This window comes from Magnetospirillum sp. LM-5, from assembly GCF_902729445.1.
Lineage (GTDB): Bacteria > Pseudomonadota > Alphaproteobacteria > Rhodospirillales > Magnetospirillaceae > Magnetospirillum.
Map to the genome: position 1 here is coordinate 1 of NZ_CACVCE010000016.1, position 49,762 is coordinate 49,762.

38 protein-coding genes and 1 pseudogene are annotated in these 49,762 nt (G+C 66.2%); 24 read left to right on the forward strand and 15 right to left on the reverse strand.

Going from position 1 to position 49,762, the window contains the following annotated elements; genetic code table 11:
* From MTBLM5_RS08085 to MTBLM5_RS08095, 3 genes and pseudogenes are all read right to left on the reverse strand, one after another.
* Positions 1-713: pseudogene (locus MTBLM5_RS08085) on the reverse strand (hypothetical protein); the annotation flags it as partial.
* A gap of 153 nt (positions 714-866) precedes the next feature.
* Complete coding sequence (locus MTBLM5_RS08090) at positions 867-2,237, reverse strand: HlyD family type I secretion periplasmic adaptor subunit (RefSeq protein WP_173975448.1); 1,371 nt, start codon at positions 2,235-2,237, stop codon at positions 867-869.
* A complete protein-coding gene (locus MTBLM5_RS08095; RefSeq protein WP_173975450.1) occupies positions 2,234-6,151 on the reverse strand; it encodes a peptidase domain-containing ABC transporter in 3,918 nt (1,305 codons plus the stop codon). Before MTBLM5_RS08095 ends, MTBLM5_RS08090 begins: the two co-directional genes overlap by 4 nt.
* A gap of 319 nt (positions 6,152-6,470) precedes the next feature.
* Here MTBLM5_RS08095 and MTBLM5_RS08100 point away from each other — a divergent pair, with 319 nt between their 5' ends.
* The 9 genes from MTBLM5_RS08100 (at position 6,471) to MTBLM5_RS08140 (ending at position 16,761) form a co-directional block, all read left to right on the forward strand.
* The gene (locus MTBLM5_RS08100; RefSeq protein WP_173975452.1) at positions 6,471-8,582 is read left to right on the forward strand and encodes a hypothetical protein; all 2,112 of its coding nucleotides are present in this window, start codon (positions 6,471-6,473) and stop codon (positions 8,580-8,582) included.
* A gap of 21 nt (positions 8,583-8,603) precedes the next feature.
* Positions 8,604-10,355, forward strand: a complete 1,752-nt coding sequence (locus tag MTBLM5_RS08105; protein ID WP_217424999.1) for a LuxR C-terminal-related transcriptional regulator — start codon at positions 8,604-8,606, stop codon at positions 10,353-10,355.
* 19 nt (positions 10,356-10,374) lie between these two features.
* On the forward strand, positions 10,375-11,847 hold the full coding sequence (locus tag MTBLM5_RS08110; RefSeq protein ID WP_173975457.1) for an efflux transporter outer membrane subunit: 1,473 nt from the start codon (positions 10,375-10,377) through the stop codon (positions 11,845-11,847).
* A complete protein-coding gene (locus MTBLM5_RS08115) occupies positions 11,834-12,196 on the forward strand; it encodes a hypothetical protein (RefSeq protein ID WP_173975459.1) in 363 nt (120 codons plus the stop codon). The genes MTBLM5_RS08110 and MTBLM5_RS08115 overlap by 14 nt, the downstream gene beginning before the upstream one ends.
* Positions 12,197-12,207: 11 nt before the next feature.
* Positions 12,208-13,050, forward strand: a complete 843-nt coding sequence (locus MTBLM5_RS08120; protein ID WP_173975461.1) for a hypothetical protein — start codon at positions 12,208-12,210, stop codon at positions 13,048-13,050.
* A gap of 20 nt (positions 13,051-13,070) precedes the next feature.
* Positions 13,071-13,790, forward strand: a complete 720-nt coding sequence (locus MTBLM5_RS08125) for a hypothetical protein (RefSeq protein WP_173975463.1) — start codon at positions 13,071-13,073, stop codon at positions 13,788-13,790.
* A gap of 134 nt (positions 13,791-13,924) precedes the next feature.
* On the forward strand, positions 13,925-15,280 hold the full coding sequence (locus tag MTBLM5_RS08130; RefSeq protein WP_173975465.1) for a PP2C family protein-serine/threonine phosphatase: 1,356 nt from the start codon (positions 13,925-13,927) through the stop codon (positions 15,278-15,280).
* Positions 15,281-15,319: 39 nt separating this feature from the next.
* On the forward strand, positions 15,320-16,003 hold the full coding sequence (locus tag MTBLM5_RS08135) for an STAS domain-containing protein (protein ID WP_173975467.1): 684 nt from the start codon (positions 15,320-15,322) through the stop codon (positions 16,001-16,003).
* A gap of 11 nt (positions 16,004-16,014) precedes the next feature.
* Complete coding sequence (locus MTBLM5_RS08140; protein WP_173975469.1) at positions 16,015-16,761, forward strand: ATP-binding protein; 747 nt, start codon at positions 16,015-16,017, stop codon at positions 16,759-16,761.
* Here MTBLM5_RS08140 and MTBLM5_RS08145 read toward each other — a convergent pair.
* Positions 16,748-17,521, reverse strand: coding sequence for an ABC transporter substrate-binding protein (locus MTBLM5_RS08145; RefSeq protein WP_173975471.1), 774 nt, complete (start codon positions 17,519-17,521; stop codon positions 16,748-16,750). The genes MTBLM5_RS08140 and MTBLM5_RS08145 overlap by 14 nt on opposite strands.
* A gap of 144 nt (positions 17,522-17,665) precedes the next feature.
* Between MTBLM5_RS08145 and MTBLM5_RS08150 the strand changes: the two genes are divergently transcribed.
* From MTBLM5_RS08150 to MTBLM5_RS08180, 7 genes are all read left to right on the forward strand, one after another.
* Positions 17,666-19,732: a PAS domain S-box protein gene (locus MTBLM5_RS08150; protein ID WP_173975473.1), complete on the forward strand. Its 2,067-nt coding sequence runs from the start codon at positions 17,666-17,668 to the stop codon at positions 19,730-19,732.
* Complete coding sequence (locus MTBLM5_RS08155; protein ID WP_173975475.1) at positions 19,729-20,184, forward strand: response regulator; 456 nt, start codon at positions 19,729-19,731, stop codon at positions 20,182-20,184. The genes MTBLM5_RS08150 and MTBLM5_RS08155 overlap by 4 nt, the downstream gene beginning before the upstream one ends.
* Positions 20,185-20,294: 110 nt before the next feature.
* Positions 20,295-21,428 carry an FIST signal transduction protein gene (locus MTBLM5_RS08160; RefSeq protein ID WP_173975477.1) on the forward strand — a complete coding sequence of 378 codons (1,134 nt, stop codon included), beginning with the start codon at positions 20,295-20,297 and terminating at the stop codon, positions 21,426-21,428.
* Position 21,429: 1 nt separating this feature from the next.
* Complete coding sequence (locus tag MTBLM5_RS08165) at positions 21,430-24,615, forward strand: PAS domain-containing protein (protein ID WP_173975479.1); 3,186 nt, start codon at positions 21,430-21,432, stop codon at positions 24,613-24,615.
* Positions 24,612-25,664 carry an HD domain-containing phosphohydrolase gene (locus MTBLM5_RS08170; RefSeq protein WP_371814004.1) on the forward strand — a complete coding sequence of 351 codons (1,053 nt, stop codon included), beginning with the start codon at positions 24,612-24,614 and terminating at the stop codon, positions 25,662-25,664. Before MTBLM5_RS08165 ends, MTBLM5_RS08170 begins: the two co-directional genes overlap by 4 nt.
* 93 nt (positions 25,665-25,757) lie before the next feature.
* The gene (locus MTBLM5_RS08175; RefSeq protein ID WP_173975481.1) at positions 25,758-26,213 is read left to right on the forward strand and encodes a (2Fe-2S)-binding protein; all 456 of its coding nucleotides are present in this window, start codon (positions 25,758-25,760) and stop codon (positions 26,211-26,213) included.
* Positions 26,214-26,216: 3 nt separating this feature from the next.
* Positions 26,217-28,370, forward strand: coding sequence for a xanthine dehydrogenase family protein molybdopterin-binding subunit (locus tag MTBLM5_RS08180; protein WP_173975483.1), 2,154 nt, complete (start codon positions 26,217-26,219; stop codon positions 28,368-28,370).
* Here MTBLM5_RS08180 and glmS read toward each other — a convergent pair whose 3' ends face one another.
* Complete coding sequence (glmS, locus tag MTBLM5_RS08185) at positions 28,371-30,194, reverse strand: glutamine--fructose-6-phosphate transaminase (isomerizing) (protein ID WP_173975485.1); 1,824 nt, start codon at positions 30,192-30,194, stop codon at positions 28,371-28,373.
* Positions 30,195-30,205: 11 nt separating this feature from the next.
* On the reverse strand, positions 30,206-31,552 hold the full coding sequence (gene glmU, locus MTBLM5_RS08190; protein WP_173975487.1) for a bifunctional UDP-N-acetylglucosamine diphosphorylase/glucosamine-1-phosphate N-acetyltransferase GlmU: 1,347 nt from the start codon (positions 31,550-31,552) through the stop codon (positions 30,206-30,208).
* Positions 31,553-31,637: 85 nt separating this feature from the next.
* On the opposite strand from glmU, the gene gph reads away from it, so the two are divergent.
* On the forward strand, positions 31,638-32,306 hold the full coding sequence (gene gph, locus MTBLM5_RS08195; RefSeq protein ID WP_173975488.1) for a phosphoglycolate phosphatase: 669 nt from the start codon (positions 31,638-31,640) through the stop codon (positions 32,304-32,306).
* On the opposite strand, the gene MTBLM5_RS08200 is transcribed toward gph, so the two are convergent.
* Genes MTBLM5_RS08200 through MTBLM5_RS08210 form a run of 3 tightly spaced genes read right to left on the reverse strand, consistent with a single transcriptional unit; the run spans position 32,300 to position 34,321 of the window.
* Complete coding sequence (locus MTBLM5_RS08200; RefSeq protein ID WP_173975490.1) at positions 32,300-33,082, reverse strand: iron chelate uptake ABC transporter family permease subunit; 783 nt, start codon at positions 33,080-33,082, stop codon at positions 32,300-32,302. The genes gph and MTBLM5_RS08200 overlap by 7 nt on opposite strands.
* Positions 33,075-33,839: a zinc ABC transporter ATP-binding protein ZnuC gene (gene znuC / locus MTBLM5_RS08205; protein ID WP_173975492.1), complete on the reverse strand. Its 765-nt coding sequence runs from the start codon at positions 33,837-33,839 to the stop codon at positions 33,075-33,077. Before znuC ends, MTBLM5_RS08200 begins: the two co-directional genes overlap by 8 nt.
* Positions 33,836-34,321, reverse strand: a complete 486-nt coding sequence (locus MTBLM5_RS08210) for a Fur family transcriptional regulator (protein ID WP_371814005.1) — start codon at positions 34,319-34,321, stop codon at positions 33,836-33,838. The genes znuC and MTBLM5_RS08210 overlap by 4 nt, the downstream gene beginning before the upstream one ends.
* A gap of 56 nt (positions 34,322-34,377) precedes the next feature.
* Between MTBLM5_RS08210 and MTBLM5_RS08215 the strand changes: the two genes are divergently transcribed.
* The 6 genes from MTBLM5_RS08215 to aat all read left to right on the forward strand — a co-directional run bounded on the left by MTBLM5_RS08215 (position 34,378) and on the right by aat (position 41,018).
* Positions 34,378-35,283 (forward strand): zinc ABC transporter substrate-binding protein, encoded by a 906-nt coding sequence (locus tag MTBLM5_RS08215; RefSeq protein WP_173975496.1) that lies wholly within the window; start codon positions 34,378-34,380, stop codon positions 35,281-35,283.
* 42 nt (positions 35,284-35,325) lie between these two features.
* Positions 35,326-35,718 carry a phosphoribosyl-AMP cyclohydrolase gene (gene hisI, locus MTBLM5_RS08220; RefSeq protein WP_173975498.1) on the forward strand — a complete coding sequence of 131 codons (393 nt, stop codon included), beginning with the start codon at positions 35,326-35,328 and terminating at the stop codon, positions 35,716-35,718.
* Positions 35,715-36,749, forward strand: a complete 1,035-nt coding sequence (locus MTBLM5_RS08225; protein WP_173975501.1) for a GTP-binding protein — start codon at positions 35,715-35,717, stop codon at positions 36,747-36,749. Before hisI ends, MTBLM5_RS08225 begins: the two co-directional genes overlap by 4 nt.
* Positions 36,750-36,754: 5 nt before the next feature.
* Entirely contained in the window at positions 36,755-38,128 is a 1,374-nt protein-coding gene (locus tag MTBLM5_RS08230; protein WP_173975503.1) for an FAD-binding oxidoreductase, read from the forward strand.
* Between the two features lie 179 nt (positions 38,129-38,307).
* A complete protein-coding gene (locus MTBLM5_RS08235) occupies positions 38,308-40,380 on the forward strand; it encodes a methyl-accepting chemotaxis protein (RefSeq protein WP_254430960.1) in 2,073 nt (690 codons plus the stop codon).
* Positions 40,377-41,018: a leucyl/phenylalanyl-tRNA--protein transferase gene (gene aat, locus MTBLM5_RS08240; RefSeq protein WP_173975506.1), complete on the forward strand. Its 642-nt coding sequence runs from the start codon at positions 40,377-40,379 to the stop codon at positions 41,016-41,018. Before MTBLM5_RS08235 ends, aat begins: the two co-directional genes overlap by 4 nt.
* Here aat and MTBLM5_RS08245 read toward each other — a convergent pair.
* Genes MTBLM5_RS08245 through MTBLM5_RS08265 form a run of 5 tightly spaced genes read right to left on the reverse strand, consistent with a single transcriptional unit; the run spans position 41,008 to position 43,373 of the window.
* Entirely contained in the window at positions 41,008-41,598 is a 591-nt protein-coding gene (locus MTBLM5_RS08245) for a GDSL-type esterase/lipase family protein (protein WP_173975509.1), read from the reverse strand. The genes aat and MTBLM5_RS08245 overlap by 11 nt on opposite strands.
* 6 nt (positions 41,599-41,604) lie before the next feature.
* On the reverse strand, positions 41,605-41,991 hold the full coding sequence (locus tag MTBLM5_RS08250) for a DUF2155 domain-containing protein (RefSeq protein WP_082910987.1): 387 nt from the start codon (positions 41,989-41,991) through the stop codon (positions 41,605-41,607).
* Entirely contained in the window at positions 41,988-42,482 is a 495-nt protein-coding gene (gene mlaD / locus MTBLM5_RS08255) for an outer membrane lipid asymmetry maintenance protein MlaD (RefSeq protein ID WP_173975511.1), read from the reverse strand. The genes MTBLM5_RS08250 and mlaD overlap by 4 nt, the downstream gene beginning before the upstream one ends.
* Positions 42,483-42,500: 18 nt before the next feature.
* Entirely contained in the window at positions 42,501-43,001 is a 501-nt protein-coding gene (locus MTBLM5_RS08260) for an MlaD family protein (RefSeq protein ID WP_173975513.1), read from the reverse strand.
* A gap of 21 nt (positions 43,002-43,022) precedes the next feature.
* Positions 43,023-43,373, reverse strand: coding sequence for an NADH:ubiquinone oxidoreductase subunit NDUFA12 (locus MTBLM5_RS08265; protein WP_068502683.1), 351 nt, complete (start codon positions 43,371-43,373; stop codon positions 43,023-43,025).
* A 364-nt stretch (positions 43,374-43,737) separates the two neighbouring features.
* On the opposite strand from MTBLM5_RS08265, the gene MTBLM5_RS08270 reads away from it, so the two are divergent.
* On the forward strand, positions 43,738-47,403 hold the full coding sequence (locus MTBLM5_RS08270; RefSeq protein ID WP_173975515.1) for a vitamin B12-dependent ribonucleotide reductase: 3,666 nt from the start codon (positions 43,738-43,740) through the stop codon (positions 47,401-47,403).
* A 152-nt stretch (positions 47,404-47,555) separates the two neighbouring features.
* On the opposite strand, the gene MTBLM5_RS08275 is transcribed toward MTBLM5_RS08270, so the two are convergent.
* Positions 47,556-49,457, reverse strand: coding sequence for a cache domain-containing protein (locus MTBLM5_RS08275; protein WP_173975517.1), 1,902 nt, complete (start codon positions 49,455-49,457; stop codon positions 47,556-47,558).
* Positions 49,458-49,762 lie beyond the last annotated feature (305 nt).

The window sequence follows — 49,762 nt, forward strand, 5'->3', positions numbered from 1 at the left end:
GTCACGGTCTCGGTGGTGGTCACCGGCTGCGTCGTCGTCACCGTCTCGGTGGTGGTCACCGGCTGGGTCGTCGTCACGTTCTCGGTGGTGGTCACCGGCTCGGTCGTCGTCACGTTCTCGGTGGTGGTCACCGGCTCGGTCGTCGTCACGGCCTGGGTGGTGGTCACCGGTGCTTCAGTGGTCGGCGGCGTGGTCGCCTGCGGCGGGGCAACGGTCGGAGCCGGCTGGGTCGGAGCCGGCTGGTCGTCGCGATCCTCGGCCGCCGGTTCCGGCGTCGGGGTCACTTCGGGGAAGCGGTCTTCGGGGGTCGGGCCGGGCTCGGGCTGGTTCGGCAAATTGGCGCCGAACTGGGCCGGGGGAATGTCTGTCGGGGGAACCGGCTGCTGCTGTCCGTCGGAACCAACTTCGATCGGGTCAATGGGGGCGCGGGCGCCGAACGGATCGATCCCGAATTGGGCGCCACGGCCCAGCAAGGCCTCGCCGCCGCCATCGGCCAGCGCGGCGATTTCATTTTCGCGGAATCCGCTTTGCACGTTGGCCAGGTCGGAATTGTCGCCCACCGATTGCTCGGCGTCGCGATGTTCGACCGCACGCTCCTCGCCCTCGGGCAGACTGTCCCGCAGCGCGGTCAAATCATCGAGGATCTGGGTATCCAGCTTCTGTTCGTTGCTGAGTGATCCGGTTTCGGGAGCGTCTTTGTTTTCGTCGGCCATGGTGGTACCCCTAGGGACAGCATTCCACCATCCATCCTAAACCCCCGGGCGGAAAGAACAACGCGGCCAGGGGTTACAACGAAAACCGGGCGATCGAGGCATTTAACGCCCCCATCGCCCGGGTAAATTCGACTTGCGCACAAGCCGCTATCGTCACCGTTCGTGGAACGAACTCTTCAGCGACACGAAGACCGGCTTGAACAGATACTGGATCAGGACTTTCTCGCCGGTGACGATGTCGGCATCCACCGACATGCCCGGCAGCACCATGTTCTGGTTCTCGGCCGGCCCCATATAGGGCCGGGCGATCTGGACGATGCCGCGGTAGAACGGCTTCTTGTCGTTTTCTTCCATCAATGTGGTCGGCGACACCTTGATCAGGGTGCCGGGCAGCGTGCCGTAGCGATTGTAATCGTAGGACGACACCTTGACCTTGACCGGCTGGCCGATGGCGACATGGCCGATATCGGCGGTGGAAATCTTGACCTCGGCTTCCAACACTGCGTTCGACGGCACGATGCGGGCCAAGGTGCCGCCGGCGGCCAGCACCTCGCCGATGGTGTGGACCCGCAAATCCTGCACCTGGCCGGCGACGGGCGCCTTGATCTCCAGGCGGGTGACGCGGTCTTGCAGCTTGGTCAGGGCGTTCTTGACCTGCTCGGCCTCGTTGGTCACCGAGCCCAGTTCGGAAAGCGCGTCCTGTTCCTGGGTGGCGCCCTGGCTGGCCCGGCGGCGTTCGACCTCGGACAGCGCGTCGGTGGCGACCTTGATCTGCTCGGCGATGCGGGTGACTTCGCCCTCGGCGGCGACCTTGGCGCGCGCGGTTTCCAGATAGGTCTGACGCGACACCACGCCGCTTTGCGCCGCTTCCTGGCGGATCACCGTCTGGTCGGTGGTCAGGCGCAATTGCTGCTGGGCGATGGACAGCGCGTCGCGCAATTGCTTGACCTCTCGGCGCTTCTGGTCGATCTGGCTGTCGATGACGTCGATGGCGCTTTTGCGGGCCATCAACTGGCCTTCGTACAGGCGCTGCTGGTCGGCGGCCAAATCGGCATAATCGGGGGTGACCTTGGCGAAGTCGGGCTTGCGCCGCTCGGTCACCGCCTTCAGGCGTTCGGCCCTGAGCAGCAATCCGTAATAGCGCGCCAACATCTGCTGGTGTTCGGAACTGGCGTCGGCGGCTTCCATGCGCACCAGCACCTGCCCTTCCTCGACCTTCTGGCCATCGACAACTAGAATATCGGCGACCACGCCGCCTTCCAGGTGCTGCACCACCTTGATCTGCCCGGTGGGGATCACCTGGCCGGGCGCCGCCGAGATCTCGTCGATACGCACGATCGAGGCCCACACGATGAACAGCACCAGCAAGGCGGCGGCGGTGATCAGGCCGCTGCGGACGAAGGATGGCAGGCTGGCTTCCTCGAACAGGATCGGCTCGGACAGCAACTTGCGCTGACGGCCTCCCCGGGCGATCACCAACTGGGTGCCGGGCGCCGAGGCCGCGGCGGAATTGGATTCGCTCATCGCAGGTTCCCCATGATCACGTTCTTCAGTTGCTCGAAGGTGCCGACCTCGCGGACATAGCCGTCTTCCATATAGACCACCGCGTCGGCGGCGCGCAGATGGCTGGGCCGATGGCTGACGATGATGATGGTCGAGGTCTTGCGCAATTGCTCGATCGCCGCCAGGAAGATCTGATCGCCTTCGTAATCCAGGCCGTTGCCGGGCTCGTCGAACAAGATCAGCGGCGCCGGCTTCAGATAGGCGCGGGCCAGGGACAGGCGCTGGCGGAAGCCGTTGGGCAATTGCTCGCCCTGGCCGTCCGAGATGCGGGTGTTGAAGCCTTCCTTCATGGCCATGATGTCGTCATAGACGCCGGCCAACTGGGCGGCCCAGCGCAATTCGTCCTCGTTGGCGATCGGATGGCTGAGCCGCAGGTTCTGGGCGATGGTGCCGAAGAACAGATCGCAACGCTGCGGCGCATAGGACACCAGCGAGCGCAGGTCCTGCGGGTCCAGCTGGCGGATATCGACATTGTCCAGCCGCACGCTGCCGGCTTGAGGGACGTACAAGCCGGTGATCAGCTTCAAAAGGGTCGACTTGCCGGCGCCGTTGGGGCCGGCGATGGCCACCACCCGCTTGGGGTCGATCTTCAACGACACGCCCAACAGCGCCGGGTCGGCATCGTTGGAATAGCGGAAGGACACACGGGCGAACTGCAGTTCACCCTGGAAATTGCGGGTGGCGTTGCGCGGCAGCGCCACATCGTGCTCGGTCTTCAGGCGCATCAGCCCGTCGATCTGCTTGATGGACGCGACCGCCCGATAAAGGGTGGTGATGGACAAAAAGCCGGTCTGCAGCGGAGAGATCAGCCGCCACAGGATCATCATCGCCGCCACCACCGCGCCGGTGCTGCTGGAGCCGTCGAAGACCCGGGCCACCACCGTCACCAGGGCGGCCAGGCCGGTCAATTGTCCGATGGCCTGCGACAACACCGCCAGGTTCGACGTGACGTGCTGCGATTCCAGCTCGGCGGCGACGAACTTGCCCGACAGCAGCCGGTAGCGGTCGAACCAGCGCGATTCGGCGCCGGCCTGACGGATGGCGCGCATCTTCGACAGGGCATCGGCCAGGAATTCCTGGCGGTTGGTGCCGTGCTTCGAGGCATTTGTGGTCTGCGCCACCATCTTGGGCTGGGTGACCACACCCAGCAGGGTGAAGGCCAGCACCGAGATCAGCAGCACCACCAGCAGGGACGGCTCGATCGCGCCCAGCACCACCACGAACACCAAGGCGGCGGGAATCTCGTAGAACACCAGGGCGATGGCGCCCAGGAACAGCTCGCGTAAGGATTCGAAATCCTTCAGGCGCGACAGTTGGCTGCCCACCGTCACCTGCTCGGTGGCCCAGGCCGGCAGCGCCAGGATGCGGCGAAAGATCGCCGAGCCGATCAGGAACTCGCCCCTGGCCCCGATATAGGAAATCACCCGGGCGCGCAGATGACGCACCAGCCAGTCAATGGCCAAGGCGCCGACCAGGCCCAGGAACAGGAACGGAATCAGCCCCACATCGCCGCTGGGGATGATGCGGTTGAACACCGCCATGACGAACAAAGGCGGCACCAGCACCAGAAGGTTGATGCCGATGGTCAGAACCAGCGACAGCCATACCAGCGAACGGAAACGGCCGAACACCCGCTTCATCCAGCTGCCGGCCTCGGCCTCCTCGACGGCGTCGTCGGCCTCGCGGAAGACGTGGATCTGGCCGGAAACCGCCGAAGCCGGCACATGCTGGGTGGTCAGCGTGCGGCCGTCGAAGCAGAAGAATCCCTGCCCCTCGTCATAGCGGACCAGCACCAGGGCGTCGCCGTCATCGGGCACGAACAGGCACGGCAGGATGCGCGGATCGACGCCGTTCAGCTTGAGATCGATGGTGTGGCAATTGAAGCGCAGGTTGGCCATCACCCGGCGGAAGCCGGCAATGTCCAGCGAGCGGGCGAAATGGGGCAGCGCCTCGGCCAACTGCCGGGCCGAGCCGCGCCAATCCATGGCCTTCAACAAGGTCGGCAGGCACAGGGTCAAGTCGGACAATTCGGGGAAACGCTCGAGCACCGTCGCGGTCATGCGTTCGTCCGGCAACGGTCGCGCGACCGGCACCAGCTCGGCCTTGGCGCCCGACGGCGCGACCGGCTTGGCCTGAGGTGGAGGCGCGGCCTTGATGGCCGGGGCGTCGGCGGTGACGGTCTCGACCTTGGCGGACTCGACCTTGGCGGGCTGGGCCGCGGCCGGCTGGGCCGGAGCCGGCAAGGCCGCGGCCGGGGCTTCGCCCTCCAGGGTGATCTTGCCATCGATCAGGTTGAACACCCGGTCGGCCAGCTTGACCAGCGACGGCCTGGGGGTCACCAGGATCATGGTCTTGTGGCCCTTCAGGCTGACCAGACATTCGCGCAGCAGCTCGTCACCGGCGGAATCGATGGCAATGTTGGCCTCGTCGAACAAGATCACCGCCGGGTCGTGCACCAGGGCGCGGGCGATGGCGATACGCTGTTTGATCCCGGCCGGCATCGATTCCGAGGCCGAATTGCCGACCGGGGTGTCGTATCCCAACCGCATGCCCGACACCACCCGGTCCAATCCCAGCATCGCCGCCACTTCATAGGCGCGCTCGACCAGGGCCGGGTTGAACATGGTCAGATTCTCGAGGATGGTGCCATCGACCAGCACGCCCTGTTGCGGCAGATAGCCGATGCGCTGCGACACGCTGGACGGCGAGAACTGCGCCAGATCGAACCCATCAACCGAGATCGTTCCTTCGCTCGGCAACAACTGACCGGCCATCAAGCCCAGCAGGGTCGACTTGCCGCTGCCGTTATCACCGACGATGGCGACGCATTCGCCGGCCTTGATGTGCATCGACACGCCCGACAGAACCGATTTGGGCATGCCGGGATAGGTCAGGGCGACATTGTCGAGGCGAACCTCGCCTTCGACCTTGGGCAGGATCGGCTGGGCCTGCTCGCGGGCGCCCAGGTCGAACAGCTTCTCGATCTGCTGGCGGGCGACGGCGAAGCCCTGGAAACGGATCCAGGTCCCCAACACGCCCTGCAACGGCTGCAAGCTGCGCCCGGCCAGCATGATACAGGCGGCCAGCGCACCGGGGGTCATCGAGCCCGCCACCACCAGGCCGGCGCCCACGCCGACCACGGCGATGGTGGCCAATTGCGCGAACAACTGGCCGATATTCAGCGCGACCACCGAATGCTTGGCGCTGTCGTGACTGTGTTCGACATTCACGTCCTGCAGCAGCTCGTAGCGGCGCTGCATCATCTCTTCCATCGCCATGCTCTTGACCGAATGGATGCCGGTCAGGGCCTCGGCCAGAAAGCTGAAGCGGCGCTCGTCGAATTCGGCGCGGCGGCGGATGTCGTCCCTGACCTTGCGGCCGTTGCGGATGGCGACCAGGGTGAAGCCGCAGACCAAAGCCACCGGCACCATCGCCAGCCAGCCGCCCAGCAGCGCGATCAGGGCGATATAGACCACCACGAATGGAACGTCGAACAGCGACAACAGGGCCTGGCCGGAATAGAACTCGCGCACCTTGGCGCTGGCACGCAGGCGTTCCATCAGCACCGTCGGGCCGTGCGCCTCGAAATCGGGCAAGGGCGCGCGCAGCAAGCGCTTGAATGCCTCGCACGACAGCCGGTGCTCGAAGGCGGCGCCCAGCCAGCCGGTGACGTAATTGCGCCCCATGCGCACCGCCGATTCCAACACCATGGCCACCACCACGCCGACGGTCAGCATCCCCAGGGTCGACATCGACTGGTGCGGAATGATGCGGTCATAGATCTGCAGCAGCATGATCGGCAGGGCGAGCGCCAGGATATTGATGACGGTCGAAGCCAGCCCAAGCTCGGGCAGCAGCTTGCCGATATCCGACAAGCGAAAGAAATCAGTATGAGATTGCTCGGACGTTGTTTCTCGCGTTACTTGTGCCATCGACCACTACCTGCTGGCGACACCTGTTGTCTTCACCTGACCAAGCGCCGCAATCGAACACTTCCGACGCTTGGAGGGTGGTGGATTCCTTGCGCCATTTCAAGCCCGGAACCTTCAATCGACACTTTTCGTTTCAACGCATTACCCGGGAACACTTGTAACACCGCATGAAGCGTATCATAGTAATTCGGGGTAAATTCAGCGGGCGAATTCGACAATGACCTTCCGTGTCGTCGGTACTGGCGCAGAACAGGGAACAGCCGTGGACGAAAAGACCAAGGATGTCGGCCTGCGCCCGCCACACTCGGCGGGCGCGGTGGCGTTGACGGGCAAGGGTGGCGCGATCGAGGCCGGCTCGATGGACCAGTTGCTGGACCGCCTCGAGGCGCTGTCCTTCACCTTCGAGGCGTTGAACGCCAGCAGCCGCACCTATGCGGCCGAGGCGGTGCTGGAAACCCTGGCCCGGATGGAACGGCGCGACCTGCAGTCGCTGGCCGCCATCGAGACGTTCGCCAGCGCCTTGAAGACGGTCAGCCAGCATCTGGCCGGCCTGCGCAACGCGGTGCAGAACGCCGCCCACGACACTGCCGCCGGGTTCGAACATATCAGCCAGCGGCTGGACCGCCTGGAAATGAAGTCGGGCAGCGCCGGCCCGGTCGTCAGCAGTGACCCCGGTGTGCTCACCACCATCGCCGAGCGGCTGAACCATATCGAGCAATTGATCGAAGACGAGTCCGAGACGGCGCTGACCCAGGTCGATCTGTCGCCGATCGGGCAACAATTGGAAACCATCGCCCGGCGGGTCTCGCGGGTCGAGGGCAAGGTCGATACCCTGCCGTCGGCGGTCGGCAAGAGCCAGCAGCCCGACCTGGGCCCGGTCACCGCCCAGTTGGAAACCATCGCCCGGCGCATGTCGCGGGTCGAAGGCAAGGTCGACAAGCTTCCGGTCTCGCTGGTGGTCCCCGACACCGCGCCGGACCTGTCGCCGATCACCGCCCACCTGGACGCCCTGGCCCGCCATATGTCGCGGGTCGAAGGCCATGTGGTGGCGATCCCCGACGCGATCTCGGGCTCGATTCCCAACATGACCCCGGTGGCCGAACTGCTGCGCAACGTGGTCGATCAGATCGCCACCGTCGATCACCGGGTCGCCGCCGTCGACAACCGGGTCGCGGGGGTCGATACCAAGGTCTCGGCCATCCCCGCGGCCATCGTCGGGGCCAAGCCGGACCTCAAGCCGGTCAATTCCCAACTGGAAACCATCGCCCGGCGGATGTCGCGGGTCGAGGGCAAGGTCGAGGCGATCCCGGCGGCCATCACCATTCCCGCCGTCGATCTGGCTCCGCTCAACGAGATGCTGCAGACCATCGCCCGGCGGGTGTCGCGCATCGAGCGCCGCATCGACGAGACCCCGGCGGTCGAGCCGGTCAATCTGACGCCGCTGCACGATTTGCTGCAGCTGATTTCGCAGCGGATCGCCACGGTCGAAGGCCGCACCGATCTGAAGAAGGACCTGGCGGCGCTGAAGCCGTTCCTGGGAGCGATCGAACAGCGCCTGGGCAACATGGAAGCGGGCCTGGGCCTGGCCATGGATTTGGACCCGTCGATGATGGACGCCCCGCCGGTCGCCCCCGTCGCACCCGTCGCCCCGGCCAAGCCGGCCGCAATCGTTTCGCCGGCACCGGTCGCCCCGGTGGTCGCCCCGGTGGCCGCGCCAGCTCCTGCCCCGGCTCCGGCTCCGGTCCAGAAGGCACGGCCGCAGACGCCACCCCAGCCGCCAGCTCCGGTTCAGGCTCAGGCGCCCAATCCGGCACCCAAGTCGGCCAAGAATGCGCAGGCCGCTCCGGCGCCTGCTCCTGCCCCGGCTCCCGCCGCCGTCGCGGCCCCGGCTCCGGCTCCGGCGCCGGTTCCCGTCCCGCCTCCGGTCGAAGCCACCGCCGAGACGCAGGCCGAACCCGTCGCAACCGCAGCTGCGGCTCCCATCGCCGAAGAAAGCGTCAAGATTTCGGAACAACCGGCGACGGCTCCGGACTCCTCGGACAAGCTTGATCACGCACCGACGCAAGCAACCGATTCCGAGGTCAAGATCGCCGTCGCGACGGCCCCCGAGCCCGGCCCGGCGACCATGCCCGAACCCGCAGCAGAAGCGCCCGCCGAGGTCGCTATCGCGACGGCGCCGGAACCGGAACCGGAACCGGAACCGGCGCCGGTGGCCGAAGCCGCCGTCGAGACCGCCGTCGAGACCACCGTCGAGACCAGTGCCGAACCGACCGCACCCGCCGCCGACAGCTCGGCGCAACCTGCCCCGGCAGCGGTGACGCGCCAGCGCGTCGATCAGTTGCTGGAACAGGTCTTCCGCGTCCTGTCTCGCTGAGCGCGGGGCGCGGTCATGCGCATGAGCGCGCGCCCCCCCACCCCAAGCCCGGCAGATCAGGCCGACCAAGGCGACCTGACCTTGCGTCAGCAGGAAATCCTGGCGCTGGTCCGCGCCGGCAAGGGGAACAAGGATATCGCCAACGAACTGGGCATCGGCCTGGGCACCGTCAAGCAGCACGTCGTCGCCTTGTTCCGCAAGCTCAATGTCGCCTCGCGCGCCGAGGCGATCAGCCGATCCACGGGCCTCGATTGGCAGGCCCACCGCGGCAGCGCGGCGATCTTGTCGATGCCGGCCGACGACAGCCTGATCGAATTGCGCCCGACCTGCATCTTAAGCGTCGGGGCCACCGCCGCCGATGGCGGCCCGGCCGGCGACCAGGCCTGGCGGGCGCTGAACCGCACCTTGTCGGCGCTTGCCGCCGAGCACGATTGCACCGTGGTCGCCCTGCCCGGCATCGGCATCGACGTGCTGTTCGGCCTGCATCGGGTCGGCGAACACGATGTCCGCACCGCGCTGGCCATGGCCCAGGCGGTCGCCCTCCAGACCGATCCGGGATTCGGCTGCGTGCGGGCCGGGCTGGCCTCGGGCTTCCTGGTGGCCAGCATGCACCGCCATGGCGGCTGGACCGGGGAAAGCGTCGCCGGCCACGCCATCGCCCGCGCCCGCGACCTGCGCGATGGCGCCGCGCCCGGCACCTTGCGCACCGACACCGCGGCGCGGCGGCTGCTCGCGTTCACCGGGATGGACGTCAACAGCCTGGCGTGGCTGACCGACGATTCCTTGGGCTTGACCCGGCGGCCGTTCAAGATGCCGCCACCGCCTCGCCCGGCCCGTCCCCTGGTCAACCGGATCGACGAATTGCTGGCGCTCCGCGACGCCTATGATGCGGCCAAGGCCGCCGGCACCGGGATGACCGCCCTGGTCGAGGGCGAGGCCGGCATGGGCAAATCCGCCCTGTGCGAGGCCTTCGTCGCCGCCATTTCCGCCGACATGGGGACCCGCCTGACCTGTCGGGCCGGCACCGAGAACGACAGCCTGCTGGAAGGCCTGGTGGCGCTGGGCCGGCGCAAGGGAAGGCCGCCGTCCAATCCCGGCCTCGACGACGCCCGGCAGGGCCTGGAGCGGGCCTTGGCCGCCGGGCCGGTGCTGGTGTTCATCGACGATTCCCAACGCGCCACCGCCTTGGAAGCCGAGCTGATCGCCCTGTTGGCCGAGACCGCCACGCGCGCGCCGCTGGTGGTGCTGATCGCCGCCCGCCGGCTGCGCCTTGAAGGCGTGAATTGGTCGGCGCGCCTGCGCATGACCCGGCTGGCCCATGACGAGATCGCCGCCATCGTCGCCGCCGAGACCGCCGACCGCCTGAGCCCCGCCACCCGCCAACAGATCGCCGACCTGGCTGAAGGGGTGCCTTTGTTCGCCGTCGAACTGGCCCGCTCGGAGCTGATGTCGTCCGGTCTGCATGACGGCGCCCCGACCCCGCCGATGAGCCTGGTGACCCTGGTCCTGTCACGCATCGATTCCCTTGGCCTGCATCGTGGCCTGCTGCGGCTGGTGTCGCGCGCCGAGGATGTGACGGTGGAACGGCTGAAAAGCCTGTGGCCGGCCGAGTATGGCGATTGCGACCATGAGGTGAAGCGCGCCGTCGAGGGCGGCGTCTTGAAGGTCGAGGCCGGCCGGGTGGCGATACGCCATCCGCTGGTTCGCGAAGTGTTGAAGGCCGTTCTGCTGGCCGGGCGCGGCGCGCCTTGGGCCGAGAACGGCGAGAGTTAGCAAGGGGAATTTCCTGCCGATGAATCGCCTGACATGGAAAACGGGAACGGCCTTGGCCGCGTTGCTGGTGGCATCGTGCACCGTCGGCCCGGACTATGTTCACCCCGAAACCCCGGTGCCGGAATCGTTTCGGACCTCGGGGGACCAGCCAAGCCTGCCGCCGCCGCCGACCCGCTGGTGGACCGAGTTCCAATCACCCGAACTCAACAGCCTGGTCGACGAAGCGCTGGCCAACAATCACGACCTGCGCGCCGCCGTCCAGCGCATCGCCCAGGCCGAGGCCAAGGCCGGGGTCGAGGCCGGTGCCCTGCTGCCAGACCTGAAACTGTCCGGCTCGGGCACCGCCCGCGCCCCCAAGGGCGGCGTCGGCTCGGTGCAGACCTCGACCACCGAGACCGAACGGTCGGACCGCACCTATCAGGTCGGGTTGAAATCCAGCTACGAGTTGGATTTCTGGGGCAAGAACCGCAAGGCGATGGAGGCCGCCCTGGCCACCGCCCAGGCCAGCGTATTCGACCGCGAGACGGTGGCGATGACCCTGGTGTCGGATGTCGCCACCGCCTATTTCCAATATCTGCAAGGCTGCGACCGCGTCCTGGTCGCCGAGGCCAATGTCGACAACATGAAGCGGGTGCTGGAGAAGGTGAAGCGCCGCCGCGCCGTCGGCGAAGGCAGCGACCTCGAGGTCGCCTCGCAAAGCGCCATGCTGTCCCAGGCCGAAGCCACGCTTCCCATTCTCAACCTGGCCCGCGATCAGCAGTTCCATCGCTTGGCCCTGTTGCTGGGGCGCGCCCCCAACGACCTGAAGCTGGGCTGCCGGCCGCTGGCCAGCGTCGCCATCCCCACCGTCCGCCCCGGCCTGCCGTCGGAATTGCTGCTGCGCCGCCCCGACATCCGCAAGGCGGAATCCGACATGGTCGCCGCCAACGCCAATATCGGCATGGCGCGCGCCAAGCTTTACCCCAGCATCTCGCTGACCGGCGAACGCGGCTACGGCAGCAAGGAGCTCATCAACGTGATGAGCCCGATCAGCATGTTCTGGACCGTCACCGCCTCGCTGGCCCAGACCTTGTTCGACAACGGCAAGACCCAGTCGGAAATCGCCTATTACGAGGCCCGCTGGGGCGAACTGGTCGAGACCTATCGCAAGAGCATCTTCTCGTCGTTGCGCGACGTCGAGGACGCGCTGTCCTCGGTACGCCACTATGCCGACCGCGACGAGGCCAGCACCGCGCGGCTGCGCCACGCCCGCGAGGCCAAGCGCTTGAGCGAGCGCTCGTTCGGGATCGGCATCATCGATTACCTGACCGTTCTGGAAACCGAGCGCACCCAGTACAATGCCGAGGACGAGCTGGTGCAGGCCCGTTTCGCCCGCCTGACCGCCGCCGTCAACCTGTACAAGGCGTTGGGGGGCGGGCTGGAAGAGCCGCCGCCGCCCACCGAGACCCCCGCCGCCGAAGGCCCGAAGGAGACCACCGATGCCAACGGCTAAGCCGATCCGCCTGGCCGTCCTGGCCGCGACCATCATCGGGCTGGGGGCGTGCAGCGAGACCACCTTCCGTCGCAGCACCCTGCACCATGTCCAACTGGACGGGCGCGAGATTTCGGTGTCGTGGATCCGCATGCAACCGGAAGAGGTCGAAGTGGTGGCGTGGGAGGCCAAGACCTTCGAGTGGGTGCAGTCGCCGGCGACCCAGCGCCTGGACCGGGTGACCGCCGCCCGCGCCGCCGAGACCGTGGTCGACCAGTTGTGCTGGCACGGCTTTACCGTCGCGCCGACGCCGGGCACCTATGCCGAGGGCCACCACGCCTTCCGCTATCGCTGCCTGCCGGCCCAATAGGATCGCGGCCGATGCTGGGGGCCCTTCGTCATCTTGTGTTTGTCGCCCTGGCGGCCTTGCTGGTCGCGGCCGGGCCGGCCGGCGCCCAGGAATGGAAGCGGCTGCCCTGGCATCTGGTCGATTATTTCTATCGCATGCCCGACATCGCCGACTTCCGCACCTTGTCGATGGAGGTCGAAATCCAGGGCCGGGTCGAGCCCGGCCAGTACGTCTATGTCGCGCCGCTCAACGGCAAGATCGGCGGCAACATGTTCTATTTCGGCCTGCAGACCGACCTTTATAACGGCAACACCCGCAAGATGATGGGCAAGGGCTTCATCTTCTCGCGCTGGGGCGCGGCCGAGGCCGGCGACGGCAAGCCCGGACCGGGCGGCTGGGCCGAGGCGATGACCCACACCCAATCGGGCGAGGGCGACTTCGCCAGCGTCAGGCTGCCTTATGCCTGGCAGCCCGGGCGCTACACCTTCCGCATGGAAGCGCGCGCCGCCGCGCCCTTGCCCGGCCAATGGGTCGATCTGTCGGTCACCGACCATGGGCGCGCCCGCCGGGTCGAGATCGGCTCGCTGCGCTTTTCCACCAATGCACCGGCCCGCTTCGACCCCATGCCCGCCAGCTTCGTCGAAATCTATGGCAAGCTGCCCAAGGACCCCACCCGCCCCGGCCTGCTGGTGGCGCCCGATTTCACCGTCCGTTTCGCGCCACCCCTGGTCAATGGCGGCCTGTCCCCGCTGGGCGGCGACGTTCACCAAAGCAGCCGCGTCCCCCCCTTCGCCCGACTGACCCGGGCCGCCGACCACGGCGCCATGGTGGTGGTGGGCGGCACCGTTGCCGCACCGCCCGAGCGCGCCCCCTGATTGCCAAGAAAGAGCCGCCGATGACGAAGCCTTGCCCCCTTGCCCGCCCCTCCCTGGCCGCCCTGCTGGTGGCCGTCATGCTGTCGGGCTGCGGCTGGAACACCCGTCAGCCGCCGACCACCAGCCTGGACCAAGCCAATCCCCGCCCGCCGCAGACCGACGTGCTGGTCCGAGACGACCTGACCAATGGCAAGCTGGTGTTCTACGGGCCGCCGATCCTGGCCCCGCAAGGTCCCGACATCGGCCGCGACGGTCACCGCCTGCGCAGCGAGGTCGACAAGCAAACCGGCGCCGTCACCCACTGGATCGACCTTCGCGTCCATTGGGTCGGCTCGGGCATCGATTACTGGGTCGCCGCCGAGGCCCGCCGCAGCGGCCGCGACGAACGCGCCGACAGCAGCTGGGTCGAGCATGACCGTTCCAACGCCTCGTTCGAGAAGCCCCGAACGCACGACAGCAAATCCACGCTGACCGAGGCCGATAAGAGTCCGGTGCCCTTGAAGCTGGGGGTGCCGCATCTGGCGGTCGGTACCTGCGCCCGCGTCCTGTGGATCGGCTGCGACCACGACGAGGAAATCACCGCCATCCTGCCCGAGGATTTGCTGACCAGGGCCGGCGATACCGACCTTCGGGTCCGCTTTCGCATGAATCACGGCCGCACCTATGTCGGTGTGGTGACCGCCGAGCAAATCAACGCCCAATTGGCCCGCATCGAGCGGTGGCGGCGGGTCGGCGGTTGACAGCCGAACGGTTTGGCGCGACCCTATACGAACGTATCGAATATTCGGAATGGGTCGGGCAAACCACCTTCCGCGCCATCTTTCGCGTGGCGAATGTGCGCAACTTCCCGTAGTTTCGCCATTCGGATTGGTTGGTGACCGGTGCCGTCGGACTGTTCGGGTCAGGTCACCAGGGCGAGGCAGGAATGGGTGGTTCCGACACTTTGAAAACCGGTTTGTTGGTGATCGAGCAAGGGCCGCACGCGACGATCCTTCGCCCCCAGACGGCCGATATTCCCCGCCTTTCGGTCAACGCCTTCTCGGTCGACCGCCCGGTTCGTGTGCTGCTGGTCGAAGACGATCCCGGTGACGCCCGCCTGGTATGGGAAGCCCTGCAATCGTCGGACGAGGCCCGCTTCAAGGTCACCCATGTCCGCTCGATCGCCGACGCCAAGACCCAACTGGAAACTCCGGGTTGGGATGCGGTCCTGCTGGACCTGACCCTGCCCGATTCCGCCGGCATCGGCACATTGGGCAAGATCCAGGCGGTGGCCCGTTCGCTGCCGATCGTGGTGATGACCGGCCTGTCGGACCCCAAGCTGGCCAATTACGCCCTGGAGGTCGGCGCCCAGGATTTCCTGGTCAAGGGCGACGTGTCGTCGGGGATGGTCGCCCGGGCGATCCGTTACGCCATCGCCCGCATGAAGACCCAGCAGGCCTTCCAGTCGCTGGTGACCATGCTGGAAGCCGAACGCAGCCGCATGCAGCAGGAAATCGACGCGGCGCGCTCGATGCAGTTCGCCCTGTTGCCCCGGCCGGATCGCCTGCGCCCCCGGCTGGACCATCTGGGCCTGATGGTCGAGACCTATTTCGAACCGTCTTCCGGCATCGGCGGCGATCTGTGGAGCAGCCTGGATTGCGGCGACAACGCCATCGGCTTCCTGGCCTTCGACTTTTCCGGCCATGGCGTCCAGGCGGCGCTGAACGCCTTTCGCCTGCATGCGCTGATCCACGACCATTCCCACCTGGCGTCGGACCCGGCCGAATTGCTGACCGCACTGAACGTCGCCATGAAGCCGCTTCTGCCGACCGGCCAGTATGCGACGGTGTTTTACGGCATCATCGATTGCGCCGCCAACGAACTGCGCTGGGCGGCCGGCGGCTGGCCGCCGCCGTTGCACTTCTCGGGCGACGCCCCGCCGGTCGCGTTGGACACGCGTGGCCTGCCGCTGGGCATCTCGACCAAGGCCTTTTACGAAACCTCGACGATCCCGTTCGGCCTGAACGACCAGTTGGTGCTCTACAGCGACGCCCTGCCCGAGACCTGCGATTCCGAAGGCACCATGCTGGACCAGACCGGCACCGTCGAACTGGCCGACCGTTGCCGCGGCGCCGCCATCGGCAGCCGGCTGCAGGCCCTGCTGGATGGTTTTTTTGCCCGCAACACGGTTGGCGTCGATGACGACCTCACCATCTTGTGGATCAGTCGCTCGCGCCCGCCCGGGCAGTAATCGCGATTCCCGCCCCCTTAGTCTTGTCCGAGTACGTTGATGGATATCGCCGAAACCTCCCAAGAGCCGCAGATCTGCTCGTTAAGCGGACGCTTCACCTTCAAGGACAACGACGCGTTCTTGCAGGCCATCCGCGATTTCGTCGCACGGCCGGCGAACCATCTGGTGCTGGATCTGAGCCAGCTGGAATTCATCGATTCCTTCGCCCTGGGCCTGTTCCTGGTGGCCACCGAAATGGCCGAGGCGGCAGACAAGGTGGTGACGGTGCGCAACCCGCAAGGACCGGTGCGGCGGCTGTTCAGGCTGTCGCGGCTGGAACAAGTGCTGCACGTCGAGGACACCATCGAATCCGCCCCCGTGCCGACCGCCGTTCCGGTCCAAAACCTGCGCCAGGATTTACGGATTTCCGGCCTGATCGAGCTGGAGCCGGGCGTGATGTCGGTCGAACTGAGCGGGCGATTCACCTTCGCCGATCATGGGGCCTTCCAACAGCTGATGGATTGCGTGAAGCCCGAGGCCATCCACGATCTTCATGTCGGACTTTCCGGCCTTGATTTCATGGATTCGGCCGGTTTGTCGATGCTGCTGGTCATCCGCGACGAGTTGGAGGCGCGCAACGGCAAGTTGGTGCTGGTGTCGCCGCGCGGCAAGGTGATGCAATTGTTGCGTCTGTCCTCGGTCGATACCGTCGTATCGATCATCGACGCTCCCAAAACCGCCTAGGGACAGCGCCGATGACCGGGTTGATCGCCTTCTACGACGACATGGTTCCCCCCACCCGTCTGGTTGCCCAGATGGACGAATTGGGCGTGCGCGTCGAACCGGTGATCGAATGCCTGCCGACCGTCGGCGTGCCCTGCGTCGTGGTCGGCCGCGCCAGCCCGGCCAAGGTCCGCCAAGGGCTGACGGTGCCGTCGCACGGCTTCGTCGAATGGAATCCGGGCGACCGCCAACCGGTCCCGCAGGCCTGCCTGGACTGCGCCGGCCGGGGCGGCCTGGCCCTGGCCCTCAACACCCGCATCGCCTATCAGACCGACATCGCCCAGCAATTCACCGAGGCCCTGCTTGTGCGCTTTCCGAAGCTGGCGGCGATCCTGGGCGACATCGAGCTGTCGCTGGCCGAAGCCGTCGCCAACGCGATCATCCATGGCAATCTGGGCATCGGCAGCAAGATGCGGAGCGATTTCGCCGGCTTCGCCCTGTTCCAGGCGACCTTGATGGAACGCCTGGAAGACCCGGACCGCGCCGGCCGCCGCGTCGAGATCACCGCCTTGCCGGTGGGCGACCATGGCCTGAAATTGTCGGTGACCGACCAGGGCGACGGCTATGACATCGAAGCCGAGATGCGGAAGTCACCCAGGGCCGAGGCCAAGAGCGGACGCGGGCTGGGCCTGATCCGCCAATTGGCCTCGGATATTCAGGTGGCCGCCGGCGGGCGCACCCTGACCATGGATTTCAACCAGCCGATCACCGCGCGATGATCGGCAGCAGGCCGTGGCGCTGGGCGGATTCGCGCAGACGCCCGTCGGCCTTGACGGCGGCGACGAACGTATCGACCGCCTTCAGCCAGGCATCGTCGCCCTTCGGCACCGCATAGGCGTAAGGCGTGGGGGCCAACGGCTGTTCGGGCTCGACCAGGCGGGCCCAGTCGGTCAGGCTGACCATGCGCCGGCCATAGGGGAAGTCGGTCATGAAGATGTCGGCGCGACCGCTCAAGACTTCCTGCTCGCGCGCCTTGAAATCATCGACCACGGTCAATTGCGCCGCCTTCAAGGTCTCGCGCATCACCGGCTCCATCACCGTGCCCTTCATCACCACCACCACCACGCCCTTGACGTCGATGTCGGCCCACGAGCGGATCGCCTTGTTGTCCTTGGTGGTCACACCGATGGTGCCGCTGACCAGATGCGGCTGGGCGAAATTCATATGCTGGGCGCGGTCGGGGCGAATGCCGACGGCATGCATGGCCACGTCGCAGGAATCGTTGGTCATGTTCTCGATCAGCTTGGCGAACGAGCTGTCGATGAAGACCGGCGCCACCCCCAGCGATCGAGCGAATTCGCGGGCCATGTCGATGTCGATGCCTTCCAGCTCGCCGGTCCGGGGATTACGGTAGCTGATGGCGAAGTAATCGGGCCAGATGCACACGCGGATCTCGCCGCGACTGCGGATCGCCGACAGCCGGTCTGCCGCCTGGGCCTGGTCGAAAACACCAGCGACGACAGCACAGATAAGCGCCATCGCTAAAATGATTTTGCGTGAAGTGTGCATAGCCGCCACTTTTTTGTTTAACCACCCCAGACAATAGGCATAATCCAACATTTAGCGGTTTCTTGCATCCGTTTTTTCGGCCTGTCCGCCCTCTGACGAGCTTCGCCCCACCCCATGTCGCATTCGCCCCTGAGCCAGACCGTCGAAACGCCGCCCTTGTTGCGGTGGGGACCGGTGGCGATTGCGGTGGGGGTGACGGTGGTGTTGTTCCTGACCGTCTCGACCGGCTATTTCCAGGCGATTGCCGATCGCGAGGAACGGGCCGTCGCCTCGGCCAGGACCATCGAACAAGGCGTGACCAGAACCCTGGAATCGGTCGAGACCACGCTTTCGGTGATCGCCGAGGAAGCGCGCACGGGCCTGGCCGGCGACGACCGCAACCTGGCTGCCGCGCGCCGGCGCATGGCCGATTCCCTGCGCCTGGCCCCGCATATCCGCCAGTTGACCATCCTGCGCGGCGCCACGGTGTTGGCCGACACCAATGGCCCCGACGGCACCAAGGTCGATCTGGCCATGTTGGGGCTGGACAAGAACCAGGCAGCCCCCACCGGCCAAGGATTGCGGATCGGCACCTTGCAAAGAAGCCGCTTCCTGCCGCACCAGGGCGAATTGCCCGACCAGCACAGCCTTCGTTCGCTGATTCCTGTCGCGCTGGTGGCGGCCGATTCCTCCTCGACGGCGCCTTTGATGATCGTCGCCGCGCTGAACACCGCCTATCTGGAAGACATCTTCACCAGCGGCGCCTTCCGCCGGGACAGCCATCACGGCCTGGTTCGCCAGGACGGCCAGCCGCTGATCGCCACCGACAGCCTGGTCGAGTGGAATGCTCCGCTGGCGGCGATGCTGTCATCGGGAGCGGACCAGCATTTCGTCTCGGTTCAATCCCTGGCCGTACCGCTGGGCGCCACCGCCTTGCGGCTGTCGGCACGCTATCCGATCGCGGTGGTGATCGGAGTCCGCCATGCCGAGACCCTGCGCGACTGGGCCGGACGCAACCGCTCCATCCTGGCGGTGTTGGCGGTGGTCAGCCTTGGCGCCGCCGCCGTGCTGTTCGTGGTCCTGCGCCAGGCCTTGGTTCGCCGCACCTTGCAGGCGCAGGTCCGCGTGCTGGTCAAGGCCATCGAGCAATCGCCCGTGGTGGTGGTGGTCACCGATGCCGACGGCGTGATCGACTATGTCAACCCGGCCTTCACCCGCCTGTTCGGCTATACCGCCGAGCAAGCGGTCGGGCGCAACCCGCGCCTGTTGAACAGCGGACAAAATCCGTCCGAGAATTATCGTGCCCTGTGGGACAGCCTGACCCGCGGCCAATCCTGGAGCGGGGAATTCATCAACCGCGCCAATGACGGGTCGCTGGTGCATGTGTCTTCGACCATTTCGGCGGTTCGCGACAGCCACGACCGCACCACCCATTTCATCGGGGTGATGGCCGACATCACCGAGGCCAAGCGCGCCGAGCGCGAACGCGAATCGCTGATCTTGCGCCTGGGCCGCGCCAACGAGGGCCTGCAACGCTTCGCCGAGATTTCCGCCCATCACCTGCAAGAGCCGGCGCGCCGCCTGGTCAGCTTCGCCCAGCGGCTCAAGACCCGCCTGACCGGCCGGTTCGAGGACGAGGACGCCCAGGTGTCGCTGGCCTTCATCGAGCAGCAGGCCGGGCGCCTGCGCGATCTGCTGCGCGACGTGCAACTGTACCTGGCGGCCGACGTCCCGCTGGGGGCGCAATCGGAAATCGACACCGCCCGCGTCGCCCGCGACGTCGTCTTGCGCTTCGGCCCCAGGATCGATGCGGCCCACGCCCGCGTCCTGGTCACCGACCTGCCGCACCTGACCATCGACGCCCCGCGGCTGGCCGATCTTTTCGCCATCCTGCTGGAAAACGCCATCAGTTATCGCCGCCCCGACGTGCCGCCGGAAATCATCATCAGCGGCGAGACCACCGCCGATCGGGTTCGCCTGACCGTGGCCGACAACGGCACCGGGATCGCCCCGGAATTCCGCGAACGGGTGTTCAGGGTGTTCGAGCGCCTGCCGCGGACCGGCGACATGCAGGGCACGGGGATCGGACTGGCCATCGCCCGACGAATAGTCGAAAGTAATAGCGGCCAGATCTGGATCGAGGAAACCCCCGGCGGTGGCGTCACCGTCGTCGTCGAATTCGAGGTTGCAGAAAAACCATGACCTTTCCGAACGGCACACCCAGGCGCCATATCCTTTTGGTCGAAGACGATCTTGCCGACGCCCATCTGGTCCGGCTGGCAATCGGCGAGGAAGGGGGCAAGGTCGCCGTCCACCATGTGCTGGACGGCCTGGAAGCGTTCGAGTTCCTGAAGCGGTCGGAACCGCGCTTCGCCACCGCCCCCCGGCCCGACCTGATCTTGCTGGATCTCAACATGCCGCGCATGGACGGCCGCGAGTTCCTGGCCGAAGTGCGTCATTCGCCCGATCTGATGGACATCCCGGTGGTGGTGCTGACCACCTCGGATGTCGAACGCGACGTCTTGGCGTCGTACCAGCTGGGCGCCGCCGGATACGTGGTCAAGCCGGTCGATCTCGACGAATTCACCCAGGCGATGCGCCGGCTCCAGGATTACTGGTTCGCCTTGACCCGGCTGCCGCCCTCGCGCACATGATCGAAGGACAATCGTCACTGGTTCACCATCCATTCTTAATTCACGATTATTCTATTTATAATGCGAAGGTATAGTTCACCCAGTTTTCAGTCAGGGAGGGCGTTGTCGTCATGGAAATCCGTCAAACGGTGGTCACCGGTGGCGAGCCTTTGGCCGCCTTAAGCGAAATTTCCCCCAATCTGGTCCTGGTGTTCGGGTCGGTCGCCGCCATGCGCGTGCCCGAGTTCCATGCGCAATTGCGCGCGGCCTTCCCGGCGGCGGAACTGATCGGCTGTTCGACCGCCGGTGAAATCGCCGGCCAACGGGTCCGCGACGGCAGCGTCGTGCTGACCGCCATCCGCTGGGACAAGACCCGTCAGCGCGTCGCCAAGGCCCGCGTGACCGACATGGCCCATTCCGACGATGCCGGCCGCGACATCGGCCGGGTGTTGAAGGGCGACGGACTGCGCGCCGTGCTGGTGTTCGGCAAGGGCCTGGGCATCAACGGCAGCGCCTTGATCGAAGGCATCATCGCCGAGGTCGGCGGCGAGGTACCGATTTCCGGTGGACTGGCCGGCGATGGCGGCGCCTTCACCGAAACCCTGACCCTGTCCACCGATGGAATCGATTGCGACGGCGTGGTCGCGGTCGGCCTTTATGGCGACGCCGTCGAGATCGGCCATGGCAGCTATGGCGGTTGGCAGCCGTTCGGGCCGGTGCGCAAGGTCACCCGCTCGGAAGGCAACGTCTTGTTCGAACTGGACGGCCAGTCGGCCTTGGCCCTCTACAAGGAATATCTGGGCGAATACGCCAAGGACCTGCCGGCATCCGGCCTGTTGTTCCCGTTCGAGATGCTGCGCGAGGACCACAGCACGGTCGGCCTGATCCGCACCATTCTGGGCGTCGACGAGGCCTCGGGCTCGCTGGTCCTGGCCGGCGACATCGATGCCAACGGCTATCTGCGCCTGATGCACGCCAACAATGACGGCCTGGTCGACGGCGCCGAGACCGCCGCCAAGCGGGCCGGGGCCGGCCCCGGCGCCATCCCCGGTCAAACCCTGGGCATCCTGGTCAGCTGCGTCGGCCGCAAACTGGTGATGGGCGACGCCGTCGAGGACGAGGTCGAAGCGGTGGCCACCGTGCTGGGCAAGAGCGCCACCATTGCCGGCTTCTACTCGTATGGCGAGATCGCGCCCTTCTCGTCGAACATCGACTGCAAGCTGCACAACCAGACGATGACCGTGACGTTCATTGCCGAGCGGTGACATGAACCGAATTCTATTACGTCAGTTGCGCCGAGCCTTCGGAGTCGATGGCGAAACCGAAGTCCAGGCGCTGTTGATGGAATTGTTCACCCTGCCCGCCGACAGCCTGCCGCCGTCGGCGGCACGGCTGATCGCCGGGCTGGCCGAATTGCTGCGCCGGGTCGAGGACACCTACGAGCAGAACGAGCGCGACCTGTCGCTCCGGAACCGCAGTCTGGTTCTCAGTTCCGACGAACTGAACCGGGTCAACGAGCGCCTGCGCGACGAGGCCCACGCCCAGGCCCAGGCCATCGAGACCCTGCGCGGCACCGTCAACGAGCTGCTGGCCGCCTCGGACATGCCGATCATCGACGAGGGTGCGGCCGGGCTGGACAAGCTGTCGGCGCTGATTTCCAATCTGGTCCACGAGCGCAGCGACATCCAGCTGGAACTGGAACAGCAGAAGTTCGCCCTGGACCAGCATGCCATCGTCAGCATCACCGACCGTGCCGGCACCATTCTTTACGCCAACGACAAGTTCCTGGCGGTCAGCGGCTATTCGCGCGAGCAGTTGCTGGGGCAGAACCATCGCATCGTCAAGTCCGGCGCCCACCCGCCCGAATTCTTCCGCGAGATGTGGCGAACCATCGCCAGCGGTGAAGTGTGGCACGGCGAAGTGTGCAATCGCCGCCGCGACGGCCAGATCTACTGGGTCGACGCCACCATCGTCCCCATCCTCGACGAGCGCGGCAAGCCGCGCCAATATATCGGCATCCGCACCGACATCACCGAACGCAAGCAGATGGAAGCGGCGCTGCGCGAAAGCGAACAGCGTCTGCAGATCGCCCTGGATGCCGGCTCGATCGGCCTGTGGACCTGGAACCTGCAAACCGATCAGGCGACGTTCAGCAGCCAGTGGATGGGGATGCTGGGCTATCCGCCCGACGCCTTCCCCCATACCGGCCAGTCCTGGGCCAACCTTTTGTGCCCCGACGACCGCGAGTCCGTCCAGGCGGCGCTGAACTCCCATCTGGAAGGCCGCACGCCCACCTACGAGGTCGAGTTCCGCCTGCTGCACCGCGACGGGACGTGGCGGTGGATCATGGCCTCGGGCCGTTTGATCGAACGCGACGGCGACGGCAAGCCCTTGCGCATGGCCGGCACCCACAAGGACATCACCGACCGCAAGAGCGTCGAGGCGCAATTGCGCATCGCGCTGGACAACGCCGAGGCGGCCAACCGGGCCAAGTCGGACTTCCTGGCCACCATGAGCCACGAAATCCGCACCCCGATGAACGGCATCATCGGCATGACCGGCCTGTTGATGGACACCCATCTGACCAAGGAACAGCGCCATTTCGCCGACACCGTGCGGATGTCGGCCGAATCGCTTCTGGGCATCATCAACGACATCCTGGATTTTTCGAAGATGGAGGCCGGCCGCCTGGAATTCGAGGACGGCCCCTTCGAGATCACCCCGCTGATCGAGGGCGTGGTCGATATTCTGGGTCCTCGCACCAAGGGCAAGGACATCGATTTCAGCTATTTCATCCCCACCGAGGCGCACGGCGTGTTCTCGGGCGATGCCGGCCGCCTGCGCCAGGTGCTGATGAACCTGGCCGGCAATGCCGTCAAGTTCACCGAAAAGGGCGCGGTCACCATCACCGTCGGCGCGCGCCACGTCTCGGACGACACCACCTGGCTGGACGTGTCGGTATCCGACAGCGGCGTCGGCATCCCAGAGGCGGCGCAAGGCAAGCTGTTCGCAAAGTTCACCCAGGCCGATTCCTCGACGGCGCGCAAGTTCGGCGGCTCGGGGCTGGGACTGGCCATCTCGAAGACCATCGTCGACATGATGGGCGGCGAGATCGGTTTCACCAGCAAGGTCGGGCACGGATCGACCTTCTGGTTCAAGGTGCCGCTGCGCTGCATCAGTCGGGTCCAGCCGGCCCAGGCCCCCGACAACCCGCTGGCCGGGCTGCATGTGCTGGTGGTCGACGACAACGAGACCAACCGCGAGATCTTCTTCCGCCAATTGCATTCCTGGGGTGCCATCGCCGCCATGGCCGACAGCGCCACCAGCGGCCTGATGGCGATCCGCTCGGCGTCGCTGTCGGGAAGCCCCTTCCATGTCGCCCTGATCGACCATCACATGCCGGGCATGAGCGGACTGGACCTGGCCGCCGTGCTGCGCACCGACCCGGCCCTGGCGGAATTGCGCCTGATCCTGGCCTCGTCGGGCAATCCGGGCGAGTTCGCCGAGGCCGGCAAGCGGCTGGGCCTGTCGGCGGTCTATTCCAAGCCGCTCAGGCAAAGCGCCCTGCTGGATTGCCTGATGGAGATCACCGGCAAGCGGCCCGACCAGCCGGTTCCGGTTCATTCCAGCCCGGCCACCGAGATCACCACCACCACGGCGCTGCGCATCCTGGTGGCCGAGGACAATTCGGTCAACCAGCAGGTCGCGGTGGGCTTGCTGGCCAAGCTGGGCCACCGCGCCGATGTCGCCGACGACGGCCGCGAGGCGCTGAACCTGGTTCAGACCTGCGATTACGACCTGGTCTTGATGGACATGCAGATGCCCAACATGGACGGGCTGGCCGCCACCGCCGCGATCCGGGCGCTGCCCGGCGACAAGAGCGCCATTCCGATCATCGCCATGACCGCCAACGCCATGCAGGGCGACCGCGAGATCTGCATCAATGGCGGCATGAACGATTATGTCAGCAAACCGATCGACCGCCGCCGGCTGTCCGAGGTGCTGGATCGCTGGACCGAGCGCGTGCTGGGCCGGCGCAAGAATTCCTGCCAGCCCGACTCCGTCGCTTCGCCCGAGCCGCAGGACACGGCCACCGAACCGGCCGCCGAGCCGGACATCATCGACAAGGACGCGCAAGAGGGCCTGATCGACGCCCTGGACCGCGACGTCTTCATCGGCCTCTTGACCTCGTTCACCCGGTCGATGCCGACCAGGCTGCGCGAGATGGAATCGGCGCTGTCCGATGCCGACATGGACCAGTTGAAGCGCACCGCCCACTCGCTGAAGGGGGCGGCGGCGAATTTGGGACTGCCGCGCCTGGCAGACTGCTTCTCGCATATCGAACAGGCCGGGATATCCGGCGACCATGCCGCCGGAGACCGCTGGTTCGAGAAGGCGCTGGGCGTCGCCGAGACCACACTGGCGGCCCTGTCTTCGGAGTTCGGGACATGACCATGCGCATCATGATCGTCGATGACAACGACACCAACTTGACGTTGTTCGAACAGATCGCCAAGCGGGTGGCCGACGACGTCACCGTGACCTGCCACCCCGACCCGATCGAGGCGCTGCAGAACGCCACCGCCTCGCTGCCCGATCTGGTGGTGGTCGATTTCATGATGCCGGGCCTGGACGGCCATCAATTGCTGGAAGCGATCCGCCTGCTGCCGGGCGGCCGCGACGTTCCCATCGTCATGATCACCGCCGCCGGCGAGCGTCAGGTCCGTCACCGCGCCCTGGAACTGGGCGCCACCGACTTCCTGACCAAGCCGGTCGATGCCACCGAGATGCGGGTGCGCCTGACCAACCTTCTGGCCCTTCGCCGCAGCCACCTGGCCCAGAAGAACCGCAACAAATGGCTGGCCGAAGAGGTGCGCAAGGCGACCAGCGCCATCACAGCCCGCGAGCACGAACTGATCGTCCGCCTGTCGCGCGCGGCCGAGTTCCGCGACCCGGAAACCGGCGGCCACATTCAGCGCATGGCCCATTTCTCGCGCATGATCGCCGCCGGCCTGGGCCTGCCCGACGACCAGTGCGACCTGATCTTGAAGGCGGCGCCGATGCACGATGTCGGCAAGCTGGGAATACCCGACGCCATCTTGCTGAAGCCGGGCCGGCTGACCGACGAGGAATTTTCGGTGATGAAGCGCCATCCGTCCATCGGCCACGCCATCCTGGACGGATCGGAATCCGACCTGATCCGTCTGGGCGCCGAGATCGCCTATTATCACCACGAAAAGTACGACGGCAGCGGCTATCCGTTCGGCCTGAAGGGCAAGGACATTCCGCTGACCGGCCGCATCGTGGCGGTCGCCGACGTGTTCGACGCCCTGACCAGCACCCGGCCCTACAAGACCGGCTGGACGGTCGAAGACGCGGCCAAGTTCCTGGAAACCGGGCGCGGCACCCATTTCGACCCGTCCTGCGTCGATGCCTTCCTGGCCGCCTGGCCCGACATCCTGGCGACCAGGGCCCGCTTCGCCGACGATGGCGGCCATTGACCTTAGGACCGTAAAGCGGGCCGTCATGGCTTGTCGCGGCAACCGCACGCCCCTACATTGACAGGGTTCCAGCACGGCAACCGGGGGCAAGCGATGCGTCTGACCGTCAACGGCGTCACCCATCAGGTCGAGGCCGCCGCCGACACCCCGCTTTTGTGGGTGCTGCGCGACCATCTGGGCCTGACCGGCACCAAATACGGCTGCGGCGCCGCCCAGTGCGGCGCCTGCCTGGTCCAGCTTGACGGCAAGCCGGCCATGGCCTGCGCCACCCCGGTCAGTGCCGCCGAGGGCCGCGCCATCACCACCATCGAAGGCATTTCCGGCCGGGTCGCCCAGGCGGTCACCGCCGCCTGGACCGAGCTGGACGTGCCGCAATGCGGCTATTGCCAAAGCGGCCAGGTGATGGCGGCGATGACGCTGCTGACCGACAATCCCAAGCCGACCGACGCCCAGATCGACGATGCTTTGTCGGGCCATCTGTGCCGCTGCGCCACCTATCAGCGCATCCGCGCCGGCATCCATGCCGCCGCCCGCAAGCTGGGAGCCTGAGCCATGGACCGCCAGCTGCCCCTCTCGCGCCGTTCGTTCCTGCTGACGGTGGGCGCCGCAGGCGCCGGCCTGACGCTGGGCTTCAAGGCCCAGGCCGCCGACCCGGCCCAGCCCCCCTCGTCGCCGTTCCAGGCCTATCTGCGCATCAGCCCCGACAGCACGGTCACCATCTTGTCGGCCCACATGGATATGGGCCAGGGCATCTATTCCGGTATCGCGCTCTTGGTGGCCGAAGAGTTGGATCTGGACCCCGCCGCCATCGCCGTCGAGGGCGCCTGGGGCAATCCCAAGCTGTACGGCAACTTGGCCTGGGGCGGCGTGGCGCAAGGTACCGGCGGCTCGACGGCGATGAAATCGTCGTTCCAACGCTATCGGATGGCCGGTGCCGCGGCGCGCGCCATGCTGGTCGAGGCGGCCTCGCAAGCCTGGCGGGTGTCGCCCCATCTGGTCCGGGTGGAACACGGCATGGTCATCGGCCCCAAGGGCCGCAAGGCGTCGATCGGCGCCTTCGCCGAGGCGGCCGCCGCCCAGCCGGTCCCGGCCGAGCCGCACCTGAAATCCCCGACCGAATGGCGCCTGATCGGCAAGGAAGGTTTCCGCCGGCTCGATTCGGCGGCCAAATCCACCGGCCGCCAGACCTATACCGCCGATCTGCGCCTGCCCGGCATGTTGACCGCCGTGCTGGCCCGGCCGCCGCTGTTCGGGGCGACGGTGAAATCCTTCGACGCCACCGCCGCCAAGGCGATCCCCGGCGTGGTCGAGGTGGCGGCCACCTCGCGCGGCGTGGCGGTGATCGCCACCGATACCTGGACCGCCATCAAGGGCCGCCAGGCGCTGACCGTCGAATGGGACCAGACCCACGCCGAAACCCGTGGATCGGCCCAATTGTGGGCCGAATACCGCCGCCTGGCCGGCGAAAGCACGCCAGCGCCCATCGCCGCCAGCCGCGGCAATCCCGACCAGGCCCTGAAACGGGCGGTGGCCCGCATCGACGCCACCTATGAATTCCCCTACCTGGCCCATGCGGCGATGGAGCCGTTGAACGCGGTGGCCGCCCGCACCGGCGACATGATCGAGGTGTGGGGCGGCCATCAGATGCCCGACCTTTACCGCGCCCTGGCGGCCAAGGCGGCGGGGGTCGCCCCGGAATCGGTGCGCCTGCACGTGATGATGACCGGCGGCGGCTTCGGCCGGCGCGCGGTGGCCGACGGCGACGTGGTGGTCGAAGCGGTGGAATGCGCCAAGGCCATCGGCTGGCGTGCTCCGGTCAAGGTCCAGTGGACCCGCGAAGACGACATGACCGGCGGCCGCTATCGCCCGATGATGCTGCACAAGGTGGCGGCCGGTATCGGGTTGGACGGCCAGCCGCTGGGCTGGCGCCACCGCATCGTCGGCCAATCGATCGGCGCCGGCACGCCGTTCGAGAAGATGCTGGTCCATGACGGCGTCGATCACACCTCGGTCGAGGGGGTTTCGGATTCTCCCTATGCACCGGCCGATTTCCATTGCGACCTGATCTCGCCCAAGGTCGGCGTGCCGGTCTTGTGGTGGCGCTCGGTCGGCCTCACCCACACCGCCTTCGTCACCGAGACCCTGATCGACGAGATGGCCGTCCTGGCCGGCAAGGACCCGCTGGCCTATCGCCGCGCCCTGTTGGCGGACCATCCGCGCCATCTGGCGGTGCTTGACCTGGTGGCCGCCAAGGCTGGCTGGGGCGACAAGCTTCCGCCCGGCCGTTTCCGCGGCCTGGCGGTGCACCAATCCTTCGGCTCGGTGGTGGCCCAAGTCGCCGAGATCGCCCTTGATGGCAAGGGCGGCTTCAAGGTAATCCGCGTCGTCTGCGCCGTCGATTGCGGCCTGGCAGTCCAGCCCGACCAGATTCGCGCCCAGATGGAAGGCGGCATCGGCTTCGGGCTGGGCGCCGCCCTGTATGGCCGCATCACCCTGACCGACGGCCGGGTCGACCAGACCAGTTTCAACGGCTACGAAGTGCTGCGGCTCGACGAGATGCCCGTCATCGAGGTGCATATCGTGCCATCGGCGGCACCGCCGACCGGCGTCGGCGAACCGGGCGTGCCGCCGATCGCCCCGGCCATCGCCAACGCCCTGGCGGCGGCGACCGGCAAGCGCACGCGGACATTGCCGTTCAAGGATTGATTACTCGACCGTCACGCTTTTGGCCAGGTTGCGCGGCTGATCGACGTCGGTGCCCTTGGCGACGGCGACGTGGTAGGCCAGCAATTGCACCGGCACGGCGTACAAGATCGGGGCGACGAACGGATCGACGCTGGGCAAGGTGAAGGCGGCCAGCGGCTTGTTGACCAGACGGGCCTGGCCTTCCTTGTCCGACAGGAACACCACCCGGGCGCCGCGCGCGATCACTTCCTGAACGTTCGACGCCGTCTTGTCGTAAAGCTCGTCGGTCGGGCACACCACGATCACCGGCACATGGTCGTCGATCAGGGCGATCGGGCCGTGCTTCAACTCGCCCGAGGCATAGCCCTCGGCATGGATATAGCTGATTTCCTTCAGCTTCAACGCCCCTTCCAGGGCGATGGGATAGCCGGTGCCGCGCCCCAGATACAAAACATCGCGGGCCTGGGCGATATCCTCGGCGACGCGGCGGATGCCGTCGTCGGCCCGCAAGATCTCGGAAATGCAGGCCGGCACCTCGGCCAGGGCCTGCGATAGGCGGGCTTCCTCGGTGGCCGGCAATTGGCCGTTGGCGCGCCCCAGCGCGATGGCGACACAGGCCAGCACCGTCAACTGGCAGGTGAAGGCCTTGGTCGAGGCGACGCCGATTTCCGGCCCGGCCTGGGTCAGCAGCGCCGCATGGGCGGTGCGCGCGATGGTACTTTCGGCGACGTTGACCAGGGCGATGGTGTTCATGCCCCGATCCAGACACCAGCGCAGCGCCGCCAAGGTGTCGGCGGTCTCGCCCGATTGCGAGATGAAGATGGCCAGGTCGCCCTTGGCCACCACCGGCTGGCGATAGCGGAATTCCGAGGCGATATCGACCTCGACCGCCACCTTGGCCAGGCGCTCGATCCAGTATTTGGCGACCAGCCCGGCATAATAGGACGTGCCGCAGGCGACGATGGTGACGCGGTTGACCGAACCCAGATCGAACGGCAGATCCATCAAGGTGATGGTCCGCGACGCCGGGTTCAGCATGGTGTTCAGGGTATCGCCCACCACCTGCGGCTGCTCGAAGATTTCCTTCAGCATGAAGTGGCGATGCTCGCCCTTGCCGATCATCGCGCCCGAGAACTGGGTCAGCCGGACCTGGCGCTCGACCGGATTGCCGGCGCGGTCGCGCACCTGGACGCCGTCGGCGGTCAGCACCGCCCAGTCGCCGTCCTCGAGATAGGAAATCTTCTGGGTCAGGGGCGCCAGGGCCAGCGCGTCCGAGCCCAGGAACATCTCGCCGGCGCCATAGCCGATGGCCAGCGGGCTGCCTTCGCGGGCGCAGATCAACAGATCGTCGCGGCCGGCGAACAAAATCCCCAGGGCAAAGGCCCCGTGCAGGCGCTTCAAGGCGGCGGCGACCGCGTCCTCGGGGGCCAGGCCGGCGGCCAGGTGGAAGTCGATCAATTGGGCCACGACCTCGGTGTCGGTGTCGCTTTCGAACACCTGGCCGGCCGTGGTCAGTTCAGCCTTCAGTTCGGCATAATTCTCGATGATGCCGTTATGGACCACGGCAACGCGCGAGGTGGCGTGCGGGTGGGCGTTCTTCTCATTGGGCACGCCGTGGGTGGCCCAGCGGGTGTGGCCGATGCCGATGGTGCCGGCCAGCGGCTGGCTGTCCAGCAGGCGCTCCAGATTGACCAGCTTGCCCTCGGCGCGGCGGCGGCGGATGTCGCCATCGACCAGGGTGGCGATCCCGGCCGAATCATAGCCGCGATATTCCAGACGCCGCAAACCCTCGACCAGAAGAGGCGCAACGGCGCCCTTGCCGATCATGCCGACGATGCCGCACATGGTGCTACCCCTTACGACTTGGCCTTCTCGGCCTTCTTGCGTTCACGGAAACGGTCGGCCCAGCCGGCCAGCTCCATCTGGTTGCCGCGCGCCACCGCCAGCGCGCCCGGCGTGACGTCGCGGGTCACCACCGAGCCGGCCCCGACGATGGCGCCGTCGCCGACGGTGATCGGCGCCACCAACGACGAGTTCGAGCCGATGAAGGAGCCCGCGCCGATGTCGGTGAAGCTTTTGTCGAAGCCGTCGTAATTGCAGGTGATGGTGCCCGCGCCGACATTGGCGCCGGCGCCGACCCGGGCGTCGCCGATATAGGCCAGGTGGTTGACCTTGGCGCCCTTCTCGACCTTGGCCTTCTTGACCTCGACGAAATTGCCGATATGGGCGTCGTCCTCGATCTCGGCGCCGGGGCGCAGGCGGGCGAACGGGCCGATCTCGACGCCGTCGCCGATGGTGCAGCCCTCGAAATGGCAGAAGCCCTTGATGGTGACGCCGTCGCCGACGCTGACCTTCTTGCCGAACACCACATTGGGCCACACCACGACGTCGCGGCCCAGTTTGGTGTCCCACGAGAACCACACGGTCTCGGGCTCGATCAGGGTGGCGCCGTTATCCATGGCGGCCAGGCGCAGGCGGCGCTGGACGATGGCCTCGGCCCCGGCCAGCTCGACGCGCGAATTGACGCCCAGCAATTCCTCGGGCTCGCCCAGCACGAACGCGCACGATGCGCCGTCGCCGCGCGCCAAGGCGACCACGTCGGTCAGATAGTACTCGCCCTTGGCATTGTCGTTGGACAGCCGTTCGACCAGGCGCCACAGGCGCTTGCCATCGACGGCCATGACGCCGGAATTGCACAGCGGGATGGCCCGCTGTTCCTCGTTGCCGTCCTTCCACTCGACGATGGCCTTCAAGCCCTCGGCACCAACCACCAGGCGGCCGTAATGGCCGGGATCGGCCGGCTTGAAGCCCAGCACCACCACCGCCGGCTGCTTCGGCCCGCGCCGTTCGGCCAGCATGCGCTTCAATGTGTCGCGGGTGATCAACGGGGTGTCGCCGAACACCACCAGCACGTCGCCGTCGAACTCGCCCAAGGCGGCCTTGGCCTGCGCCACGGCGTGGCCGGTGCCCAGACGGTCGGTCTGCACCGCCGTCGTCAGCGGCGCCACTTCCTCGGCGACGCAATCCATGCCGGGGCCGACCACCACCACCACCTTCTCAGGCGACAGGCCCTGCACCGTTTCGATCAGGTGTCGGATCATCGGACGCCCGGCCAAGGGATGCATGACCTTGGGCAGGTCGGACTTCATGCGGGTGCCCTGCCCTGCGGCGAGCACAATGACGGCGAGACGATGGCTGGACATACAGACTCTACCTGTTGCGGGTCAGGGCGGAAGGTGCCACAAAGGACCGTTGGGAGCCAGTCAATCTTTATTGCGGAAGGTTTCAATGAATCGGGCGAAGCGGGCAGTTATCTTCGATCTTGACGGCACCTTGATCCATTCCCTTCCGGATTTGACCATCGCGGTCAACAAGACCCTGGCCATGGCCGGGCGGGCGCCCTTGACCGACGCCGATGTCGGGCCGATGGTCGGCGACGGCGCCTCGACCCTGGTGACCCGCGCCTTCGACGCCCGGGGCGGCCTGCCCGACGGCAATATCGATCTGTGGCTGGAACGCTTCCTGGCCCATTACGAGCCCCATGCCGCCGACCTGACCAAGCCGTGGGACGGTGTGGTCGAGACGTTGGAGAAACTGAAGGCCAAGGGGATCGCGCTGGCGGTATGCACCAACAAGCCGACCAAGGCCACCCACGACATCCTGAGCGTGCTGGGCATCGACCACTTCTTCGCCGTGGTGGTCGGCGGCGACGACGCCCCGGCCCTGAAGCCCAACCCGGCCCATGTCGAGGCGGTGCTGACCCGCCTGCGGGTCGGCGCCGACGAAGCGGTGATGGTCGGCGATTCGGTCAACGACGTGCTGGCCGCCAAGGGCGCCGGCCTGCCGGTGGTGGTGGTCAGCTTCGGCTATTCGAAAAACCCGGTGGCGGAACTGGGCGCCAGCTACGTGATCGACGATTTCCGCGACCTTTACGAAGCCGTCGTCGGCCGTCAGTAGCGCCGGACCAGCCGTGCCGCCAGGAACACGATAACCGCCGCCACCACTACCGACGGGCCGGCTGGGCTGTCGAAATGCCAGCTGGCCGCCAGACCCGAGCCGACCGCCACCATGCCGACAAGTGCTGCGAAGGCAGCCATCTGCTCGGGCGTGCGCGACAGGCCGCGCGCGGTGGCGGCCGGGATCACCAGAAGTGCTGTGACCAGCAGCACGCCGACCACCTTCATCGCCACCGCCACCACCAGCGCCACCAGCACCATCAGAATCATTCGGGCGCGCTCGACCGCATGGCCCTCGATCGTCGCCAGGTCGGGATCGATGGTGGCGGCCAGCAGCGGCCGCCACACCAGGGCCAACGCGGTCAGCATCAGCGCGCCGCCGCCCCAGATCAGGCCGACATCGCCCCAGGTGACCGCCAGGATGTCGCCCAACAGCCAGCCCATCAGATCGACCCGCACGGTTTCGACCTGCGACAACGCCACCAGCCCCGCGGCCAGCGACCCATGCGAGACGATGCCCAAGATGGTGTCCGAGCCCAGCTTGTCCTGGCGTTGGGCCTGGGCCAGCAAGATGGCCGCGGCGACGGCGACGAAGGCGATGCCGAACAGGGGCAAGGTCCCCAGCAGCAGGCTGGCGACCACACCCAGCAGCGCCGCATGGGCCAAGGTGTCGCCGAAATAGGCCATGCGCCGCCATACCACGAAGCAGCCGAATGGCGCTGCCACCAGGGCCAGACCGATGCCGGCGGCCAGGGCCTTGATCAGGAACTCATCCATGGTGGCAGTCCGGGCCATGCTGATGGCCGACCGAGCCGTCGGGCAGATGCTGGTGATCGTGGACATGGGTATAGACCGCCAGGCTGGCGGCGACGCCCGGCCCGAACAGGGCCAGATATTCGGGGTGGCGGCTGACCGTCTCGGGGTGGCCGGCGCAGCAGACATGGCGGTTCAGGCACACCACCTCGTCGGTGGCGGCCATCACCACATGCAGATCGTGGCTGACCATCAGCACGGCGCAGGCGCCGGTCCGGGCCAAGGCGGCGATCAGGTCGTAAAGCTCGGCCTGGCCGGCCATGTCGACACCGGCGACCGGCTCGTCCAGCACCAGAAGATTGGGCCGGCGCAACAGGGCACGGGCCAGCAGGACCCGCTGCAGTTCGCCGCCCGACAGGTCGCGCACCTGGCGGCCCAGGACATGGCCGGCCGACACCTGTTCCAGCGCCCGGTCCCATTGGGAAGCGTCGGAATCGGGCGCCGCCATGGCCAGGAAGCGGCGCACCGACAGCGGCAAGGCCGGATCGATGCTCAGACGCTGCGGCACATAGCCGACGATGGCGCCGGCCCGACGGCTGACCGTGCCGGAATCGGGCTTGACCAGCCCCAGGGCGACCCGCACCAGCGTCGATTTGCCGGCGCCGTTGGGGCCGACGATGGTGACGATGCGGCCGGGCTCGACCGCCAGCGACACCCCCGACAGCACCGGATGGCCGGCCAGCGCCAGCGACACCTTGTCCAGGCGGACCAGGGCGCTCATGGGCTGGCCCCGGCCCGGCAGCCCGGGCACAAGCCCTGCGCCTCGACCGTCAGACTGTCGATCTGAAAACCCAGGGCGGCGGCTTCTTGTTCGATGGCGCGGGTGGTGGCGGCCTCGGCCAGCTCGGCGACGGCACCGCACTGGCGGCACAGCAGGAACAGCCCGGCATGGGGCTGGCCGGGATGGGAACAGCCGACATAGGCGTTCTGGGTCTCGATGCGGTGGATCAGCCCGTGCGCCAGCAGGAAATCCAGCGCGCGATAGACGGTCGGCGGCGCGGCGCCGCGCCCCAATTGCTCCAACAGCGCATAGGCCCCGACCGGGGCGTGGCTGGTCCAGATCAATTCCAGCACCCGGCGGCGGATGTCGGTCAGGCGGGCGCCACGACGGCGGCACTCGGCCTCGGCGGCACCAAGCGCACTCGCCACGCAAGAGCGGTGGTCGTGGTCGTGGGAGGGAAAGGACATCGGGCTTGCCGTCACCAAATGTTATATTATAACGTTACGTCCATCGCCCATCCTCGCACGAAAGCCCACCCATGTCCAAGCACGCCATCGCCGCCTTGCTGTTGTGCCTTGGCACCCAGGTCCACGCCGCCGAATTGAAGGTGGCGGCCTCGATCCAGCCGCTGCATTCGCTGGCGGCGGCGGTGATGGCCGGCGCCGGCCAGCCGGCGCAGGTGGTCAACGGCCTGGCCAGCGAGCACGCCTATGCCCTGAAGCCGTCGGACGCCCGTCTGGTCCAGGCGGCCGACCTGGTGGTGCTGGTTTCGCCTGCCTACGAGACCTTCCTGGCCAGGCCGCTGGCGGCGGCCAGGTCGGACATCCTGGCTTTGGCCCAATTGCCCGGCATCACCCGGCTGGACCAGCGCGAAGGCGGCGCCTGGGAAGCCCACGACCACCACCACCACCATTCCGACCGGGACGAAGCCGACTTCCACCTGTGGCTGGACCCGGCCAACGCCAAGCTTCTGGTGGCCGCTCTGGCCGACAAGCTGGCGGCCAAGGACCCGGGCCGCGCCGCCCTTTACCGGGCCAACGCCCAGGCCACCTTGGCCCGGCTCGACGCGCTGGATTCCGAGCTGGCGGCCAGGCTGGCCCCGGTCAAGACCCGCCCCTATGTGGTGTTCCACGACGCCTATCATTATTTCGAGGCGCGCTATGGCCTGAACCCGGTCGGGGCCGTCACCATCGACCCCGACCGGCCGCCCTCGGCCAAGCGCATGGCGGCCTTGCGCGACCGCATGAAGAGTGCCGGCGCGGCTTGCGTGTTCCGCGAGCCGCAATTCCCCTCGCCGCTGGCCGCCAGCCTGGCCCAGGCGGCCGGCGCCCGCCTGGGCGTGCTGGACCCGCAAGGGGCCGACCTGCCCCCCGGCCCCGACCTTTATTTCACCATGATGCGGCGTTTGGCCGATTCCTTGACCTCGTGTCTTTCGGGCGGCTGAGGGATCATCTATAGGAATAAGCGTCCCCAACCGGAGCCCGCCATGACCGATGCCGCCGCCGCCCTTGCCGCCATCACCTTCAACGCCGACGGGCTGGTCCCGGCCATCGCCCAGCAATTCGACACCGGCGAGGTGCTGATGATGGCGTGGATGAACCGGGACGCGGTGGCCGAGACCCTGGCCACCGGCCGGGTCTGCTATTGGTCGCGCTCGCGCAAGGGTCTGTGGCGCAAGGGCGAGACCTCGGGCCAGCAGCAGCGCCTGAAGGAATTTTTGATTGATTGCGACGGCGACACCATCTTGGTGAAAGTGGACCAGGACGGCGTCGCCTGCCATACCGGCCGGCGCACCTGCTTCTACACCGCCGCCCGCCCGGAAGGCCTGACCGAGGTGGCCCCGGTCCTGGTCTCGCCAGAGGAGCTTTACAAGAAATGACCACCCTTCCGGTGACCGTGCTGACCGGCTTTCTGGGCAGCGGCAAGACCACGCTTTTGAACCATCTGCTGGGCCAGCCCGGCCTGGCCGACACTGCCGTCCTGGTCAACGAATTCGGCGAGATCGGCATCGATCATCTGCTGGTCCGCCATGTCGCGGAAGATATCGTGCTGCTCAATTCCGGCTGCCTGTGCTGCACGGTGCGGGGCGACATGGTCAATGCCTTGCGCGAACTGTTCCTGAAGCGGGTCAAGGGCGAGATCCCCGAATTCGCCCGCGTCATCATCGAGACCACCGGCCTGGCCGACCCCGCCCCCATCATCCACACCCTGATGACCGATCCCTTGCTGTCGAGCCGCTATCGGCTGGACGGCATCGTCTCGACCGTCGATGCCGTCAACGGTTCGGCGACGCTGGACAACCACCCGGAAGCGGTCAAGCAGGCGGCGGTGGCCGACCGCATCGTCATCACCAAGACCGACATCGCCAAGCCCGAACAAACCGCCCGCCTGCGCGAGCGTCTGGCCCGGCTGAACCCGGCGGCCATCACCATCGACGCCATCGACGGCAAGCTGGACCCGGCGGCCATCCTGGATGCCGGCCTGTTCAACGATCGCGACAAGATTCCCGACGTGCGGCGCTGGATGAACGAGGAATCGTTCCGTGCCCACCACGACCACCATCATCACCACCACGACGTCAACCGCCACGACGACCGGGTCCAGGCCTTCGTGTTCACCCGCCAGGCGCCGGTCAGCTGGCCCGGCCTGGCCTTCGCCCTCGAACTGTTGATCGCCAATCGCGGCGAGAACCTGCTGCGCATCAAGGGCGTGGTCAACGTGCTGGGTTCCGACAAGCCGATGGCCATCCATGGCGTGCAGCACGTGTTCCACCCGCCGGCCGCCCTGCCCGGCTGGCCCGACGACGACCACCGCACCCGCATCGTCTTCATCACCCGCGACCTCGACCGCAAGGTGATCGACGACATGCTGGCCGGCGTGCTGGGCCTGGCCGACGAAAAGGGGATTTGACCCGAATGGAGCTGCCCGCCGAATTGCTGCGCACCCTGTCGGCCCATTTCGGCGAGCGCTTGTCGCAGGCGGCCTCGGTGCGCCAGCAGCACGGCAAGGATGAATCGCACTTTTCCGCCTTCCCGCCCGACGCTGTGCTGTTCGCGCAATCGACCAATGACGTCGCCTTCGCCGTCAAGGAATGCGCGCGGTTCCGGGTGCCGGTGATCGCGTTCGGCACCGGCACCTCGCTGGAAGGCCATATCGCGGCGATCAAGGGCGGCGTGACCATCGACCTCGCGGGGATGAAGGCCATCCTGGCCGTTCGCCCCGAGGATCTGGACGTCACCGTCCAGCCCGGCGTCACCCGCAAGCAACTGAACGAGCATCTTCGCGACCAGGGCCTGTTCTTCCCCATCGATCCCGGCGCCGATGCCAGCCTGGGCGGCATGGCGGCGACCCGGGCGTCGGGCACCAACGCGGTGCGCTACGGCACCATGAAGGACAATGTGCTGGGCCTGGAAGTGGTGCTGGCCGACGGCCGCATCATCCGCACCGGCGGGCGCGCCCGCAAATCCTCGGCCGGCTATGATCTGACCCGGCTGATGGTCGGCTCGGAAGGCACGCTGGGCATCATCACCGAACTGACGCTAAAGCTGCACGGCGTGCCCGAGGCCATCTCGGCCGCCACCTGTCCCTTCCCGTCGGTCGAGGCCGCCATCGACACGGTGATCCTGACCATCCAGTCGGGCATCCCCGTCGCCCGCGTCGAGTTCCTGGACCAGACCATGATCGCGGCGGTCAACCGATATTCCAGGACCGACCACCAGGAAGCCCCCACCTTGTTCTTCGAGTTCCACGGCAGCCCGGCCAGCGTCGCCGAACAGGCCGAGCGCGTCGCGTCCATCGCCGCCGATTTCGGGGCCAGCGGATTCACCTGGGCCACCACCACCGAAGAGCGCACCCGCCTGTGGGCGGCCCGCCATACCGCCTATTGGGCGGCGTTGGCGCTGCGGCCAGGCGCCAAGGCCTGGACCACCGACGCCTGCGTGCCGATCTCGGCCCTGGCCCGCTGCCTGTTGGAAACCAAGGCCGACCTGGACCGGTCGGGCCTGATCTCGGCCCTGGTCGGCCATGTCGGCGACGGCAATTTCCACGCCCTGGTGCTGGTCGATCCCGACAACCCGGCCGAGGTCGCCTTGGCCGAACGGCTGAACCAAGGCATCGTCGCCCGCGCCCTGGCCCTGGGCGGCACCTGCACCGGCGAACACGGAATCGGCATGGGGAAGAAGGATTTCCTGGCGGCCGAGGCCGGCGGCGCCCTGTCGGTGATGCGGGCCATCAAGCAGGCGCTGGACCCCGACGGCATCCTGAATCCCGGGAAGATTATCAAGGACTAACACTTTCCTGAGCGCCTTCATCAGACTACACTTCTTTCTGTGCGGAATTGAGACCGCCACGGGACGACCGCGCTGCAATGCAAAAAGAACAGCCGGCGGGATGGGAGACAGAGCAAATGATGGGACTGTTGAAGCGCGGTGGTATTACCTCAAGACTGTGGCTATTGGTCGCGGCACCGTTGGCCGGTCTGGCCGCGGTCTTCATCTACGACGCCGTTCAATTGAAAAGTGAATTGTTCGCCGCCCGCGAGATCAAATTGCGCCATGTGGTCGAGGCCAGCATGGGGGTCCTGCAGCGCTTCGCCCAAGAGGCCAAGGAAGGCCGGATGAGCGAGGACGAGGCCAAGGCCCAGGCCATCGCCACCATCCGCGCCATGCGTTATGAAACGGTCGAGTATCTGTGGATCAACGACCTGGAACAGCCGGTCCCGCGCATGGTCATGCACCCGACCGTGCCGGCCTTGAACGGCAAGCCTTTGACGGATTCCCGCTTCGACAAGGCCACCAGCCGCCGGGCCGGTACCGACGGCCCGACCCTGCCGCTTTCCAAAGCCAACCTGTTCGTCGCCTTCAACGACGTGGTGCGCGAGGCCGGGCACGGCTTCGTCACCTATGACTGGCCCAAGCCCAAGCAGGGCGGCGGCGTCACCGAGGAACTGTTTCCCAAGCTGTCCTATATCAAGCATTTCGAGCCGTGGGCGTGGGTGCTGGGCTCGGGCATCTATGTCGATGACGTCGATTCCATCTATCGGGCCGAGCTGCGCAGCCGGGCGATGCTGTTCCTGTTGATCCTGCTGGCGGTGGGCGGCTTCGGCTACACGCTGTCGCGGGCGATCGGCAAGGGCTTTCGCGACCTGGCCCACGACATGGACGTCATCGACGGCACCGGCGAAGTCGATTCATTGCGCCTGAAGCCCGACCGCGCCGACGAATTCGGCCACGCCGCCAAGATGATGCAGACCATGGCGGAAAATCGCCGCCAGATGCAAGCCATGAGCGCCGAGCGCCAGCGCATGCGCGAGCAGGCCGAGCAGGAACGCATCAACATGCAGCACGAGGTGCTGCGCTCGCTGGTCCAGTCGGCGATGCTGGGCAACGAGGCGATGATCAGCCTGGCCCGCATGAAGCGCGAGATCGACCTGTCGGCCACCCAGATCGACGGCATGGCCGGTTCGGTCGAACAGATGCGCGAGGCGATCACGGCGATTTCCTCGGAAAGCTCGGTGGCGGCCTCGGACGCCGACGGCGCCGGCGATGCGGCCAATTCCGGCCTGGGCGCATCCGGCGAGGCGCTTTCGGCCTTCCAGAAGATCGTCGAATCGGTCGACCAGGCCGGCACCAAGGTCAAGGGCCTGGCCGAGGCGTCGCTGGAAATCGGCAAGATCGTCACCGACATCGAGGCGGTGGCCGGCCAGACCAACCTGCTGGCCTTGAACGCCACGATTGAAGCCGCCCGCGCCGGAGAAGCCGGCAAAGGCTTCGCGGTGGTGGCCGGCGAGGTCAAGGGCCTGGCCAACCAGACCAGCCGCGCCACCGAGGATATCCGTCGCCGCATCGAAGGATTGCAGGGCGAGATCCAGTCGATCGTCGGCGCCATGTCGGCCAGCGTCGCCGTGGTCGATGCCGGCCAGGCGATGGTCGCCGACCTGGGCGGCAAGCTGCAGGAAATCGCCGGCCAGGTCGGTTCGGTGCGCACCCACATGAACGACATCGCCGACGTGCTGGAACGTCAAAGCGGCGTCGCCGGGGAACTGGCCCACGGCACCAACCATGTCGCCACCCTGTCGCGCTCCAACAACGACCAGCTCGAGGGCGTGCTGCAGTCGATGAGCGCGATGATCGAGCAGTTGAACGCCCAGGTCGGCACCTATGCCGGATTGGGATCGGCCAAGCTGCTGGTCGAGGTGGCCAAGAACGACCACATCACCTTCAAGCGCCGCATCCTGGACGGCATCGTCGGCCGCATCCGGCTTACCGCCGACGAAGTGCCCGACCATCATAATTGCCGCCTGGGCAAGTGGTACGACGCCCTGTCCGACCAGGCGCTCAGGGCCGACCCGGCCTATCAGGCCATCGTCAACCCGCACCAGGCGGTGCACCAGCACGCCAAGCAGGCCCTGATCCATGCCGCGGCCGGCGACATCGAGGCGGCGTTCGCCAGCCTGGAAGACATGAACCAGGCCTCGAAATCGATCATCGCCATGCTCGACGCGCTGGGCGCTCGTCTGCTGGAGATGGAAAAGACCGGATGAGTCGCGGCCTGACGCCGGAATTGCTGCTGAGGGCCTATGCCATGGGGGTGTTCCCCATGGCCAAGGCCCGCGAGGACCGGCGGGTGTACTGGGTCGATCCCGACGAACGCGGCATCCTGCCGCTGCCCGACTTCCACGTGCCGCGCTCGTTGAAGAAGGTCCTGCGCAAGGCGCCGTTCGAGATCAAGGTCGATACCGCCTTCCAGGCGGTGATGGAAGGCTGCGCGGAATCCAAGCCCGGGCGCGACAAGACCTGGATCAACGATGAAATCCTGGCGCAGTTCTGCCTGCTGCATCATCTGGGCCTGGCCCATTCGGTGGAATGCTGGCGGGGCGGTGAACTGGTCGGAGGCCTATACGGCCTGGCGCTGGGCGCCGCCTTCTTCGGCGAAAGCATGTTCAGTCGGACCACCGACGCCTCGAAGGTGGCGCTGGTCGATCTGGTGGCGCGGCTGAAGCAGGGCGGCTACGTGCTGCTGGATACCCAGTTCATCACCGACCATCTGGTCCGCTTCGGCGCCGTCGAAATCCCGCGTGAGGATTACCTGGCGATGCTGGCCGCCGCCATGTCGATGCCGGCGCAATTTTCCCGTGAACCGGTCGATTGGCGCCTGGCGGCGGATTCGCTCACCGACTGAGCCAGGCCGCGAACGGTTCCCAGCCGCGCACCAGATCGGCCAGGACCGCATAGCCGCCGGCGCGGGGATGGGCGCCGTCATCGGCCGCCACCTCGGCCATCCATTCCGGCGATGCGGCCAGATCGTCGAACACCGCCAGATAGGGCACGCCGATCCCACCGCACAGATCGGCCAGCGCCGCCGACAGAAGGGCGATGCGGGAATTGGTGTCGGCACAGGCGATCGGCGGCGGCCCGACCATCAGGGTCGGCCATTGCGCCCGGCATTCCACCAAGATGGCCTGCGCGTTGGCCATCGCCTGGTCGGGCGCCACACGGGGGCCAACATCGCCCCAGCTGCAATCATTGACCCCGAACGAAAAGACCACCCGGCCGTCGATTCCCGCCGGCAGGCGCGGGCCGCATTCGCCCCGCCAGCGGGCGCGGATATCGGCGCTGGTGTCGCGGCGGATGCCCAGATTGTAAAGGGTGAAATCATTGACCTCGGCGCGCAGGTCCCGGCAGGCCCGGCCGACCCAGCCCAGGCCGTCGGGATCGTTGGTTCCGTTGACGAAGCTGTCGCCTACGAAACACAACCGCATCACACCCTACCGCGCCTTGCGGCAGTCAAGGACCCAGACGTCGTAGACGGCGTGCTCCATCGCCGACAGCGCCGGGCTGGAGGCGAACATCCAGCCGCGAAACAGGCTTTGCGCCGGCAGGCCGGGCTTCAGTTCCCAGATATCCAGGAACGCAGCACTTTCGGGGTTTTCCTCGGGCCGGCGCTTGCGGCAGGCATGGGCGATGATTTCCAGCCCGCCGACACGGACGGGCTGACCCACCGGCGCTTCGATGGTGACGACGCGGGCGGTGATCTTGTCCAGGCCGCCCAGGATGGCGACGTCCAGCTTCAGGTCCGGCACCGCCGGAACCTGCGCCGCCGCCAGCGACGGCAGCGCCATCAGGCCGAGCAGAAGGACAAGAACGCGGATCATTGCTGGCCGGCGGGCGCCGCCGGAGCGGGAGCCGCGGGCGCCGGGTTGTCGGCGGTGGCCAGGAAGATCAGCTCGCCGACCATTTCCTCGATCGACTTGAAATCCTTGGTCTTGGCGATGCGGCCGCCCTCGGGGATGCGGTCCTTGGCGCGGCCGGGAATCAGCTTGACGAACTTGCCGCCCAGCAACCCTTCGGTCGCGATGGTCGCCACCGTGTCGGCCGGCAGGCGCACATCGGGCGAAATCGACAATTTGACCACGGCGTTGAAGGTGACCTTGTCCAGCTCGTAATCGGCGACGGTGCCGACCTTGACGCCGTTGATGCGGATGTCCGACCCCTTGTCCAGGCCGCCGACGCTGGAGAACTGGGCGGTGATCTCGTAGCCGGTCACTTCCTTCAAATCGGCGTGGGTATAGGCGAAGACCAGGAAGAACGCGGCCACCACCAGCACCACGGCCCCCATGATGGTCTCGATGAGATTGCGTCCCATGTTGGTCCCCTTAGGTGCTTAGTTGGAGATGGACGGCAGCGGCCGGTCCAGATAGCCACGCTTGGCCCGGCCCTGCTGGATGATCATTTCCATCAGGTCCTCGATGACCATCGAATCCTGGGTGAACGGGATTTCCTGGCCGCTGGTCAGCACGCGGTCCTCGGCGCCCGGCTGCAGCACCACGAACTTCGAGCCCAACAGGCCGTCGGTGTGAATCGCCGCCGCGGTGTCGCTGGGCAATTGCACGTCGGACCGGATGCGCAGGCTGGTCACCGCGCGGAAATCCGGGGCCAGGCTCAGCGCCGCCACCTTGCCGACCGGCAGGCCCGACAAACGGACCGGGCTGCCGACGGCGATGCCGTCCAGCCGGCTGAACCGCGCCGTCACCAGATAGCCGTCGGAATCGTCGGATTCACCCGGCGTCTTTTGGGTGACATAGACGATGCCCAGCACCAGCGCGGCAACAGCCACCACCAGCGCGCCGGTGACGATGTCGCGATTGCCGCCCTTGGTGACCATGGCTTTGTCCCCCGCCCCGGCCTAGGGCTGCCAGGCTTCGTAATCGCCGGCGGCGCGTTCGCGCCGGCCGCCCATCAGATCGTGCCCCGGCGGCAGATAGGCGGCCTGGGTGCCGGTGGCGTTCCCCTCGTGCGCCTTTTGCCATTCGCGGCGCGGCGCGGCGGTCAGCGGCGCGTCCGAGGTGTAATGCAGCCAGGCGTGCCATTCCGGCGGCACCATCGAGCCTTCGACCGGGCCGTTATAGATCACCCAGCGCTTGACGCGGGCGCCCTTGGCGGCCGAGCGCGCCTGATAATAGCGGTTGCCGAACGAATCGGTGCCCACCAGCTTGCCGTTGGCCCACGTGAACAGCAATGTGCCCAAGCTAATCATACCATTGTCCCCGTTCTTGCTTCCGGGTTGGAAATCATCGGGGCGGACTATGGCAAATGCGCCCCGACGCGTCCAGAGGATCGTGCCCCCAGCCGCATCATCTTGTGGCCGATCCATAAAAAATGCCGAGATTCCGCCAAAAATGCCGGATTCATTGTGACTACATAATGTGTCCAACAGCCACGATTTCGTCAAAATCTTGTTGAACAGGCACGGCGATTGTCATAGCCTGCGTCTCGGTCGGGGGCTAACCACAATATCTTGTGGAGAGTGCGGCGCGAGGGAAATTCCGGAACCCCTTGTGTCCTGCGCCCAAGCTTCCTTGTCCGCACCAGACAGGCACAGCAAGAACAGAGGGGAGACCATGCGCGTCCAGCGTCATTTCACCAAGGCCGGGGCCTCCGCTTACGCGGCCCTCGAATTCCGCAAGGCCACCAGCGAGATCCGTAATCCGGACGGATCGGTGGTCTTCCAGGCCAAGGATATCGACGTTCCCGCCGCCTGGTCCCAGGTGGCCTGCGACGTGCTGGCGCAAAAGTACTTCCGCAAGGCCGGCGTTCCCGCCCGCCTGAAGCGCGTGGCCGAAAAGGGCGTGCCCGAGTGGCTGCAGCGCCACGAGCCCGACCAGGCCGCCCTGGACTCCCTGCCCGAGAAGGAACGCACCAGCGGCGAGACCAGCGCCCAGCAGGTGTTCGACCGCCTGGCCGGCACCTGGACCTATTGGGGCTGGAAGGGCGGCTATTTCGACAAGGAAGAAGACGCGCAAGCCTTCCGCGACGAGATGGCCTTCATGCTGGCCAGCCAGATGGGCGCGCCCAACAGCCCGCAATGGTTCAACACCGGCCTGCATTGGGCCTATGGCATCGACGGCCCCGGCCAGGGCCACTATTACGTCGATTTCAAGACCGGCAAGATGGTGCGGTCGAAGTCGTCCTATGAACATCCGCAGCCCCATGCCTGCTTCATCCAGTCGATCAACGACGATCTGGTCAATGAAGGCGGCATCATGGATCTGTGGGTGCGCGAGGCCCGCCTGTTCAAGTACGGCTCGGGCACCGGCACCAACTTCTCGGCGCTGCGCGGCGAAGGCGAGCGCCTGTCGGGCGGCGGCAAGTCCAGCGGCCTGATGAGCTTCCTGAAGATCGGCGACCGCGCCGCCGGGGCCATCAAGTCGGGCGGCACCACCCGGCGCGCCGCCAAGATGGTGGTGGTCGATGTCGATCATCCCGACATCGAGAACTTCATCAATTGGAAGGTGGTCGAAGAGCAGAAGGTCGCCGCCTTGGTGTCCGGCTCGAAGCTGGCCGCCAAGAATCTGGGCGAGGTCATGGCCGCCTGCCGCGAATGGGACGGCGACGCCCAGTCCGAGGCCCGATTCGACCCCAAACAGAACAAGCGCCTGAAGAAGGCGATCATCGCCGCCCGCGCCGCCATGCTGCCGGAATCGGCCATCCAGCGGGTCATCCAGTTCGCCCGCCAGGGTTACGAGAGCATGGAATTCCCGGTGTTCAACACCGACTGGGATTCCGAGGCCTATCTGACCGTCTCGGGCCAGAATTCCAACAATACCGTGCGCGTCACCGACGACTTCCTGAACGCGGTGATCGAGGATGCCGACTGGGTGCTGAAGCACCGCACCTCGGGCAAGGTCAAGAAGGTGCTGAAGGCCCGCGACCTGTGGGAAACCATCGGCGAGGCGGCCTGGGCCTGCGCCGATCCGGGCATCCAGTTCGACACCACCATCAATGACTGGCACACCTGCCCGGAATCGGGGCGCATCAACGCCTCGAACCCGTGCTCGGAATACATGTTCCTGGACGATACCGCCTGCAATCTGGCGTCCTTGAACCTGATGTGCTTCCGCCGCACTGATGGCACCTTCGACATCGAGGGCTTCCGCCACGCCTGCCGGCTGTGGACCATGGTGCTGGAAATCTCGGTGCTGATGGCCCAGTTCCCGTCCGAGAAGATCGCCCAGCTGTCCTATGAATTCCGCACCCTGGGCCTGGGCTATGCCAATGTCGGCGGCCTGTTGATGGCCGACGGCATCCCCTATGACAGCGATCACGGCCGCGCCCTGATCGGGGCGATCACCGCCCTGATGACCGGCGAATCCTATCTGACCTCGGCCGAGATGGCCGGCGAGCAAGGCGCCTTCCCCGGCTACGCCCCCAACCGCGAGGCGATGCTGAAGGTCATCCGCAACCATCGCCGCGCCGCCTATGGCCTGACCTCGGGCTATGAGGGGCTGCAGATCGCTCCGGTGCCGCTGGACGCCGACAATTGCCCCGACGCGGCCATTGTCGCCGCCGCGCGCCTGGCCTGGGACAATGCCCTGGCCCTGGGCGAGAAGAACGGTTACCGCAACGCCCAATCGACCGTGGTGGCCCCCACCGGCACCATCGGCCTGGTGATGGATTGCGACACCACCGGCATCGAGCCCGACTTCGCCCTGGTCAAGTTCAAGAAGCTGGCCGGCGGCGGTTACTTCAAGATCATCAACCGCATGGTCCCCGAGGCGCTGCGCACCCTGGGCTATAATGAGGCCGACATCGCCGAGATCATCCGCTATGCGGTCGGCCACGGCACGCTCCGCGATGCGCCGGGCATCAACCACGAGCGTCTGAAGGCCAAGGGCTTCGACGACGCGGCGCTGGAACGGGTCGAGCAGTCGCTGGAAAGCGCCTTCGACATCCGCTTCGTCTTCAACAAGTACACGTTGGGCGAGGAATTCTGCACCGGCACCTTGGGGATCGATCGGGCCAAGTTGGACGATATCGGCTTCGACATGCTGGCCCATCTGGGCTTCACCCGCGAGGAAGCCGACGCCGCCAACACCTATTGCACCGGCTCGATGACCCTGGAGGGCGCGCCCTTCCTGAAGGCCGAGCACCTGCCGGTGTTCGATTGCGCCAGCCCGTGCGGCAAGATCGGCAAGCGGTTCCTGAGCCCGGAAAGCCATATCCGCATGATGGCCGCCGCCCAGCCCTTCATCTCGGGCGCCATCTCGAAGACCATCAACATGCCCAACGCGGCCACCGTGGCCGAGTGCAAGGACGCCTATATGATGTCCTGGCGCCTGGGCCTGAAGGCCAACGCGCTGTATCGCGACGGCTCGAAGCTCAGCCAGCCGCTGCAGGCCGCCCTACTGGACGATGCCGGCGAGCTGGAAGAGGCCATCGCCGCCCAGCCGCTGGCGGCACGGGCCGAGATCGTCGCCGAGCGAGTGGTCGAGCGCATCATCGCCGCCGCCCGGCGCAAGCTGCCCGACCGCCGCAAGGGCTATACCCAGAAGGCGATGGTCGGCGGCCACAAGGTGTATCTGCGCACCGGCGAATACGAAGACGGCAAGCTGGGCGAGATCTTCATCGACATGCACAAGGAAGGCGCCGCCTTCCGGGCCATGATGAACAATTTCGCCATCGCCATCTCGATCGGCCTGCAATACGGCGTGCCGCTGGAAGAGTTCGTCGAGGCTTTCACCTTCACCCGCTTCGAGCCGTCGGGCATGGTGGAAGGCAACGACACCATCAAGATGTCGACCTCGATCCTGGACTACATCTTCCGCGAGCTGGCGATTTCGTACCTGTCGCGCAATGACCTGGCCCATGTCGAGCCGGCCGACCTGACCCCGGACACGGTGGGTCGCGGCGACGCCGCCGAAAGCCAGTTCGACGACGCCAACCCGCTGGGTGCGGTGGTCGAGCGTGTGGCCTCGAAGGGCTATGTGCGCTCGAAGTTCCTGGTGGTGACCGGGGGCATGGGCGGCAATGGCGGCGCCACCGCCGCCTCGCTGTCGGCCGACATCGCCGGCGCGACCCTGGGGGTGGCCCAGACCACCGCCCTGGCCCTGTCGGTGGACGCCGAGACCGCCATCCAGGAGTTCGACGCCCGTGCCGAGCAGATCCGCCGGGCCCGCATGAAGGGCTATGAAGGCGACGCCTGCCCCGAATGCGGCAATTTCACGCTGGTCCGCAACGGCACCTGCCTGAAGTGCGACACCTGCGGCGGCACCACCGGCTGCTCGTGACGATCGCGGTTTTTTGAGGGACCGGGTCTTCCTCTCTTGGGTCCCTCAATGCAACGGGCCGGCTCTCATCGGAGGGCCGGCCCGCGTTGTTTGGGGAATGGCCGAAAGACGGCGGGACTCGAGCGCCATCCAAGCCGAAAACGCGGAGATGATCAGGACGCGGCGGAACCATCCTGAAGCGTGAAGAACAATGTCGTTCCCTCGCCGGGCACTGATTCCAGCCAGATGGTTCCACCGAAGCGATGAACGATCCGCCGGCAAAGTGTCAGGCCGATGCCGGTGCCCTCTCTGTTGGAGATCGGGTCCAGGCGTTGAAAAATCTCGAATACTTTTTCCTGATATTGCGGCTCGATACCGATCCCGTTGTCGGTCACGGCAAACTGCCAGCGGCTTAGAGAGACTCGCTTGGCAGATACCGAGATCACAGGCTTTTTATCCGCCGCTCGATATTTGATGCCATTGCCCACCAGATTCTGGAACAAGCTGACCAAATAGGTCTGATCGGCAATCACCAGAGGCAAATCATCAACGTTCACCTCGGCCTCGGCCTTGGCGATCTCAAGCTCGAGATTTTTAAGGGCTTGAGTGATGGCCTCGGTCGCGGATGTCGGGGTCAGAGGGGCGGATTGCCGAGACACACGGGAAAATTCCAGAAGATCGCTGATCAACTGGCTCATGTGCTTCCCGCCATCGACAATGAAGCCGATGAAGGCATCGGCGTCTGCATCGATCTGACCAATGTAGCGACGTTCAAGTAACTGAGCGTAACGGACGATGTTTCTCAGCGGGGTTTGAAGATCATGGGAAGCGACATAGGCAAATTGTTCAAGATCAGCGTTAGATTGCTCAAGGGTTTTTGTCTTGGCCTCCAGCTCCTGATTCTTGAGAGCAATCTTGCCGTGAAATCTTTCCACCATTCGATGGGTAAGGCGAGAGAATTTCCATCCGATTGCCAGAGAGATCACGACGCCTGCTAGTGTGGCGATCGCGGTTACCAGCACTTTATTGCGGATGCTCTCATCCAGCGCGGCTCGACGCTCGGCGATTGTCGCGGCCAGATCATCCAGATATAGGCCGGCGCTAATGACCCAGTCCCAACCAGGAACCCTCGAGACATAGACCAGTTTGGTGGATTTGTTCGATACGCCTCCATCGACGGCCCAGTCATAGCGGATGAATCCATCCCCTTTCATTGCTTGGCCAAAGATCGCGCGGGCGACTGTCCGCCCATCTTGCGGAAGTTCGTCAATCAAATGATCTTCGCTCTGCGGCCGCGACGGAGAGACAAGGACCTTCTCCCCGGGGCCATAAATCACGAAATACCCCTTTGCATATGGCCCAAAACGCAATCCGCGAAGCCGGTTTCTGGCCTCGGCTTGAAGCACTTGGTCCACGTCCGAAAGATATTGCCCGGTGCCGATCAGCCAATTATAGGGTTCGAACTTGCGGACATAGGCGATCTTCTCGAGCATTTTCTTGTCGCTGCCTGGCGCATACCAACGATACCGAGCGAACCCTTCTCCGACCGGTTTGTTGGCCGCATCAATCAGGCTTCGCATGATATAGGTTCCGGCATCATCCCGATTATTCAGGAGCGATGTGCCCTCAAGGTTCGGGTTGATGGGCAGCAGCAGGCAATTCCCGTCCATGTCATCGACGAAATAGTAGCCCTTTCCGTTGAAAAAGCGGATGGGACGAAGCGCCTCGATCACCAGACGCTTTACCGCGCCTTCACCCAACCGCCCGTGCTCGCGGGCGTAGAGTGCACTGGTCAGTGCATAGGCTTGATCCACTTGATCGGTAATCTGCCGCCTGAGGATTTCCTCGGTGCTGGCTTGCATGGTGCTCAGGAAGTTCTTGGCAGTCTCGACCTGACGAATCAATTCGTCCTTCATCGCCTGGGTTTCCCGCTCTTCCAAAGCGAGGAGGCTGGCGTCGTATTCATTGCGGGCTTGGGCGATTAGCAACCCGCCCAACGCAAGGGCCATCACGGCGACGATGATCGCCGATGAGAATAGCTGGAGCTTGAATATCTGCCGCTCATCCCCCTGCACGCCCCCCCCCTGTCGGCTAACGTGCGATCGTCCCCAGACCAACTTTAACGGTGTTCAACAATGGAAATATCGTGCCGGATAAGGCGGCATGTTGCCACGCAAAAAATGCGCAAGTAATAGGTGCGGATTTGTGTTCTGTGAACTCGGCCGATCCGTCCGACAAGCTCTACGAACAGGTCCACCGCCCCCATATGATTGGCAAGACAGCGAGCCCAACGGGGGATGCTGGTTGATGTGCCCCCGGGGGGGGCACGACCCGCTTTCGAAAGCGGGGAGACCAAAACAAAGCAGGCGGGCGACCCGCT

What these genes read in the sequence shown, in the direction of transcription:
- MTBLM5_RS08150 (WP_173975473.1), top strand. Translation starts at nt 17,666, where the DNA reads ATGTCGCATTCGCCCCTGAGCCAGACCGTCGAAACGCCGCCCTTGTTG.
- MTBLM5_RS08215 (WP_173975496.1), top strand. Translation starts at nt 34,378, where the DNA reads ATGTCCAAGCACGCCATCGCCGCCTTGCTGTTGTGCCTTGGCACCCAG.
- MTBLM5_RS08270 (WP_173975515.1), top strand. Translation starts at nt 43,738, where the DNA reads ATGCGCGTCCAGCGTCATTTCACCAAGGCCGGGGCCTCCGCTTACGCG.
- MTBLM5_RS08125 (WP_173975463.1), top strand. Translation starts at nt 13,071, where the DNA reads ATGACGAAGCCTTGCCCCCTTGCCCGCCCCTCCCTGGCCGCCCTGCTG.
- MTBLM5_RS08245 (WP_173975509.1), bottom strand. Translation starts at nt 41,598, where the DNA reads ATGCGGTTGTGTTTCGTAGGCGACAGCTTCGTCAACGGAACCAACGAT.
- gph (WP_173975488.1), top strand. Translation starts at nt 31,638, where the DNA reads ATGAATCGGGCGAAGCGGGCAGTTATCTTCGATCTTGACGGCACCTTG.
- MTBLM5_RS08155 (WP_173975475.1), top strand. Translation starts at nt 19,729, where the DNA reads ATGACCTTTCCGAACGGCACACCCAGGCGCCATATCCTTTTGGTCGAA.
- MTBLM5_RS08105 (WP_217424999.1), top strand. Translation starts at nt 8,604, where the DNA reads ATGAGCGCGCGCCCCCCCACCCCAAGCCCGGCAGATCAGGCCGACCAA.
- glmS (WP_173975485.1), bottom strand. Translation starts at nt 30,194, where the DNA reads ATGTGCGGCATCGTCGGCATGATCGGCAAGGGCGCCGTTGCGCCTCTT.
- MTBLM5_RS08090 (WP_173975448.1), bottom strand. Translation starts at nt 2,237, where the DNA reads ATGAGCGAATCCAATTCCGCCGCGGCCTCGGCGCCCGGCACCCAGTTG.
- MTBLM5_RS08165 (WP_173975479.1), top strand. Translation starts at nt 21,430, where the DNA reads ATGAACCGAATTCTATTACGTCAGTTGCGCCGAGCCTTCGGAGTCGAT.
- MTBLM5_RS08250 (WP_082910987.1), bottom strand. Translation starts at nt 41,991, where the DNA reads ATGATCCGCGTTCTTGTCCTTCTGCTCGGCCTGATGGCGCTGCCGTCG.
- MTBLM5_RS08180 (WP_173975483.1), top strand. Translation starts at nt 26,217, where the DNA reads ATGGACCGCCAGCTGCCCCTCTCGCGCCGTTCGTTCCTGCTGACGGTG.
- glmU (WP_173975487.1), bottom strand. Translation starts at nt 31,552, where the DNA reads ATGTCCAGCCATCGTCTCGCCGTCATTGTGCTCGCCGCAGGGCAGGGC.
- MTBLM5_RS08230 (WP_173975503.1), top strand. Translation starts at nt 36,755, where the DNA reads ATGGAGCTGCCCGCCGAATTGCTGCGCACCCTGTCGGCCCATTTCGGC.
- MTBLM5_RS08140 (WP_173975469.1), top strand. Translation starts at nt 16,015, where the DNA reads ATGACCGGGTTGATCGCCTTCTACGACGACATGGTTCCCCCCACCCGT.
- MTBLM5_RS08120 (WP_173975461.1), top strand. Translation starts at nt 12,208, where the DNA reads ATGCTGGGGGCCCTTCGTCATCTTGTGTTTGTCGCCCTGGCGGCCTTG.
- znuC (WP_173975492.1), bottom strand. Translation starts at nt 33,839, where the DNA reads ATGAGCGCCCTGGTCCGCCTGGACAAGGTGTCGCTGGCGCTGGCCGGC.
- MTBLM5_RS08265 (WP_068502683.1), bottom strand. Translation starts at nt 43,373, where the DNA reads ATGATTAGCTTGGGCACATTGCTGTTCACGTGGGCCAACGGCAAGCTG.
- MTBLM5_RS08115 (WP_173975459.1), top strand. Translation starts at nt 11,834, where the DNA reads ATGCCAACGGCTAAGCCGATCCGCCTGGCCGTCCTGGCCGCGACCATC.
- MTBLM5_RS08260 (WP_173975513.1), bottom strand. Translation starts at nt 43,001, where the DNA reads ATGGTCACCAAGGGCGGCAATCGCGACATCGTCACCGGCGCGCTGGTG.
- hisI (WP_173975498.1), top strand. Translation starts at nt 35,326, where the DNA reads ATGACCGATGCCGCCGCCGCCCTTGCCGCCATCACCTTCAACGCCGAC.
- MTBLM5_RS08145 (WP_173975471.1), bottom strand. Translation starts at nt 17,521, where the DNA reads ATGGCGCTTATCTGTGCTGTCGTCGCTGGTGTTTTCGACCAGGCCCAG.
- MTBLM5_RS08170 (WP_371814004.1), top strand. Translation starts at nt 24,612, where the DNA reads ATGACCATGCGCATCATGATCGTCGATGACAACGACACCAACTTGACG.
- MTBLM5_RS08225 (WP_173975501.1), top strand. Translation starts at nt 35,715, where the DNA reads ATGACCACCCTTCCGGTGACCGTGCTGACCGGCTTTCTGGGCAGCGGC.
- mlaD (WP_173975511.1), bottom strand. Translation starts at nt 42,482, where the DNA reads ATGGGACGCAATCTCATCGAGACCATCATGGGGGCCGTGGTGCTGGTG.
- MTBLM5_RS08110 (WP_173975457.1), top strand. Translation starts at nt 10,375, where the DNA reads ATGAATCGCCTGACATGGAAAACGGGAACGGCCTTGGCCGCGTTGCTG.
- aat (WP_173975506.1), top strand. Translation starts at nt 40,377, where the DNA reads ATGAGTCGCGGCCTGACGCCGGAATTGCTGCTGAGGGCCTATGCCATG.
- MTBLM5_RS08160 (WP_173975477.1), top strand. Translation starts at nt 20,295, where the DNA reads ATGGAAATCCGTCAAACGGTGGTCACCGGTGGCGAGCCTTTGGCCGCC.
- MTBLM5_RS08135 (WP_173975467.1), top strand. Translation starts at nt 15,320, where the DNA reads ATGGATATCGCCGAAACCTCCCAAGAGCCGCAGATCTGCTCGTTAAGC.
- MTBLM5_RS08200 (WP_173975490.1), bottom strand. Translation starts at nt 33,082, where the DNA reads ATGGATGAGTTCCTGATCAAGGCCCTGGCCGCCGGCATCGGTCTGGCC.
- MTBLM5_RS08175 (WP_173975481.1), top strand. Translation starts at nt 25,758, where the DNA reads ATGCGTCTGACCGTCAACGGCGTCACCCATCAGGTCGAGGCCGCCGCC.